Source organism: Brevundimonas sp. FG8, from assembly GCF_057808845.1.
Map to the genome: position 1 here is coordinate 1 of NZ_JBMDIU010000003.1, position 54,267 is coordinate 54,267.

The window sequence follows — 54,267 nt, forward strand, 5'->3', positions numbered from 1 at the left end:
AGACCAAGCGCGCCGCGCCCGGATCGGACAGGTTCAGGGCGTCGCCCGGGGCGACCGCTTGCGGGCGGGCCGGGGTGGCCAGACCCAGTCGCAATGTGGCGGCCAGTTCCGCGGCCTCGTCCGCATCCCGCGCATGCCGTTCGGCCCAGGCGCAGGCGGCCTCGATGATGGGGTCTTCACCGTCCAGCGGCAGGCTTTCGGACGCGGCCCAGTCCAGCCAGGCCTCGACCCGTGCGTCCGACCAGGTCTCCGGCGCCGGCGCCTCGATCAGGCGGCCGCCCTGCTCGATCTCGCGAACGGATCGGCGAACGGCGGCGGCGAGCGTGGCGAAGCGGGGCAGGGGACGCATGGAGTTTCTGGACGGTCTCGAGGAGGTCTCTGGGCGGCTTTCGCCGACGTTAACGACGGAAACCCGCGATCTGCAATAAATCTGGCATGTGGAGGCATGGTTACCCCCAAGATGTTGAGTTTGCGGCCGACCGCGTTGCGCTGGACGTAGGCCTTCGCGGTTTCTATGATCGCGCCGCTGTCGTCTGGCTGTTCCGGTCGACACCAGACGAGTGGAATTCCCGACGTGCTAGGCAGAATCTTCGGTTGGACCAGCGGCGCCACCATCGGCACCTTCTTCACCATCGCCAAGCGTGGCGAAAAGGTCGGGACCGATGAGTTCGGCAACACCTATTACCAGTCGCGCGACACCGTCAGCTACGACGGCCGCAAGCGGCGCTGGGTGATCTACAACGGCTATGCCGACGCCTCGAAGGTGCCGCCGGACTGGCACGGCTGGCTGCACTACACCTACGACGAAGCGCCCAGCGAACATCCGCTGCCGCGCCGCGTGTGGGAAAAGGATCACCTGCCGAACCTGACCGGCACCCCGATGGCCTGGCGTCCGCAAGGCTCGCTGACCGCTGAAGGCAAACGTCCCGCCGCCACCGGCGACTACGAGGCCTGGCGGCCGGAATGAAACATCGGGGGCTCATTCTCGCGGGGCTGTCGTCCGCGGCGATTCTCGCCGGCGGCGCCGTCGTGGCGTCCGCGCTGAACGACATCCCGCAGGATGCCCGTCCGATCCAGGACACCACGGCGGATCTCAACCGCCAGCAGACCCCGCCCGCCGAACCGGCTCCCGAAGCCGCGCCCGCGCCCAGCGTTCCGGTCGCCATCACCCCGCCCGCGCCCACGACCGTGACGCCTGAAGTCCCGGACGAGGAAGAGGCCGCCGAGGAAGAGGCCGCCGTCGAAACCGCCGAGGTTCAGGCCGAGCCACCGGCCACGCCGGGCCGTCGCCAGCGCCGTCGCATCGCCATCGTCGAGGCCGTCGACAAAATCACGACCGAACGCATGCGTTTCGAGATCGAGGTGGGCGGGCGCCCCGTGCGCTTCCAGCGCTCCCTGATCTTCACCGCCCGCGCCTGCGAGGTTTCGGCCTCGGACGAGCAGGTCGAGGATTCGATCGCCTATCTGGAAGTCAGCATCCAGCCGCGCGGCACGACCCAGCCCGCGCCTCCCCGTCAGATTTTCCGGGGCTGGATGTTCGCCTCGTCGCCGGCCGTCAGCGGCCTGCAACACCCGATCTACGACGCCTGGATCGTCGGCTGCAAGGCGTAGTAGATCGCCTCCGCGCCGGTCATCGGTTCGAACAGCGATCGCGTATTGGGCCTGACCGGCAGCGCCGCTTTCAGACGTTTCAGATAGGCGGCCTGCGGCGTCTCCAGCGCGCCGAACTGGCTCAGATGCTCGGTCAGGAACTGGGCGTCCAGCAACCGCCAGCCGCCGCGCTTCAGCCGCGCCACCAGATGCACCAGAGCGATCTTTGACGCGTCGCGCTCACGCGTGAACATGCTCTCGCCGAAAAAGGCGCCGCCCAGCGTCACGCCGTACAGGCCGCCGACCAGCCGCTCGTCCCGCCAGCACTCGATGGAATGGGCGTTCCCGCGCGCCTGAAGCTCCAGATACAGGCTCCGGATCGGGGCGTTGATCCAGGTGTCCTCGCGCCCCGGCATGGCGGCGGCGCAGGCGTCCAGCACCGCCTCGAACGCCGTGCTGACGCGCACCTCGAACGGTTCGCCCCGCACGGTCTTTCGCAAACGTGTGGGGATGTGAAAGCCGTCCAGCGGGATCACGCCGCGCTGGTCCGGCTCGACCAGAAACACGCGCGGATCATCACGCGCCTCTCCCATGGGAAAGACGCCCGTCGCATAGCAGTTCAGCAATTCATCCGGCCCGAAAAGGCCGGAGGAGGCGCTGGCGCTGAAGCCCGGCTCCTCCACCGCGATCCTACGCTTCGCCCTTCTGGCGCTTCTGCCAGTTCTCCAGCCAGTGGATGTCGTAATCGCCGGACAGGATGTCCGGCTCGGCCAGCAGCTTCTGGAACAGCGGGATCGTCGTATCGACGCCGCCGACAACCATTTCGCCCAGCGAACGCTTCAGGCGCGCGATGCATTCCTCGCGGTCGCGGCCATGGACAATCAGCTTGCCGATCAGGCTGTCGTAGTAGGGCGGGATCGAATAGCCGGCGTAGATGGCGCTATCCAGACGCACGCCCAGACCGCCCGGCGCGTGGAAGTCCGTGACCGTGCCCGGCGACGGGGTGAAGGTCTCGGAGTTTTCCGCATTGATGCGGCACTCGATGGCGTGGCCCTCGAAGGTCACGTCCGCCTGGGTGAAGGACAGCGGCAAACCGGCGGCGATGCGCACCTGTTCGCGAACCAGATCGACGCCCGTGATCATTTCGGTGACCGGGTGTTCGACCTGCAGGCGGGTGTTCATCTCGATGAAGAAGAACTCGCCGTCCTCCCACAGGAACTCGATGGTGCCGACGCCCAGATAGCCGATGGCGGCGATGGCCTTGTTGACCGTCTCACCGATCTTCTTGCGGCCCTCGGCCGACAGGGCCGGCGACGGCGCTTCTTCCAGAACCTTCTGGTGGCGGCGTTGCAGCGAGCAGTCGCGTTCGCCCAGGTGCACGACGTTGCCGTGGCTGTCGGCGATCACCTGGATCTCGATGTGGCGCGGCTTCTGGAGGTAGCGCTCCATGTAGACCGCGCCGTTGCCGAAGGCGGCCTTGGCCTCGGTCTGGGCGGTCTGGACGGCCTCGACCAGATCGTCAGCGGTCAGGGCGACCTTCATGCCGCGCCCGCCACCGCCGGCGGCGGCCTTGACGATCAGCGGGAAGCCGATGGTCCTGGACGCCTCGATGGCGTCCTCGATGGTCTCGACCTCGCCGTCCGAACCCGGAACGCAGGGGATGCCCGCGGCCAGAACGGTCTGCTTGGCGCTGATCTTGTCGCCCATGACCCGGATGTGCTCCGGCTTGGGGCCGATGAAGGTCATGCCGTGGGCTTCGACGATCTCGGCGAAGCGCGCGTTTTCCGACAGGAAGCCATAGCCCGGGTGGATCGCCTGGGCGCCGGTGATCTCGGCGGCCGCGATGATCGACGGGATGTTCAGGTACGACTTGGCGGCCGGGGCAGGCCCGATGCAGACGCTCTCGTCGGCCAGACGCACCCACATGGCGCCCCGGTCGGCTTCCGAGTGCACGGCGACGGTGGAGATGCCCATCTCCTTGCACGCCCGGTGAATACGCAGGGCGATTTCGCCGCGGTTCGCGATCAGGACCTTGCTGAACATGGCTTACGCCTCGAGCAGGACGAGCGGTTCGCCGAACTCGACCGGCTGGGCGTCGCCGACGAGGACTTCAGCCACGACGCCGTCACGCGGGGCCTGGATCGGGTTCATCGTCTTCATGGCTTCGACGATCAGCAGGGTCTGGCCCTTCTTCACCTTGTCGCCCGGCTGGACGAATTTCGGCGCTTCCGGCGAGGCCTGCAGATAGGCGGTGCCGACCATCGGCGACTTCACCTCTTCGCCCGAGCGGGCGACGATGGTGGCCGGGTCCGAGGCCATGGCGACCGGAGCGGCGGCGGCGGCCGGCGCGGCGGCGACCGGGGCCGGAGCGGCGGCATAGGTCACCGGGGCGGCGGCCACCGTAACTTCACGGGCGACGCGGATGCGCAGGTCGTCCTTCTCGACCTCGATCTCGGTCAGATCGGTGTCGTTCAGGATGTCGGCGAGCTGGCGCACCAGGGTCGCGTCGATTTCGGCTTCGTTCTTCTTCGGGTCGGCCATGGGAGCCTCTTGCTGTCCTTTAATGCGAACGATCCTCGGACAGGCTGCGTTCCTGCACCAGTCCAAGGGCGGCCTTGACGGCCAGTTCGTAACTCATCGGGCCGAAGCCCGAAACCACGCCGGCGGCGATCGCCGACACATAGGTGCGATGCCGGAAACGCTCGCGCGCCGCCGGATTCGACAAATGGCATTCGACGATCGGAACCGTCAGGGTCTTCAGGGCGTCCAGCAGGGCCACGGACGTATGTCCGTACCCCGCGGGATTAATCACAAGCGCGTCAGCCTTCTCGCGGGCCTCCTGGACCCAGTCGATCAGTTCGCCCTCGTGATTGGTCTGGCGGAACACCACGGTCGCCCCCGCGGCGGTGCGTTCGCACAGCGCCTGAACGTCCGCCAGGGTCTCGCGTCCGTAGATTTCAGGCTCGCGCACCCCAAGCAGGTTGAGGTTCGGGCCATTCAGGACGTAGAGGACGGGGCTGTCGGGCATTCGCTCGCAGAGGTGACGTTCCGATGGAATCGGATCGGGCCTTTTAGCTGAGGCGTGGCGACAGGCAAGCGCGCGCCGCAAGAAGATTGACGCAAGGGCATGCAGATTCAGGTCAACGGCGAACTTCGCGAGGTCCACGCGACCACCATCCTGACCCTCGTGGAGGAGCTGGGACTGGACGTACGCAAGGTCGCCGTGGAGCGGAATCTCGAGATCGTCCCCAGGTCCCAACACGCGGTCACCCCCGTCGCCGAGGGCGACCGCATCGAGGTCGTCCAGTTCGTCGGCGGCGGCTGATCCCGCCTATTTCGGCCCGCAGGCGCCCCGGTCGTAGGGGCCGACGGTGCGGATCACTTCGTTGACCGTCGGCTCGATCCGGCGGCCCGAGATCTGGCCGTCCAGCACCCGGCGCAGCAGGCTGTCGAGGCGGCTGACGACGTAGCATTTCACCTCGGGCGTGGCGTGCGCATTGCCCACGCCGCTGTCGTCGGTGAGGAACAGATAGCGGCTCTGGGTCGCGGCGGCGGCGGCGCGCATCACGAACTCGGCCCGATGGCCCACGCCGCTGGCGGCGACGGGGGTGATCTGGATGCGGCGATCCCGCGCCGCCTGCACCTGTTCCCAGGTTGCGGCGATCCGGTTGTCATGCGGCGGGGCGTCGGCGACCAGCACGATCGAGCGCACCGCGTTCTCGCGCCAGGGATAGTCCATCGCCCGCGTCAGGGCCTGATCCATCGCCTCGGGATAGTCGCCGCCGCCGTCCGCCCGCTGGGCCTCCAGCTGCCGGACCAGTTCACTTACATCGGCGGTGAAGGGGAAGTCGCGCACCACATACTGGTCGCCGTTGTCCCGATAGACGATCAGGCCGATCCGCGTGTTCACCCCGGGATGGCGCTCTGCCAGCGAGTCCATGATCGAGGCCAGCTCGCGCTTCAGATACTCCATCTCGTCGCCCATGCTGCCCGTGGCGTCGATGACCAGCAGCAGGTCGAAGGCCCGGACCTCGGCGGCGCGGCGGGCGGTGCGAATCTCCATCCCGCTGTCCGGTCCGACCGTCAGGCGGCGGGTGTTCCCCTCCACGGTGATGTCCGCCGTGCGGCCCAGCCGGTCCAGTTGCGGGAACAGCACGACCGTCCCGTCGGCCAGCGTGCGCAGGCGCAGCGGCGGGCTTTCGGGCCGTGAGACCGACACCTCCACGAACGGTGCGGGACGCCCCTCGGCGTCGCGCACCGAGACCGTGATGGCCTGCCGCGTATCGACCCACGGCAGGCTCTGGTCGCCCGCCCCCTGACCTTGGCCCTGCAGGTAGCGGCCCACATAGTCGGCGTACCAGCTGGGGTTCAGCAGGTCGTCATAGTCGCCCGCCGTCAGCAGACCGGCCTGCGGGACCCGCGCGGCGGCCGGCGGCGTGCTGCGTGGCGGCAGGGTGGCCACGGGCGTCGCGGCGGCGATGCGGGCGTCGGGCGCGGCGGCCTCGGCGAGACCCTCGCCGGCGTCGTCGCGACGCACGCGGCTGCCGGTCACCACCACGTCGCCGACCTCCGTCGGGGCCTCGCCGGACGCCACGGGCGCGGGCGCGGGAGGCCGAGGGGGCGGCGGAGGAGGGGGAGGCGGCGGGGGAGGGGCCGGCGCCGTGGCGACCGTCGGCGCCGTCGCGGTCGAACAGCTGATCGTCGTGATCGCCATCGAAGCCAGCAGCAAGGCGACGGCGCTCCTGACGACAATGGACCGGATCTGCATGGCGGGACTCCTTGAGCGACGACTCGGAAGCCTAGTGGCTCACGATCGCTCCCGCTCGAAAACTGACGAAAGGCGCCGGCTTCCGTTCGCGTGCAACGGAATCTGATGGTCGATCAGCAACCGGGTCTGTTTTGGTCCGGAACCGGACCTCCAACGGGGTGTTGCGCAGACAAACCCAAAACCACGCTGGAGACGTCATGTCCGTCGAGCGCAAAGCCGGAGGCCTCGCGGGAGGTCTCATCATCGCATTGGGGGTCATTCTGGCCCTGATCGGCCTGACCCTGACCGTCGGCGGCGGCTGGCTGATCGGTCTCGGCGGGTCCTGGTACTATCTGCTGGCGGGCCTGGGCCTGCTGGCCAGCGGCGTGCTGCTGATCCGGCGCAGCCTGCTCGGAGCCCTCATCTACATAGGCGTCTTCGTCCTGACGGCGCTCTGGGCGCTGTGGGAGGTCGGGATCGACGGCTGGGGGCTGGTGCCCCGGGTCATCGCGCCTGCCGTTCTGCTGGTCTTCGTCCTCGCCGCCCTGCCGGTGCTGAAACCCGGCCGGGGCAAGGTCTGGGCCGCGGGCGGCGCGGTCGGTCTTCTGGCCCTGTTCCTGATCGGCGGCATCGCCTCGGCCAACGCCGCCAGGGTCCATATCAGCGAGGATATGCCGGCGGCGCGGCAGATCGCGTCCAGCGATCCTGACGCCCTGCCGGTCGGCGCCGACTGGCCCGCCTACGGCGGCACCTACCACGCCCAGCGCTATTCACCCCTGACCCAGATCACGCCCGAGAACGTCGGCCGACTGGAGCGGGTCTGGAGCCTGCACACCGGCGACCTGCCGGGCGACCGTCCCGGCGCGCAGAATAAATATGCGTCCGAGAACACCCCGCTGAAGATCGGGAACACCCTCTACATCTGCACCGGCAAGAACATGGTTCTGGCAGTGGACGCCGCGACCGGTCAGAACCTGTGGAAGCACGATCCGCAGGTCAGCGATGACTCGATCCCCTATACGGCCGCCTGTCGGGGTGTCAGCTACTATGTCGTCCCCAACGCCGTCGCGACCGATCCCTGCGCGACCCGGATCATCTGGGGCACGCTGGACGCCCGTCTGATCGCCGTGGACGCCCGCACCGGCCGGCGCTGCTCCGGCTTCGGCCAGAATGGTCAGGTCGACACCTCGGCCGACATGGGCCGCCTTATCCCGGGCATGGTCTCGATCACCTCGGCCCCGACCATCGTGCGCGGCGTGGTGGTCATCGGCCACCAGATCCTCGACGGCCAGTACCGCCACGCGCCGTCGGGCGTCATCAAGGGCTTTGACGCCGTCACCGGCCGGCTGCGCTGGGCCTGGGACATGAACCGGCCGGACATCAACACGACCCCGCCGGAAGGCCAGATCTATACACTGGGCACGCCCAACATGTGGACCACGGCCTCGGGCGACGAGCGTCTGGGTCTGGTCTATCTGCCGCTCGGTTCGACCGCCGCCGACTACGTCAGCGCCGACCGTCGGGGCCCGCAGCTGGACTATGCGACCTCGCTGGTGGCGCTGGACGTCACCACGGGCAAGCCACGCTGGCATTTCCAGACCGTCCGTCACGACGTCTGGGACTATGACCTCGGCTCACAGGCCACGCTGGTGGACTTTCCCACGGCCGGCGGCCCGGTTCCCGCGGTCGTGCTGCCGTCCAAACAGGGCGACATCTACGTCCTGAATCGCGCCACCGGCCAGCCGCTGACCCCGGTCAATGAAATCCCGGTTCCGCGCGGCGGTGTCGAGCCGCAGATGCGCACCCCGACCCAGCCGACCAGCGGCTATCACACCCTGCGCCGCGAAAAGGACCTGTCCGAGAAGCAGATGTGGGGCATGTCGCCGATCGACCAGATGATCTGCCGCATCCAGTTCCGCAGCGCCTCATACGAGGGCTTCTACACCCCGCCGACCGCGGATCGCCGCTATATCCAGTATCCCGGCTACAACGGCGGTTCGGACTGGGGCGGCATCGCCGTCGATCCGGCGCGGGGCGTGATCGTCGCCAACTACAACGACATGCCGAACTACAACCGTCTGGTTCCCCGCGCTGAAGCCGACCGCAAGGGCTGGGTCCCGCGCGGCGAGCCGAACGCCCGCAAGGGCGGCGCCGAAGGGGCAGGGGACCCGCAGGCGGGCGCCCCCTATGCGATCAGCGTCAACGCCGGCTGGCGGATGCCCTTCACCGGCCTGCTGTGCAAGCAGCCTCCCTATGGCGGCATCCGCGCCATCGACCTGCGCTCGGGCCGGACCATCTGGGACCGTCCGCTGGGGCAGGCCCTGAAGAACGGACCGTTCGGCATCCCGTCCATGCTGCCCGTCGAGATCGGCACGCCGAACAACGGCGGGGCGGTCGTGACGGCGGGCGGGGTGGTCTTCATCGCCGCGGCCACCGACGATCTGATCCGCGCCATCGACCTGAAGACCGGCAAGACGCTGTGGACCGATCACCTGCCGGGCGGCGGCCAGGCCACGCCGATGGTCTATGAGGTCGGCGGTCGCCAGTTCCTGGTCATCGCACCGGGCGGCCACCACTTCATGGAGACCCCCGTGTCAGACGAAGTGATCGCCTACGCGCTGCCGCAAGGCGCCTGAGGGTTCAAACCGGGCCGTTGAAGGCGTAGGAGCGGGGGCATGAACGCACATGCCCCCGTTTCCGTCTCCGCGAACGACAGTTGGACCGTCGCCGGCCGCACCTTCAACAGCCGCCTGATCGTCGGCACCGGCAAATACGCGACCTATCAGCAGAACGCCGACGCCGCCGAGGCCGCGGGGGCCGAGATCGTCACCGTGGCCGTCCGCCGGGTGAACCTGACCGACCCGAACCAGCCCCTGCTGGTCGACTATGTGAAGCCCGACCGCTTCACCTTCCTGCCCAACACGGCGGGCTGTTTCACCGGCGAGGACGCCGTGCGCACCCTGCGTCTGGCGCGCGAGGCTGGCGGCTGGGATCTGGTCAAGCTGGAGGTGCTGTCGGACACCGTCCACCTGTACCCGGACATGGTCGAGACCCTGCGGGCGCTGGATCTGCTGATCAAGGACGGCTTCCAGGTCATGGTCTACTGCACCGACGACGTGGTCATGGCCAAGCGGCTGGAGGACGCGGGCGCCGCGGCCATCATGCCCGCCGCCGCCCCCATCGGCTCGGGTCTGGGCATCCAGAACAAGGTCAACGTCCGCCTGATCATCGAGCAGGCCAGGGTGCCGGTTCTGGTCGACGCGGGCGTCGGCACCCCCTCGGACGCCACGCTTGCCATGGAGCTGGGCTGCGACGCCGTCCTGATGAACACCGCCATCGCGGGCGCCACGGACCCGATCCTGATGGCCAGCGCCATGAAGCACGCCGTCATCGCCGGCCGTCAGGGCTATCTGGCCGGCCGCATGCCCCGCCGCATGTACGCCAGCGCCAGCTCGCCGCTGTCGGGGCTGATCTGACGGGTAAGCCACAGGCGGGTGGGGCGGAGCCCGACGGTGATTGGTGATTGGTGATTGGTCACTGGATGCGTCTCCGTCAGGGGCTCGCCTTGGAACAGACTGTTCAGCCGCTGACCACCAATCACCAACCACCAATCACCTTCCCAGTTGCCATCTGAGCCATTTAGCCGCTAACGCCTGCGGCGGCGCTAACTCCATACGTCCAATACTGACGCATCGGCATGTCATCCTGTCCGGATGACCTGCGATCTCGCCCTCGATGACACGCCGCTTCCGGACATGGAGGAGGTCTATCGCCTCGCTGCCGCCCGCGTGACCGACGCCGTCCAGCGGGGAAAGGTCGAGCTCGCCCTGCGCTGGGGGCGCATCCTCAACCTCGCCCTGCGCGACCGCCAGATGCGCGCGCGGCTGCCGGTCACCGCCGATGAAGTCAACCAACGCCTTGATCCGGCGCCGGAAACCCCGGCCGGGCGGGCGTCCTCGCCGTCACACCAATTACACTCTTCACACCCGGTTTTCGACGCGCCCCCGCCGGAGCCCGTGCCCGGCCCCAACCCGCCCCGTCCGCGCCTCCGCAAGCGCAGGCGACGACGATGAATCGGGCTTCTGAACCCGAAAATCCCGCTTCTCCTCCCCGTTGGCGTCGCCAAGGGGAGGCGGCGCGCCGCGAAGTCGCGGCGTGACGGAGGGGTTCTGTCCGCGCGCTCGGTGGAAGCCCCTCCGTCTCCTCGCACGGCTCGGAGCCGCCTCCCCATCGCTACCGCGACGGAGAGGAAACGCCCGCTTCGCACCGCCAGCCTTGGCGGAATCCCCCACGCCCGCTAGAGCATCGCTTCCCATCCAAGAGTTAGAGCCATGCACGACATCCGCGCCATCCGTGACAATCCCGCCGCCTTCGTCAGCGGCTGGTCGTCGCGCGGGGTCGAGGAGGCTGACGGGCTGGTCGCCGACCTGCTGCGCCTCGACGGCGAGCTGCGCGCGGCCCAGACCACGGCGCAGGAGGGCCTGACCAAACGCAACGCCGCCTCCAAGTTGATCGGCGCCGCCATGGCCAAGAAGGACATGGCCGAGGCCGACCGCCTCAAGGCCGAGGTCGAGGCCCTCAAGGCCGACATCGCCGCCGCCGAACAGGTCGAGGCCAGCGTCGGCAAGGAGCTGCGTGACCTGCTGGCGGGCCTCAAGAACCTCGCCGCCGACGACGTGCCTGACGGCGAGGACGAGGCGGGCAACGTCGAGGTCAGCCGCTGGGGGACGCCGCGCGAAACCGGCCCGGCCAAGGATCATGCCGATCTGGGTGAGGCCCTCGGCCTGCTCGACTTCGAGGCCGCCGCGAAAATGAGCGGCTCCCGCTTCGCCGTCATCAAGGGCCAGTTGGCCCGCCTCGAACGCGCCGTCGGCCAGTTCATGCTCGACTTCCAGACGGACAAGCACGGCTATCTGGAGGTGAACCCGCCGTATCTGGTTCGCGACGAGGCCATGTTCGGGACGGGGCAGCTTCCGAAATTTGAAGACGATCTGTTTTTCGCGAACAGCTTCTTGAACGCCGCAAGTTTCCGCCACTCGTGGGCTGCTTCCGCCCCCATTGGGTTTGTCGCGGATGATGCTCGAGATTGGTCGCTCGACATCAAAGACGACAAAATCGTCAATGCGAAGCTGAAGGAACAGAGCGCGAGCCAAGTTCGAGCGATCGGAAATCGTCACTTCCTCATCCCCACCGCCGAAGTCTCCCTGACGAACCTCGTCCGCGAGCAGATCCTGCCCGAGAGCGAGCTGGCCGAGCCCATCCGCATGACCGCCCTGACCCCCTGCTTCCGGGCCGAGGCCGGGTCGGCGGGTCGCGACACCCGCGGCCTGATCCGTCAGCATCAGTTCACCAAGGTCGAGCTGGTCTCCATCACCCGGCCGGAGGACTCCGACGCCGAGCACGAGCGGATGGTCGGCTGCGCCGAGGCCATCCTGCAGGCGCTGGAACTGCCGTACCGCAAGATGCTGCTGTGCAAGGGCGACATGGGCTTCTCGGCCCGCAAGACCTACGACCTCGAGGTCTGGCTGCCGTCGCAGGGCATGTATCGCGAGATCAGCTCCTGCTCGAACTGCGGCGACTTCCAGGCCCGCCGTATGGACGCCCGCTTCAAGCGCGACGGCGAGAAGAAGACCGAGTTCGTCCACACCCTGAACGGCTCGGGCCTCGCGGTCGGCCGCACCCTGGTCGCCATCATGGAGAACTACCAGCAGGAGGACGGCTCCATCCGCGTGCCGGACGTTCTGGTCCCCTACATGGGCGGCCTGACCTCGGTCGGCGGCTGATTGCCGTAAGGCCGGGAGCCCTTCACGGCGTCAGCGGTTGCAGGAGAGACGGAGCCGCGCGTCATCAGGATGTCGCGGTCTCCGCTCCACAGTGACGTCTCCGACCCGGAGACCAGCCCAAGGATCAGCATGATGCGCCCGACCTTCCGCCTCGCCCCCGTCGCCCTCGCCCTGTCGGCGGTCGTCACCGTCGGCGCCTGCGCCACGACGCCGGGCAATGTCGCCGCCGCGCCCGCGTGGTTCGACGCCTCGGCGGACCAGTTCGAGGGCTGGGCCCTGATCCGCAACGGCGAGATCCACCTGTACGGCGAGCAGCGCGATCTGGACCGGGGCATTCCGAACGACTGCGTCAGCGCCGCCCTGCCGCGCAACCTCCAGCGCGCCTCCGGCGACCTGAACGGCATGAAGATCCGCCTGCACGGCCGCACCCTCGCCTGGGCCGACCGCAGCGGCGCCCAGACCCACGACTGGCAGGGCTCCACCCTCGTCAACGACTGCCGCCGCGACGTGGTGATCCTCGCCGACCGGGTCGAAGCGCTGCGCTAGGTTCACGGTGGGGCGCGGCGCCCCATTTTTCAGATGCGCCGGGTCGGCCTTGGCGTTAGGTCAGGTCGATCATGAGAATCCTGCTGACCAACGACGACGGCATCGAGGCCGAGGGCCTGGAATGTCTGGAGCGGATCGCCCGCACCCTTTCCGACGACATCTGGGTCTGCGCGCCCGCTGTCGAGCAGTCCGGGAAGGGGCGGGGGATCACCCTGACCGAGCCTTTGCGGGTCAACCGGCTGGGGCCCCAGCGCTTCGCCGTCACCGGCACCCCGACCGACTGCGTCGTGCTGGCGGTCAATGACCTGATGCCCGGGAAGCCCGATCTGGTGCTGTCCGGCGTCAATCGCGGGCACAATGTCGGGGAGGACTGCTCCTACTCCGGCACCGTCGCCGGCGCCCTGCAGGGCATGGCCTTCGGCATCCGCTCCATCGCCCTGTCCCAGAGCCTCGAGCGCTTCCACGACGAGGTCACCGCCCACTGGGAGACCGCCGGGGCCTTCGCGCCCGGCATCATCACCCGCCTGCTGGAGCAGAAGTGGGCGCCCGGCGTGGTCATGAACCTCAACTTCCCCAATCGCCCGCCGGAGGCCGTCACCCAGGTCGAGGTCACCCGCCAGGGCTTCCGCGACATCGGAGAGATGCATGCCGTGCGCCGCACCGACCTGCGTGGCCGCGACTACTACTGGATGAGCTTCCGGGGCGAGAAGCAGGAGCATCCCGAGGGCACCGACCTGCGCGCCATGGACGAGGGCCGTATCTCGGTCTCGCCCCTGCACATCGACCTGACCCACATGACCAGCGTCAACGACCTGAAGAAGGTCCTTGGCGGCGTCCCGCCCAAGGCGGTGGCGGCCGAATGAGGATCGCGCTCGCCCTGACGGTCACGGCCGGGCTGCTGGGCGGCTGCACGACCACGGCCGCATGGCCGGACCGGCCGGAGGTCGACTTCGGCTGTGAGGGGCCGGGGTTCTGCTCGGTTCGGGGAACCCTGAGACGCCCCATGCCGGACGCGCCGGCCCGGGGCGTGCTGGAGCTCGACGACGGGCGCTGCCTGTTCGTCGATCTTCCGCGCAAGGTCAGGGAGAGGGGAGACCGCTGGTGGGACCGGCGGGTGTCTGTTCGCGGCCCGGCGGTGCTCGCGGCAGGATACGGTCCCGTGCCGAACGAGCGCTGCGCCGGGACACTGCTGCTCTATGCCGAACGCCTCTCGTTGAAGGGCGACCGATGAAGCTGAACGACGACCGCGCCGGACGTCTGATCCTCGGGCTTCGCCAGCAGGGGGTCACGGACCCGCGCGTGCTGACGGCCATGGAGTCGATCGACCGCGCCGTCTTCGTGCACGAGAAGTTCCTCGATCAGGCGTGGGAGGATCAGGCCCTGCCGATCGACTGCGCCCAGACGATCAGCCAGCCCTATATCGTCGGCCTGATGACCCAGGCGCTGGACGTTCAGCAGCGCCATCGGGTGCTCGAGATCGGCACCGGCAGCGGCTATCAGGCCGCCGTGCTCAGCCGACTGGCCCGCTACGTCTACTCCATCGAACGCTACCGCAGCCTGCTGACCGAGGCCGAGAACCGGCTGCGGGTGCTGGACATCGACAATGTGATCACCCGCCACGGCGACGGCGGGCTCGGCTGGCCGGAGCAGGCGCCGTTCGATCGCATCATGGTCACCGCCGCCGCGCCCGGAGAGCCGACCGAGCTTCTGAAGCAGCTGAAGCCCGGCGGCGTGCTGGTCTGTCCGGTGGGACGCAGCTCGGTCCAGATGCTGCATCGCTATACGGGCCAGCCGGACGGATCCTTCCGCCGCGAGAGCCTGACCGAGGTGCGTTTTGTCCCGCTGGTTGAGGGGACGGCGCGCGAAGGTTAGACCTGTCGCAAGCTTTGATTAACCTTCCCGCCCAACTTTGGCGCGGTTTTCCGGGTCAGGTCGGCCCGGTTGTCGGGCGCTTTTGCGGAGCGGGTGAATGAATCGAACGGGCGTGACGCGCATCGTGATGGTCGCGGGGGTGATGAGCCTTCTGGCGGCCTGTTCCAGCTATCCGAGTGAGCCGCGCTATTCGATCCACGCCGACCGGCCCGCCGGACCGCCCTCCACGACGCCGCCGCCCGGTCCCGTCTATCCGACCCGCCCCATGCCGACCGGCCCCGCGCCGACCGGAGACGGCGTCCGCGGCGCAACCGATCCGGCCCGCGAGGTTCCGCCGCCCCGGGGCGCGCCCGTCGAACGCATCGAGGGCGGAGAACTGGGGGCGCCGGTTTCCAATGCTCCGCGTCCCTACGATGCACCGACCCGTCCCTACACCGAAGTGCCGAACGCGCCCTATGCGCCGGCCGCGCCTCCGGCCGGCCAGCCGGCCGCCGGGCCCTCGTCCGAAGGCTTCACCACCCCGCCGCCGCCCGCGCGTGGCGGAACGGCGGGCGTCTCCGTCGCCGGCGCGTCCTATGAAATCCAGCCGGGCGACACCATTTCCGGCGTCGGTCGTCGCTTCCAGACCCCGGTTCAGGTTCTGATCGACCTCAACAACCTCGGTCCTCGCGCCGCGATCAGCCCGGGTCAGCGGATCGTCCTGCCCGCGAACGCGGTGGACATCGGCGGCGATCCCTATGCGACCGGGCCGTCGCCGATGGGCGTGACCGTGCCGGAGGAGGGCGTTCCGCCTCCGCCCCCGCCGCCGCCCGCATCGACCCTGCCGCCGCCCCCGCGTCAGCCCGCCGCCTCGGCCCCGCCTGTCGCCGCACCGCCCGCGACGGGCGCCGTGGCGCTGGACTGGCCGGTGCGGGGCGACATCCTGCGCCGCTTCGGCCCCGTCGGAATGGGCGAGCGCAACAACGGCGTGAACATCGGCGCCCCCGCCGGCGCCGTGGTCTCGGCCGCCGCCGCCGGTCGCGTCGGCTATGTCGGCGATGATCTGGCGGGGCAGGGACTGACGGTCCTGATCGTCCACCGCGACGGCTGGCGCACGGTCTATGGTCATCTCGGTTCGGCCACGGTGCGCGACGGCGACACCGTGACGGCGGGTCAGCAGGTCGGAACCGTCGGAACAACCGCCGGCGACGGACGCCCCTCGATTCATTTCGAGACCTGGCGCATGCGCGGCGACGAGCCGACGGCGCTTGACCCGCTGACCGTGTTGCCGCGATAGCGCAACCCGAAGGCCGTGCTTTCGCGCCGCGTTGCAAAGTGTAACGACGCGCCCTAGGTTCCGCGCCTCATTTTCAGGGGCGGCGCCGAGGGCGCGCCCGGCGTTGTTTCGGAGATCTAAAGTGCAGGAATTGCTGGCTGGCCCGGGGTCGATGTTCATCTTCCTGGTGCCGATGATCGCGCTCTTCTACTTCCTCATCCTGCGCCCGCAGCAGCAGCAGGTGAAGAAGCACAAGGCGATGATCGAGTCGGTCAAGCGTGGTGAGACCGTCGTGCTGTCGAACGGCATGATCGGCAAGATCACCCGCGTCGAGACCGACGAAGCCATGGTCGAGATCGCCCAGGGCGTGAACGTCCGCGTGATCAAGACGATGATCGCCGACGTGCGGAACCGCACCGACGTCGCCGCCGCCAACGACGCCAAGGCCTGATTGGTCTCCTGAAAGGTTCGGGGCAGCCCGCATGATTCACCTGTCGCGCTGGAAGGTCATCCTTCTCGCCCTGTCCGTCCTTTTCGGTATCGTCTTCACGGTCCCGAACTTCCTGACCCAGGCCCAGCGCGACGCGCTGCCGGGCTGGGTGCCGAAAAGCACCCTGAACCTGGGCCTCGACCTTCAGGGCGGGTCCTACCTGCTGCTGGAAGTCGACGTTCCGGCCATGCGCGCCGCGCGCCTGAACAACCTGGCGGAAGACGCCCGCACGGTTCTGGGCGAGGCCAACGTCAGCGTCAGCACGATCAACCGTCAGTCGGACGGCGTGATCATCACCCTGTCGAACCCGGCGCAGATGGAACTGGCCCAACAGGCCATGGGCGCCCTGATCTCCGGCAACGCCCGGGGCGTGGCCGACCGGGTTGTCCAGCGTCAGGGCAACGACCGCATTCGCTACGCCTTCAGCGAAGCGACCATGAACGCCATGGCCTCTGACGCCGTGACGCAGTCCATCGAGATCGTGCGCCGCCGTCTGGACAGCGACGGCACCAAGGAAATCTCGATCACCCGTCAGGGCGCGAACCGCATCGTCGTTCAGGCTCCGGGTCAGAGCGATCCCGCCGCCCTGAAGCGACTGATCGGCCAGACCGCCCAGCTGACCTTCCAGATGGAAGACTATCAGAACGCGGCCCGCGCCCTTCAAAGCGGCATCATTCCCCCGGATTCCGAAGTCCTGATGGACGAGACCGGCCAGCCCTATCTGCTGAAGCGCCGCGTCGTCGTTTCGGGCGAGAACCTGACCAAGGCCTCGGTGGGGCAGGGTGAGAACAACCAGATCGCCATCGACTTCCGCTTCGATGGTCAGGGCGCGCGCCGCTTCGGCGAGGCGACCTCCGCCAACATCGGCCGCCGCTTCGCCATCGTGCTGGACGGCAAGATCATCTCGATCCCGACCATCAACAGCGCCATCAGCGGCGGCACCGGCCAGATCACCGGCAACTACACCATCCAGTCGGCCAGTGAGTTCGTGAACCTGCTGAACGGAGGCGCCCTGCCGGCCCCGCTGAACGTCGAGGAAAGCCGGACCGTGTCGGCCGAACTGGGCGAGGACGCGGTCGCCGCCGGCGCTCTGTCGACCGCCATCGGCTTCCTGATCATCGTCGTCTTCATGCTCCTGGCCTACGGCCTGCTGTTCGGCGGCATTTCGGTCATCGGCCTGGTGCTGAACGGCCTGATGATCGTGGCCTGTATGAGCCTTGTCGGCGCGGCCCTGACCCTGCCGGGCATCGCGGGTCTGATCCTGACGTTCGCGGTGGCGGTGGACGCCAACGTGCTGATTTACGAACGGATGCGCGACGAGGCCCGTGCCGGCCGGAGCGTCATCGCCTCGATGGACGCCGGCTTCTCCAAGGCCATGGCGACCATTATCGACGCCAACGTCACCACCCTGGTCGCCGCGGCGATCATGTTCTTCGCCGGCGCGGGCCCCGTTCGCGGCTTCGCCTGGACGCTGGGCATCGGGGTGTTCACCTCGGTGATCTCGTCCGTGCTGGTGGCGCAGGTGCTGCTGGCGTTCTGGCTGAAAACGGCCAAACCCAAAAAACTGCCGATCGCGGAGTGATGGCGATGCGTGGATGGCCCCTCATCAAACTGCTGCCGCAGAAGACCAATTTCCGCTTCGTTCGCTATGCGAAGCCGGCGGCCTTCATCTCGGTGATCCTTTGCGTCGCGGCGCTTGTCTCCTGCTTCATGCCCGGTCTCAACATGGGCATCGACTTCCGTGGCGGCGCCTCGCTGGAGGTGGCCAAACCGGCCGGGCAGGTGATCAATCTCGAGGACGTGCGCGGCGCTGTCAGCCGCCTCGACCTCGGGGATGTCGGTGTGCAGGGCATCGCCCGGCGTGACACCAACATCGACGACGGCTCGACCGCCATCGTCCGCTTCCAGATTCCGGAAGGCCGTGATCAGACCGCCGTCGTGACCGACGTCGAAACCGCCATCAGCCAGGCCACCGGCCAGGTCACCTATTCCGGCGTGAACGTCGTCGGGTCCAAGGTCTCGGGCGAACTGTTCATGTCCGGACTGATCGCCCTCGGTTCCGCCATCGGCCTGATGTTCCTGTACATCTGGTTCCGGTTCGAGCCCCAGTTCGGGTTCGGCGCCGTGGCCGGTCTGGTGCACGACGTGATCCTGACCTTCGGTCTGATCGTCGTGTTCCGCCTCGAATTCAGCCTGACCATGGTGGCCGCCATCCTGACCGTCATCGGCTATTCTATGAACGACACTGTCGTCGTGTTCGACCGCCTCCGGGAAAATCTGCGCAAGTACAAGGCCATGCCACTGCGCGACGTGATCGACCTGTCGCTGAACGAAACCCTGTCGCGGACGATCATCACCGGCGTCACCGCCGTCATGGTGCTGGCCGCCCTGGCCGTCTTCGGCGGCGAGGCCCTGTTCGGCTTCTCCATCGCCCTGATGTTCGGCATCATCATCGGCACCTATTCGTCGATCTACGTCGGCGCGCCGATCATCCTGCTGTGGGGTGTGAAGCGCGGCGGTCCGTCCGACGACGCCAAGCCGATCAAGCTGGGCATGGCCTCGCGGCCCTGATCCGGCCCGGGAAGGTATATTGATCTGACGGGGCGGGTCTGACGATCCGCCCCGTTTTGTTTGCGAAGGACGCATGACCGATCTCGACGCACAGGTCCGGGAGGCCGATATCGACCGCTGGCTGTCCAGCCGGTTCGTCACCGACCCGCGCGCCCGGGCGGATCTGATCACCCTGTACGCCTTCGAGGCGGAACTGATGGCCATTCCGTCGCGCGTGACCCAGCCCCTTCTGGCTGAAATGCGCTTCACCTGGTGGGCCGAGCAGATGGACGGCGTGTTCAGCGGCGTCGCCCGCAAGGGCCATCCTGTTCTGGAGGCGCTGACTGGTCTGGTCGAGCGACACGGCCTGCCCCGTGCGCCCTTCGACGCCCTGATCGAGGCCCACATCGGTCGGGTGCATGGCGATCCGCATGACCTGGACGCCTTCTATGTCGGGCCGATGCAGATCGCGGCTCAGGTGCTGGCCGGTGAAGGTCATGAGGCCGCCGTCGTCGACGCCGGGCGCGTGCGCGGTCTGGGCCAGACCGGTCGTGGGGACGAGGCGAAGGCCCTGCGTCGTCAGGCCAACAGCGCCCTGAAAGCTCTTCCGGTCGCCGCTTTTCCGGCGGTCGCTCCGGCGGCGTTGGTCCGAACGGATGCGCCGGAGTTCCTGAAACGCCTGACGCTCGTGGCCGCGACCGTGCGCGGCCGGATCTGATCTGGAGGACCGTCCTATGGCCGCATTCGCCGACATCATCCTGCTGCTGGGTCAGGTCTTCGGCCTGGCCGCCGCGCCGGCCGCCATCACCGGGTTTTTCATGCGGGCCGGGGGCACGCCGCCGCGCGGCTTCGCCCGGGCCTTCAAACTGGCCTATGCGCCGTGGCTGCTGACCATGGCGATGTTCGCCGGCTTCCAGTGGTACTGGTCCTCCATCCTCGGCTACCCCATCGGCGAGGTCCCGATCGTCGTCACCTTCGCCATGCTGGGTCTGGGCGGCTACGGCGCGGTCTACTTCGTCCGTCTGGCCGACAGGAGGGTCTGAGCCGAACCCGGCGGTCAGTAGCGCGTCACTTCCGGCGGGTGAACACGGGTGTTCGGCGAGCCCCGAAAGGCCCAGCGGATGAAGCGCGCGGTCGACAGGGCGGCGCCCCGGGTCAGCGCGCGCGGCGGGCCAAGCGGACGCTCGTGCATCGCCTGCGCCCAGTCCGGCAGGAGATCCAGACCGGCCTGCATGATAACGCCCGCGGCCGCATCCACCGAAGGCGCCCCCACTCGCTGCCGCATCACCATCCGGGCCACCTCGCGCGTGCGCTCATCAGCCTTCAGTTGCGGGCGATAGCTCTGGATCAGGGCCTCGGCCGCCGCCCGGGTCCGGGGCAGGGGATCGGCGTGCAGGGCCGCGCCGATCCGGGCCATCTCGTCGAAATAGGCGTCCTGATCCGCCATCGACATGTCCGGCTCGCCATACCGGATCCACGCCTCAAGGAAGCTGATCGTCTCTGTCACATGCACCCAGGCCAGCAGGGCCGGGTCTGACACCCGATAGGGCGTGCCGTCCGGCAGGACGCCCGCCAGCTTCGCATGGATGCGGTTGACCTTGTCGATCATCGCCCATCCGTTTTCGGCATGATCATAGGTCGTGGTGGCGATGAATTTGGCCGTTCGGCGCAGGCGACCGTGCATGTCGGCGCGGAAGTCGGAGTGATCCCAGACGCCCGCCAGAACCGCCGGATGTAGCATCTGCAACAGCAGTCCGGACACGCCGCCGATCATCATGGTGACGACATCGCCATTGACCCGCGCCGCTACCCCATCAGCCGGGAACAGGGCGTCGGCCCGGCGCAGCACCGGCCGCTCGCCCTTGTCGGCGTCGTTGAAGACGTCCGTGATCTTCTGGCGAATGGCGCGACGGGCGAAGTCGAAAGGACGCCATGACCTCATCCGAAGTCCTCCGCCTCAAGCCTGACCGGCGGGCGGTTGAAGGCTGAGAATCTTGCGGTCCAGTCGGGCCACCTCATCCTCCAGCCGCGCCTTCTCGGAGGCCATATCGATCGGAGAACCGTCGTCATAGGTGATCCGGGCACCCTTCGCGATCAGATCGAGGCGATAGATCAGGGTCGTGCGACGGTCGATCAACCGCGCCAGTTCGGTCTGTTCTGTCATCCGTTCGCGTCCCGCCAGGCCTTCAGGGCCTCGAGGCCGCGAAGGCTCATCAGCCGCTTCTTGGCGCGCCCCCGCTCCTTGGGATGGATGCGCTTTCCGTCGGCGTCGACCTTGGGCGCCTCCAGCGGCGGCAGCAGGCCGTAGTTGATATTCATCGGCTGGAACTTCGAGCCCTCCAGATGTCCGCCGGTGATGTGTTCGACCAGCGCGCCCATGGCCGTTTCGGGCGGCGGAGCGGACACATCCTTGCCCAGCGCTTGCGCGGCGGCGAGGCGACCGGTCAGCAGCCCCATGGCGGCGCTCTCGACGTAGCCCTCGACACCCGTGACCTGACCGGCGAAACGCAGACGCGGGATGGCCTTCAGACGCAGTTGCTTGTCCAGCAATTGCGGACTGTTCAGGTAGGTGTTGCGATGCAGGCCGCCCAGACGCGCGAACTGCGCGTTCTGCAGCCCCGGGATCATGCGGAAGGTCTCGGCCTGCGCCCCGTGCTTCAGCTTCGTCTGGAAGCCGACCAGATTGTAGAGGGTGCCCAGCGCATTGTCCTGACGCAGTTGGACGATGGCGTGCGCCTTGACCGTCGGATTGCGCGGATTGGTCAGGCCGACCGGCTTCATCGGCCCGTGGCGCAGGGTCTCTCGTCCCCGCTCGGCCATGACCTCGATGGGCAGGCAGCCGTCGAAGTACGGCACATTCTCCCAGTCCTTGAACTCTGCCTTGGGTCCGTTCAGCAGGGCGTCGATGAAGGCCTCATACTGTTCCTTGTCCATCGGACAGTTGACGTAGGCGGCGGCGTCTCCGCCCGGACCTTCCTTGTCATAGCGCGACTGACGCCAGGCGATATCGAAGTCGATACTGTCGGCATGAACGATGGGGGCGATGGCGTCGAAGAAGGACAGGCTCTCTTCACCCGTCGCCTTCAGCACGGCCTCGGCCAAGGCGGGCGAGGTCAGGGGACCGGTGGCGACGATGACATTGTCCCACTCTTCCGGCGGCAGACCCGCGATCTCTTCCCGCACGATGGTGATCAGCGGATGGGCTTCCAGCTTCGCCGTCACAGCCTGCGAGAAGCCGTCACGGTCCACGGCCAGGGCGCCGCCCGCCGGAACCTGATGAGCGTCGCCGCAAGCCATGATGATCGAGTTCAGCGCCCGCATCTCGGCGTGCAACAGGCCGACGGCGTTGTACTCCCAGTCGTCCGACCGGAAGGAGTTGGAACAGACCAGTTCGGCCAGACCGTCCGTCTGGTGCGCATCGGTCTTCACGCCCGGAACCCCGCGCATTTCGTGCAGGATGACGGGAACCCCGGCGTTGGCGATCTGCCAGGCGGCTTCTGAACCGGCAAGGCCGCCGCCGATGACGTGGACGGGAGAGGGAGAGGTGGTCGTGCTCATGGGCGGGGTTCTAACGGCCTGACCGGGGGACGCCAGTGTCTTAATCGCGGCAGTGGCGGATGCTGGCCTTACAGCTACGGTGCACCTAGGGTGCCGGACGGGTTTGAGGGCTGGAGGGGCCGATGACATTTTCAATCACCAAGGCCGCCTTCGAAGGCTTCCGGATCATGCGTCGCGCGCCGGTGGCGGTCGTCATGTGGGGCGTCACCTATTTTGTCTGCATCGGCCTGATCCTGCTGGCCGCGAGCGGCGCGGTCTTTTCCATGGTCACCGCCATCGGCGACGCCGAACCCACGGCGGCGCAGTCCTTCCGGATCGGCAGCAGCGTGATCCTCGCCTATCTGATCGCGATACCTCTCAGCCTGGTGGCGGCCTCCATCGTGATGGCGGCGACCTGCCGCGCGGTTCTGACCCCGAAGAAGCCCGGCTTCTTCTTCATGCGACTGGGCGGCGCCGAGTTCCGCCTGATGGGCGCCTATATGCTGATCGCGCTGGGCTTCGTCGCCGCCATGCTGCTGATCTTAGGAATCATCGGCGGGATTATGGGCGGAACCGCCGCCATGAACGGTGCAGGCGCGATGCCGCCGTGGGTGGTGGCCCTGATCTATCCGGCCTATTTCGGCTTCATCTTCTTCTACGTCTGGATTTCGGTGCGGCTGTCGCTTCTGGGGCCGATCACCGTGGCGGAAGGCCGGTTCGCGCTCGGCCGGGCGTGGGCGGCCAGCCGCGGCCGCTTCTGGGTTCTGCTGGATCTGGGCGCCGCCACCGTCTTGCGCTGGTTCGTGCTCTATGCGGTCGCCGTGACGGCGTTCAGCACCCTCGCGCTGATCGCCTTCGGTGTCGTGCCGGATATCGCCGACATGGACCCCTCAAGAGTGACCAGCACCGTCCTGCCGCTGATGCTTGTCGGCGCTGTCCTGTTCGCGGGCTTCGCGGCGCTGCAGTTGACCGTTCTGAGCACACCTTTCGCGGTCTTCTATCGCGACGTCGTCGCCCCCACGATCCTTCCGGAAGAGGAACCCGGCGCGATCGACCCCCGGTTCTGAGGGCTGTCGCGACGCGTGGCCGCGTCGGGGTCGATTTCCACTGACACCCGGTGGGGCGGTCTCTAGAACGGGCGGCGAGTCACGGAGAACATGATGAAGATCGCCGCCACAGAAGCCGTTTTCGAAGGCTTCCGCCTGACCCGGCGACGCCCGGGCGCCGTCGCGCTCTGGGGCGCCGTCTGGCTGGTCGGCCTGTTCCTGATCGTGCTGGCGGCCCTGCCGATCATCGCGCCCTATCTCGATGAGCTTGCGGCGGCGCAGGGTGATGCGAGCAAGCTCTCCGCGGCGGCGACGGCGGGGATGGAGCGGGCCTCCCTCATGGCCTTCCCGGTCGTGTTTCTGATCCAGGCGCTGCTGGCGACGGCTGTCTATCGCGCCGTCCTGCGCCCTGAACAGAGCTCATTCGGCTCGCTTCGGTTCGGGCGCGATGAAGGCCGGATGCTGGTGATCACCGTGCTGGTCGGCGGCGTCAGCCTGGCCCTGAACCTCGGCGGTGAATACCTGGTTCGCCTGGCGTCGGGCGCCAACATGATCGTCGGCGCCTTGGTTTGGCTGGTCGTCACGGCGCTGGTGGTCTGGCTCTCGGTGCGTCTGAGCCTGATCGCGCCGCTCAGTTTTCATCGGGAACGTCTGGCGTTCGCCGAGGGCTGGACGCTGTCGAAACCGCTATTCTGGCCGCTGCTCGGCCTGATGATCGTCACCTTCGCCCTGGCGGTCGTGGTGGCCCTGCTGCTGATCCTGATCGGCTGGCCGTTGCAGGTGGCCATGTCCGGCGGCGGAGCGGGTTCGCCCGGGGCGGCTCTGGGCGCCCTCCTGATCCTCATCCTGATCCCGCTGGGCATGGCGATGGTGTCGACCATCATCTGGGCGCCCTTCGCGGCAATCTGCCGGGATCTTCCGGACGCCTGATCCCGGCTTGAGCGCGGACCGTCAGGCCCGCGCCTTTGCCCTGGCCTTCACCGGCTTGGCGGGCGCATCCGCCGACAGGGAAGCGACGCGCGCCTTTCGCCGGGCTTCGTGCCGGTCCAGCACCTCCTTGAGGTATTTGCCGGTCCAGCTCTTCGCATTGGCCGCGACCTCTTCCGGGGTGCCGACCGCTACGATCTCGCCGCCGCCGTCGCCACCCTCGGGACCGAAGTCCAGCAGGTAATCGGCGACCTTGATGACATCCAGATTGTGCTCGATCACGACGATGGTGTTGCCGCTCTCGACCAGCTCCTGAAGCACCTCCAGCAGCTTGCGGGTGTCCTCGAAATGCAGGCCTGTGGTCGGCTCGTCGAGGATGTAGAGCGTCTTGCCGGTGGCCCGCTTCGACAGCTCCTTGGACAGCTTGACCCTCTGGGCCTCGCCGCCTGACAGCGTCGTGGCCGACTGGCCGACCTTGACGTAACCCAGGCCGACCCGTTCCAGCGTCTGCATCTTGTCGCGGATCGACGGCACGGCGGTGAAGAAGCGCGCGGCTTCTTCCACCGTCATATCAAGGACGTCCGAGATGGACTTGCCTTTGAACACGATCTCCAGCGTTTCGCGATTGTACCGTTTGCCGTGGCAAACATCACAGATGACGTAGACGTCCGGCAGGAAGTGCATCTCGATCTTGATCAGGCCGTCGCCCTGACACGCCTCGCAGCGTCCGCCCTTCACATTGAAGGAGAACCGGCCGGGACCGTATCCACGCGCCTTGGATTCCGGGAGCCCGGCGTACCAGTCGCGGATCGGACCGAAGGCGCCGGTATAGGTGGCCGGGTTCGAGCGCGGCGTGCGGCCGATGGGCGACTGGTCGATGTCGATGACCTTGTCGAAATGCTCCAGCCCCTCGATGCGGTCGAACGGGGCAGGGGCGTCGGACGCGTTGTTCAGACGCCGCGCGGCCGCCTTGTACAGGGTCTCGATGGTGAAGGTCGACTTGCCCCCGCCCGACACCCCGGTGACGCAGGTGAACAGGCCGACCGGAATCTCGCCCGTGACGTTCTTCAGGTTGTTGCCGGTCGCGCCCGAGACCTTGAGCATCCGCTTGCGATTGATCGGACGGCGGCCTTCCGGCGGCAGCTCGATCTCGCGCTCGCCCGTCAGATACTTGCCCGTCAGCGAGTTGGGATTGGCCATGACCTCGGCGGGCGTGCCCTGGGCGCAGACCTGCCCACCATGGACGCCGGCGGCCGGCCCCATGTCGATGACGTAGTCGGCGGTCAGGATGGCTTCCTCGTCATGCTCGACCACAAGGACCGAGTTGCCGAGGTCGCGCAGCCCCATCAGGCTTTCCAGCAGGCGCGTGTTGTCGCGCTGGTGCAGGCCGATCGATGGCTCATCCAGCACATAGAGCACGCCGGTCAGGCCCGAACCGATCTGGCTGGCCAGACGGATCCGCTGGCTCTCGCCGCCGGACAGGGTGCCCGAACTGCGGGACAGGTTCAGGTAGTCCAGGCCGACGTTGTTCAGGAAGCGCAGCCGGTCGGTTATCTCCTTCAGAATCCGCCGGGCGATCTCCATCTGCTTGTCGGTCAGCTTGCCGTTGAGGCTCTGGAACCACTCGTGGGCGTGCTTGATCGACAGCCATGACACCTCGGCGATGTCCTCGCCGGCGATCTTCACCGCCAGCGCCTCAGGCTTCAGACGCTTGCCGCCACAGGCTTCGCAGGGCGTCTCGGACTGGAACCGGCCCAACTCCTCGCGCACCCAGGCCGAGTCCGTCTCGCGCCAGCGGCGCTCAAGGTTCGGCAACACGCCCTCGAAGGCCTTCAGCGTCTCGTACTTCCGGGCATTGTCGTCATAGACGAACTTGATCTTCTCTCCGCCCGAGCCGTGCAGAATGACGGTCTGGGCCTTGCCCGGCAGTTCCCGCCACGGCTTGTCCATCGAGAAGCCGTAATGGGTCGACAGCGACTGCAAGGTCTGGGTGTAGAGCGGGGAGGGCCCGCGCGACCACGGCGCCACCGCGCCCGCATGCAGGGTCTTGTCGCGATCCGGCACCACCAGATCCGCATCGAACGCCAGCTTCACGCCCAGACCGTCGCACACCGGGCAGGCGCCGAACGGGTTGTTGAACGAGAACAGCCGCGGCTCGATCTCGCTGATGGTGAAGCCCGAAACAGGGCAGGCGAATTTCTCGGAGAAGGTGATCCGGCGTGGGCCGGTCTCGCCTTCCATGGTGTTGGCCCATTCGGCCACGGCGATGCCGTCCGCCAGACCCAGAGCGGTCTGCAGGCTGTCGGCGTAACGGCCCTCCAGCCCCTGTTTGGTGACGATCCGGTCCACGACGATGTCGATGTCGTGCTTGAACTTCTTGTCCAGCGCCGGGGCGTCCTCGATAGCGTAGAACTCGCCGTCGATCTTCACGCGCTGGAAGCCCGCGCGCTGCCACTCGGCCATCTCCTTCTTGTACTCCCCCTTGCGACCGCGCACGACCGGGGCCAGCAGCAGGAGGCGCTCGCCGTCGGCCAGCGCCGTCAGCTTGTCGACCATCATCGAGATGGTCTGGCTCTCGATCGGAAGCCCCGTCGCGGGCGAATAGGGCACACCCACGCGCGCCCACAGCAGACGCATGTAGTCGTGGATTTCCGTGACGGTGCCGACGGTCGAGCGCGGGTTCTTGGAGGTGGTCTTCTGTTCGATCGAGATCGCCGGGGACAGGCCCTCGATCAGGTCCACATCCGGCTTGCCCATCAACTCCAGGAACTGGCGGGCATAGGCGCTCAGGCTCTCGACATAACGGCGCTGGCCCTCGGCGTAGATGGTGTCGAACGCGAGCGAGGATTTGCCCGAGCCCGACAGGCCCGTCATCACCACCAGCTTCTCGCGAGGAATGTCGAGATCGACACCCTTGAGATTGTGCTCGCGGGCGCCGCGGACGCGGATGAAGTTGTGCTTTTCGGTCATGGATTCCGGGAACGCGGGGAGGGCCGGGTAGGGTCCGGCGCGACAGCGCTATATGGGGGATGGTTTGGGGAAATCAGCAAGAACATTATAGGAACCGACAACCGCTTTCGCCAGACTGCTGACAGCAGATGGCAGCAGCCCTTCGGTTGCGCCCCCCGGGACCGCCTGACAGTGTGCCCCTTCGGAAGTGGGGAGAGTTCGAATGTTCAGAGCGGTTCCGGTCATCGCGGCGGTGATGATGTCGGCGGGCGTCGCGGCGTGTGGCCTGCCTGCCGCCACCGCCAGCCCCGAACGGGAAGCGGATGCACGGGCCCTGATGGAGGACCTGATCGCGGACCGTGACGATGTGCTGGTCGGCAAGATGTCGATGCAGGTGAATCCGGCTGACGTCCGCGCCCAACTGCCCTTCATGAAGACCCTGGTTCCCGAAGGCCCGCTGCCTGCCGGGACCGTCGCAGGCTGGCGCGCCAATGCCGGCGCCACCGGTTCGACCTATGAGGTCGCCCAGACCTATCAGTATCCCGACCGCACCCTGACTGTCAGCACTGTGTTCCGGAAAGAGGGGGCGGTCTGGAAAGTGCTCGGTTTCCATATCACCCCCACCATGATGGCCGAGCCGCCGGTCCAGGTCGTCCAACCCGCCCCTGAAGCCGGAATGGCCAAGGGCGCGCAATAGGGCTCAGCCCTGCGGCGTCCAGCGCCGCCGGTAGCGCTCGCCTGGTCCAAGAAGGACGTTGTTGGCGTTGGCCACGCCCAGTTCCAGGCTTTCGGCGATGCGTCGGGCGCGCGTCATGAAGTGGGCGGCGGCCGTCGGCGGGCAGACCTCTCGGGTCGTTTCCTCGAAGAGGGCCAACCAACGGTCGAAATGGCCGGCGTCGATGGGCAGAGGCAGATGCTTCGGCGTCGGCCGCCCTTCATAGACGCCGGTGGACAAGGCGACGGATGACCAGAACAGCTTCATCTGCGCCAGATGCGATCCCCAGTCCTCGACCCGCTCCGCGAAGATCGGGCCGATCAGGGCGTCATCACGGACCCGCGCGTAGAAAGTCTCGACCAGCCGGTCGATCATGGCTTCATCAATACCCGTCGCAGCCCGGATACGATCCGTCGCCGCCTGACGACGCGCGGCGAAGGCTTCAGCGGTGTCGGCATGGGTCATGGGGATGATCTAGGCTTCACCGGCCGATGGAACCAGAGCCCGCGGCGCCGCGTCAGTCCGATGCGATCAGGAAGTCACCGGCATTGAACGTCAGCAGGCAACGCGCATCACCGCCCGCCGCGTCCACGGTGCAGTAATCCACCCCGATCAGATCGCGCTGCACCTTGGCGGTCGAACGGTAGCGCCGCCCCTCATGCTCGAACCCCGTATCCATCCGCTCGCTGTGGGGCCCGAGGGCCTGCCAGAAGGCCGCGGCGATAGGACCGTCGCACGTGAACAGCAGCAGTTCATCGCCGCCGTCGATCACCTGCCGGTAGCTGTTCCGTTCGGCGGCCTGCCGGATGCAGTCGGCATAGAGCCGGGCGTGCGGGCCGGTCGCCTGGGTCTCCAGCGGCGCATGGTTCGGCGGAGGCGGCGGCGCCTCCGGGCCATGAACGCAGGCCGCCGTGGCGAACAGGCCCGCGACAGCGGCGAACCGGATCAGATGACGCATGGACAGTCCTCCCGCGCCCAGCCTTTCACGGCCTCGTCAGAGACGCCAGATGGGAAAGGGCTTGCGTCCGGAACGATCCGCACCCATCCTTTCCCTATCGAGTGAGTTCACTGGAGGCCCGACGATCATGATCAGCACGCTGGAAATCGGTTTCGCCCTTTCCGCTGTCCTGCTGACCGTGCTCGCCTATGCCCTCACTCCCAAGCCGAAACCCGTCCGCATCCGCACTCGTGACGCTCGATCGCGTCGCGGCCCGCACGCCTGACGGTCACACCCTCTTCTCTGATCTGAGCCTCGCTTTAGGGCGGGAACGTGTTGGACTTGTCGGCCGTAACGGCTCCGGCAAGACCACCTTGCTGCGCCTGATCGCCGGTCTGGCCGAGCCCGCCGAGGGCGCGATCAGCCGGGCGGGAAGTGTCGCCTGGCTGGCGCAGCGGGCCGAACCGGCGCCCGGGGAGGCCCTGGCCGACACCCTCGGTGTCGCCGGGCCCTTGTCGATCATCGCGCGCGTGCTGGCGGGTGAGGGGACTGCCGAAGACCTCGACGCCGCAGACTGGACTCTGGAGGAGCGGATCGCGAATGCACTGTCCGAAGTCGGGCTCGACTCGCCGGACCTGTCCCGCCCCACGTCGTCGCTCAGCGGCGGAGAGCAGATCCGACTGAGAATGGCCGTCCTGCTGCTTGATCGGCCGGACCTGCTGCTGCTCGACGAGCCGACCAATCATATGGACAGGGAAGGACGCGAACGGATCGCCGACCTGCTGACCCGCTGGCCGGGCGGTGTCGTGGTCGTCAGCCATGACCGCTCCCTGCTGCGGCGGATGGACAGGATTGTCGAACTGTCCGGCCTCGGCGTGACGACCTATGGCTGCGGTTACGATCTCTACGCCGAACGAAAGGCCGCGGAGCGGGCGAGCGCCGAGCGCGATCTGGACCTCGCCGAAAGCGAGGTCGGGCGTGTCGCGCGAGAAAGTCGGAAGGCCATCGAGAAGAAGGCCCGGCGTGATCGCGCCGGGCGGGCCTTCGCAATGAAAAAGTCCGAACCGGCCATCCTGCTGGGCGCCATGGCCGAGCGCGCCGAGAACTCCGCCGCCCGCGAAAACCGTCTGGCCGCGCGCAGGGCAGAAGCGGCCGAGGCCGATCTGGCTGCCGCGCGGGACAGGATCGAACGTATCCGGACGCTCGACATTCCCATGCCGCCGACAGGTCTTTCCGCAGGCCGGACCGGACTGGTGCTGGATGAGGCAGGCTGGTCGACCTCTGATGGACGACAGATCGTCGGCCCCGTCTCGCTAAGGGTGACAGGCCCGGAACGGATCGCGATCACGGGGCCGAACGGGGCCGGCAAATCGACTCTGCTGAAGCTCATGGCCGGAGCGCTGACGCCTTCAACCGGCCGGATCGAGCGTCCCATGCAGGCGGCGCTGCTGGATCAGGAGGCCGCCTTGTTGAATCCGGATGAGACGCTGGTCGAGGCCTACCGTCGCCTGAATCCGGAAGCCACGCCCAACGACGCCCACGCGGCGCTGGCGCGCTTCCTGTTCCGCAATGTCGCCGCGCAAAAGTCGGTCTCGGCCCTGTCCGGCGGCGAAAGGCTGCGGGCGGCGCTGGCCTGCGTCACAGGCGGCGCGCGACCGGCGCAGCTGTTGATCCTTGATGAGCCGACGAACCATCTGGACCTCGACGCCGTCGCGGCGGTCGAGGCGGCCTTACGCGGCTATGACGGCGCGCTGATTGTCGTCAGCCACGATCCGGACTTCCTCGATGCGATCGGGATCGACCGGACGCTGGCGCTTTAGCCCCAGCCGAGCACCTCACCCTTGCGGCGCGAGGAGACCGGCGCGGCGACGACGGGGGTCTCGGTCGGGCGTCCGAACAGCCAGCCCTGACCGTAATCGACGCCGAGCGACTTCATGATCTCGGCCTGCGCCTCGGTCTCGATCATCTCGGCGACAGTCTGGATTTTCAGTTCCCGGCACAGTTCCAGGATGTTGGCGGCGAGCGTGCCGACCTTCGGATCTTCCTCGATCTCCCGGGCGAAGACCCCGTCCATCTTAAGCAGATCGACCGACAGTTTTCGCAAATAGCTCAGTGACGCCGCCCCGACTCCATAGTCATCCAGGCAGACCTTGATGTCGGCCTCGCGCAGGGCTTGCACCCGGCGGTTGGCGCCGTCCAGATCGGCGACCGCGGCCGTTTCGGTGATCTCGACCATCAGGCGCTTCCGGACTTCCGGACTGCTCGCCGTCATCCGCAACAGACCCTCGACGTAGCGGTCGTCGGCCAACGACACCCCGGAAACATTGACCGCCGCCTTCACCAGACCGAAGCCGGGCTTGCGCAACTGGGACACCGCCTTCTCGGCGACCGCGAGATCAAAGTCCTCGATCAGCCCGAGCTCTTCAGCCATCGCGATGGGCCCCGTCGGCGCCTGCTGTCCTCCGCCGAAGCGCGACAGGGCCTCGAAATGGTGCACCAGCCGGGTGTCCAGTGACACGATCGGCTGCCAGACCAGCGTGAAATCCCGGGCGCGCACGATGCCGCGGAACCGATCCGCGTTCTCGACTGTGCGACGCAGGCGCTCGCCGAACCGGTCACCGGCCGTCACGCCGTCCTTGAGGTACTCGCTCAGCGCCAGCCGCAGCGTGCGGACGGCGACGGCGGCTTCCACGGCCCCGATATTCGCGCGACTGGCCTGAGCCGAAATATCCAGACCTTCCGCCGCGCAGAGGGCGCGTATCTCCACTGTCAGATCGGCCACATCCGAGCCGCTTCGCATCAGTGCGAAACGATCCGGGGCCAGTTTGGCCGCGCTGGCTCCATCGACCGAGGCGGACTGCAGACAGGCTTCGATCCGCTGGCTGGCGTTGCGATGAGCCTCGTCATCGAGCTCGCCCAACCCCGGAACCTCGACGAAGTCCACCGACACGCCCGGCGGGTTCGGGATGCTCCCGGAGGTCAGCAAGGCGCTAAGTCGCTTCAGAAGCCCCCGGGCGTCCAGCAAAGGCTCCGTCAACGGCGCGATCGCCTGATAGGCCGCGCCCTGCCAGGCCATGGCGCACGAGACGGCCGGCGCAAGGTCCGGCAGCAGGAAGGCGCGCAAAACCGCCCTGCGGGCCCGTCCGTCGCCGGTCAGCACCTCGACTTCGACCGGACCGGAGCGAACACCCGGCGACAGGGCGCGCACCGCCGTGGTCACCCTTTTGCGCGAGGCGTCTCCCATGAAGGTTTCAAGAGCCCGGCTGGTCCACGCCGCGCCGGGGTCGACACCGGGCGCCGGGCCCGCGCCGATGGCGAAGGTCACCGTCTCCCCGTCCAGCTCGAGAAGCACATCGGAAGCCGCGAAAGCCATGCCGAGGAGGCGGGATTTGATGCTCATGCCTCAGGCGTACAACGACTTGCGTTAAAAACGCCTTTGCGGCGACCGTCGAAATTACGCCGTTCGGTTCAGGGCCACCGCGCGCGCGTCCCCGGCGTTGGCCCGGCCCGAAGCGCCATAGGCGGAGGGCGATCCGCGCTGACCGGCCACCTCGGCGGCGATGGTCTGGACCAGCCCTTCGGAAATGACCCGGGCGGCCTCAACGGCCGCGGCGTGACGCGCCAGCACGGCCTCGAACACCTGTGTCGCCTTGAGCAGCGCGGCGCGATAGGCCGCCGGGGCCGGTGCGATCACCTTGGGGTTGGCCCGCAGCTGGACCGACTCGCGGCGATAGGCGTTCGCCAGTTCCTGGGTCGCGGCGACCGTCGCGGCGGCGTCCTGAGGACGGCGGGCTTCGAAGGCCTTCGACTCCTCGATCAGGCAGGCGGTCAGGCGCTCGGTCAGATCGGTCATCTGCTTGACGCGCGCGGTGGCATTATGAACGGCGGGGTCGGTCATGCTTGTCCCTGTTCCTGCATCTTGATCATCTGGGCCATGACCTGATCGGCCAGACCGATCCCGCCGGCCTTCACGGTCTGCTTGGCCATGGCGTCGATCATGAAGCTGCGCCATTGACCTTCAGCCTCGCCGCCGCCGAATATCCCGTCCGTCTTCAGCCCCTCGAACATCGGCTTGAGCATCTGCGACAGGAAGGAGGCCTCGAACTGTTCGGCGGTCTCGCGCATGCGGGCGGCGTCGCGGCTGCGCTGCACATCAACCCCGGTCGCGGGCAGGCCGTTGGAGAAGGGGGAGGTGATGGTCATGTCGATCATGGTCACATCACCTCGATGTCGGCTTGCAGGGCGCCCGCGGCCTTGATGGCCTGCAGGATGCTGATCATGTCGCGCGGGCTGACGCCCAGGGCGTTCAGGCCGTTGACCAGGCTGGACAGGGAGCTTCCGCCGCCCAGCATCCGCATCTGCACGCCGCGTTCTTCCTCAACCGTGACATCGGACTGAGGCACCACGACCGTCTGACCGCCGCGGCTGAAGGGCTCGGGCTGGCTGACCATCGGGCTCTCCTGGACCGAGACGGTCAGGTTGCCTTGGGCGATGGCGACGGTGGAGACCCGCACGGCCTCGCCCATGACCACAACGCCGTTGACCTCGTCGATAATGACCTTGGCCGGAGCATCCACTTCGACGGACAGGTTCTCGACCCGGCTGATGAAGCCCGCCATACCCAGACCCGCCGGAGCGCGCAGGGCCACGACCGTGCCATTCTCTGCCAGGGCGCTGTTCGGATAGGACTGGTTGATCACCGCCGCCATTCGCTGGGCCGTGGTGAAGTCCGGATTGCGCAGCGTCAGCCGCACCTCATTCATATTGGCCAGCTCGAAGCCGGTCTCACGCTCGACCGTCGCGCCCGAGGCGATTCTGCCCGCCGTCGGCACGCCGCGCGTGATCGATGAGCCCGAGGCGCCTGAAGCCGAAACCGAGCCGGTCTGCACCGAGCCTTGCGCCACCGCATACACCTGACCGTCGGCGCCTTGCAGGCCGGTCACGATCAGCGACCCGCCCAGCAGGCTCTTGGCGTCGCACATGGACGAGACGCTGACGTCGATTCGCGCGCCCGGTGTAGCGAAGGCGGGGAGCTCCGCGGTGACCATCACCGCCGCCATGTTCTTGGTGTTGGCCGTCGAACCGCGGATATTGTTGCCGAGGCGCTCGCTCATGCCTTCCAGCGACTGCCGGGTGAAGGGGCAGTTGCGCAGCGAGTCACCCGTCCCGGCCAGACCCACGACCAGACCGTATCCGACCAGCTGGTTGGAGCGCACGCCTTCGACGGCGGCGATGTCCTTGATCCGCGACTGGGCCATCGCCGGAACGGCGAATCCGGCCAGTGCGGCGGCGGTCAGGAGGGAGGCCAGCAATTTCTGCATCGGTCATGTGTCCGGTGAACAGTCGATGCGCCTCGTGTTGCTAACTTTGTGCCAAACAGAAATCTTAACAAAAACAACAAGCGCCTTGCCCCGACGGGCCGCAGCGAGGGTAAATTCTGCCGGGCCGTTAACCAAACAGTGACCAGCGCCCGCGATGTTGACTCATGTCCCGGAGTCGCACCGCATGAAGGTCACCGGCCCTACCGGCCCCACGGCGTCCCAGAGCTCCCGCCCTTCGAAGGCGGCGAGCGGTTTCTCGGTGCCGGGCGCGGCCTCCGCAGCCCCCGCCGGCGCCGCCGCTGCGGCGAGCTCCGTCTCGGGCGTCGCCGGCATGAACGCCCTCATGGCGCTTCAGGGCGTTGAGGACGCCACCGAGCGCCGCCGTCGCGCCATGCGTCGGGGCAGCGGTCTTCTGGATCGTCTGGACGAGTTGAAACTGGCCCTTCTCGCCGGAGAAGCGGGGGAGGGGGCGCTGGAGCGTTTGACCCGCACCTTGCAGGAAGAACGGCCCGACGACGCCGATCCGGGGCTCAAGGCAGTGCTCGATCAGATTGATCTTCGCGCCGCGGTTGAGCTGGCAAAGGCCGATATGACTCGAAATCCGGCCTCAAGCGGCGAAATCTTCCCCTAAATCTCGCGACGCACGCGCCGGGTGATGAAGAAATGTCACGGTTGCGGCGGCGGATTAATCTTTCTCGCTCACGCTCGCGAGAGGCGTGTTGCCGCGACTCCCGCGCATCCGTATACGCAGCGGTGCGCCACAGGGGGGCGTTGTTTAGAGCGTGAGTGCGATGAACGCATTGGCGTCTGTTATCGACACGGCCGCGTACCGGCCGTCCGACGACGAGCCGTTCATGAATGAGCGGCAGCTGGCCTATTTCAAGGCCAAACTCATGGACTGGAAGGATGACATCCTTCGCGAGTCCAAGGGCACCGTCAGCAATCTGAAGGCCGAGACCGAGAACCATCCGGACATCGTCGACCGGGCGTCTTCGGAGTCCGACCGGGCCTTGGAGCTCCGGACCCGGGACCGTCAGCGCAAGCTGATCTCCAAGATCGACGACGCCCTGCGTCGGATCGAGGACGGTTCCTACGGCTATTGCGAGGAGACCGGCGAGCCGATCAGCCTCGGCCGGTTGGAAGCCCGCCCGACAGCGACCCTGTCGGTGGAAGCCCAGGAACGCCACGAGCGCCGCGAACGCGTCCACCGCGACGACTGACGGTTCAGGCGGTCCGAACCGCCTGAATATCCTTGCGCGCCTTGACTTCGCCGGGTTGCAGCGCGACCTACGCGCCTCGCATCCCGAGGTTTCTCTTCCCATGACCGTCAAGGTTCGTTTCGCCCCGTCGCCGACGGGTAAGCTGCACGTCGGCAACGTCCGCACCGCCCTGGTGAACTGGCTTTTCGCCAAGGGGCAGGGCGGGCAGTTCGTGCTACGGATCGACGACACCGACCTGGCCCGCTCGACGCCCGAGTTCGAGCAGGGGATCGAGGATGACCTGACCTGGCTGGGTTTGGTCTGGGACGAGCGTCACAACCAGTCCAAACGCTTTGACCGCTATGAGGACGCCGCCGCGCGCCTGAAGGCTTCGGGCCGCCTGTACGCCTGCTACGAAACCTCCGAAGAGCTGGACCGCCGCCGCAAGGTGCAACTGTCGCGCGGCCTGCCGCCCATCTACGACCGCGCCGCGCTGGACCTGACCGACGCCGAGAAAGCCGCTTATGAGGCCGAGGGCCGTCGTCCGCACTGGCGCTTCAAGCTGGAAGGCAAGCGCGTCGCCTGGGAAGATCTGGCCCGCGGCCACGCCGAGGTGGACACCGCTTCCATGTCGGACCCGGTGCTGATCCGCGAGGACGGCCTGTTCCTCTACACCCTGCCGTCGGTCGTCGACGACATCGACATGGCCATCACCCACATCATCCGGGGCGAGGACCACGTCACCAACACCGGCGCCCAGATCGAGATCTTCGAGGCGCTGGGCGCCACGGTTCCGGGTTTCGCCCATATGCCGCTGCTGGTCGGCGCGGACGGCGCGGCCCTGTCCAAGCGTCTGGGCTCCCTGTCGATCAGCGACATGCGCGAGCAGGGCTACGAGCCCATCGCCATCACCAGCCACCTGGGCAAGATCGGCACCTCGGACGCGCTGGAGATCGGCGCCTCCGTGCAGGCGCTGGGCGACAGCTTCGCCTTCTCCAAGATGGGCCGTTCGCCCGCGCGCTATGACACCGCCGATCTGGACCGTCTCAACGCCCAGGCCCTGCACGCCATGGACTATGCGACGGCCCAGCCGCGCCTGGCCGCGCTGGACGCCGATCTGGGCGAAGCCTTCTGGAACGTTGTCCGTCCGAACCTGCAGAAGTTCGCCGACGTCATCGGTCTGGCCGCCATCGTGCGCGGCCCGGTCACCCCCGTGATCGAGGACGCCGCCTTCGCCGCCGCCGCGCTGGAGGTCCTGCCGGAGACGGTGGACGAGACCCTGTGGCCGACGTGGACCAACGCTGTGAAGGAAAAGACAGGCGCCAAGGGCAAGGGGCTGTTCATGCCGCTGCGCCTGATCCTCACCGGCCAGCCCCACGGCCCCGACATGGCCGCCATCGCCCCGATGATCGGCCGCGAGCGCATCGTGCAGCGCCTGAGGGGCGAGACGGCCTGAGCCGACGTCTCGACAACGCACAGCAAAAAGGCCGCCCCTCGCAGGGCGGCCTTTTCATTTTCAGCGATACGTCGCCGATCAGGCGGCGTTGCAGGCCGTCAGTTCTTCGGCGGTCAGCGGCGTGCCCTTGTAGGTGAAGGCCGAGACGTTGCCGAAGCGGGCCACGACGCGGCGGCAGGCGCGGGTTGCGGTCTGGCTGTTGCCGCCCGTGGCGGTGCACGACGCACCGTCGCAGCGCCAGGTGGCGCCGTCGATGATGGTGCGGCCGGCGGGCGCCTTGGAGGCGTCGGTCAGGGTGGCGCTGGTGCCGGCGGATTGAGCGAAGGCGGGAGCGGCGACCAGCAGGGCCGCGGCGACGAGGAAGGCGCGCATTATTGGAGATCTCCGATGAGGTCGGGCGCGCTGGCGCACCCACCATCTCAGTGTGCGTTGTTATTCAAAACTGTCAAGAGCGCGTAGCCAAACGAAACGCGGTCAGCGCGATCTGATCAACGATCACTTACCGCAGATCATGTTGCAAGTGAGGCATATCGTCCGCGCCCTGCATCAGGGCGATCGCCTCCTCGACGGTATTCACGACACTGTAGGCGTCGCGGAAAGACTCCGGCGTCATCTGCTGCGCGATGCCGGTCTCAATCGCAGCCAGAAGCGTGTCCCAGAAGCCGTTGATATTGAGGAAGATGACCGGCTTGTGGTGAAGGTCGAGCCGCTTCCACGACAAAACCTCGATCACTTCTTCCAGCGTGCCCACGCCGCCCGGCGCGACGACGAAGGCGTCAGACTGGTCGTACATGATGGTCTTGCGCTCGTGCATCGAGGTCACAACCAGGGTCTCCACCTCGTCGAACAGACGCTCGCGGCTGCGCAGGAAGCCCGGCATGACGCCCAGAACCCGTCCGCCAGCCTCGTGCGCGGCCCGGGCCGAGGCGCCCATCAGGCCCACGCCGCCGCCGCCATAGACCAGCCGCCAGCCGGCCCCCGCCGTCTGCGCGCCGAATTCCTGGGCGGCGATGGTGTAGGCCGGATCGGACCGGTCGGAGGAGCCGCAGAACAGGCAGACGGACTTGCCGTCGAACGGCTGGATGGAGATGCTCATGAAGCCTCGAACGTGAAACGGAAGACAGCGGCGGCCCCGCCGCGCTATCGGGGGGCGTATTCCTAGCGGCGGGAGAGACAGGATGAAACGGGCCATCTGCGCAGTCGTCGCCGTGACGGCCCTGGGCCTGTCCGCCTGCATGCCTGAAGCGGAGCGTCCGGCCCGTGATGTGGCGGGGAATACGACCGGCTGGACCCAGCCGCCGCAGATTCTGTCGGTGCGTCTGGCCGAAGCCAGCCTGATCTTCTCCGGACGGGCGGAACCGGGTGCGCGGGTGGTTCTGCGCAGCGAGCAGGGCGCCGCCTATGCCGCCGCCGCGGATCCCGAAGGCCGATTCGAGATTCGGATGGTCAAACCGCGCGGCTCCCTGCTGCTGCGCCCTGAGACCCAGGTCGGACAGGATGCGGCCCCTTCACCAGACCGGCTGCTGATCATAGACGGGGGGCGCGGCCCGATCGCCATCCTGCGATCCGGCGGGCCGACCCGCCGTCTGGACGCCGCCCCGTCGCTCGGCGCCGTCGACAGCGACGCCCAGTCCCTTCTGGCGTCAGGCCGCACCGCCGCCCCCGGCGCGCGCGTCGAGGTCTCCGCCGACGATGAGGCGCTGCAGGTGATTTCCGGCGAATCCGGCGTCTGGAGCGTCCTGCTGGGGCCGGTCGAGCCCGGCGCCGGCGTGGCCGTCGGAGGCCGCGCCTTCATCTGGCCGGGCGCGGGCGTGGACACAGCGCCCCTGCAGGTCGAACGGGCCGGGCAGGGCTGGCGCGTCGGCTGGAGCGGGCCTGGCGGCGCCCGCCAGTGGACGTGGATGCCGGACGGCGCGCCTCCGGCTTCTTAATCCCCGGTTAACCAATTCAGCCGCACGGATGCCTTGTCTTCTCTTCTTCGAGGACACCCACCATCACCGAACTTTTTCAGCCCGGCGCTCGCGTCGGGCTTTTTTCTGCGCGAAATCCGGACGCACGAAAGCGGCCCCGAAGGGCGACGTCTTGTTCTGTCGAGTAACTTGCCGAGGCCCGAAAAGGGCGATGGCTCCGCAGGTAGGATTCGAACCTACGACCAGCCGATTAACAGTCGGCTGCTCTACCACTGAGCTACTGCGGAACAGGTTTCGCTCGGGAAGGCGGGCGCTATAGCAACGGGAATCGAATGTACGCAACAGGAAATGTCGGACTTTGAAAAACTTCCGCGTCGAAACACCCGACGATCCCCGCATCGCGGGCTTCCGCGACATACGCGAAAAAGACCTCACCGGGCGTCAGGGCCTGTTCGTGGCCGAAGGGGAGGTGGTTCTGCGCGTCCTGACCTCCGCGCACGCCCTGTGCCGCCCCCGCGCTGTCCTGTTGGCCGAGAACAGGTTCGACGGACTGGCCGACGCGCTGGAGGGCCTGCCCCATGGTGTGCCGGTCTATCTTGCCGGGCAGGGTGTGCTGGACGCCATCGCGGGCTTCCCCCTGCACAGGGGCATACTGGCCCTGGGCGAAAAGCCGACGCCAAGGCCGCTGGAGACCCTGGTCGGCGGCTTCAGCGATCAGGCTCTGGTCGTTCTGGCTTGCGGGATCGGCAATCACGACAATATGGGCGGCATCTTCCGTAACGCGGCGGCCTTCGGAGCGGACGCGGTGCTGCTGGATGCGCACTGCTGTGATCCCTTCTACCGCAAGGCCATCCGCGTCTCTGTGGGCGCGGTGCTCCGCACGCCGATGAGCACGGGACTGGACGCATCACAGACGGTCGAGACCCTGAAGGCGGCGGGCTTCCGAGTACTGGCGATGACGCCCTCTGCGACAGGGACCCTGGATCAGGCGCAGGTCGGAGGACGCACGGCGATCGTGCTCGGAGCGGAAGGCCCGGGCCTGGATCAGGGAATCATCGACCGATGCGAACCGGTGGGGATTCGCATGTCTGGAGGCTTCGATTCCCTGAATGTCGCCGTCGCGGGCGCCTTGGCCCTGCATCATTTCGCGCGCCGGGCGTAAAGCGATCACCAAATCGCGATTAACGCTTTGTACACCTTGATGGAGCGCTGGACCTGTGTCGCTGTAGCCATGTCCGGGGAAGGGGCGTTGCTATGTTTGGCGGTATTCTCGTTTTCGTAAGTCGCAACGCGCGCGTCGGCATCGCCGTCGCCGTGGTCGCCGCAGCTGTCGGCGCGGCCGGAGCCATCGGCTGGATCACCGCCCCGGTCGCCTGAAGGGCAGAAAATCTTCGAGGAACGCGCGACGAAAGTCGGCGCGCGAATCTGTGCGCGTCATGCAGATCGATCTGAAGGGGAAATTCTCGCGATGGAGGCCTGAGCCGGAATCGAACCGGCGTACACGGATTTGCAGTCCGCTGCGTAACCACTCCGCCATCAGGCCAGAGAGCCCTGGAAGAACCAGGCCGTCCATCGCGAGGCGGGTTCGCTATCAGATCGGATTGTCCGCTGCAACGCACAGACCTATAAGCGCGCCAGATTTCAGCAGGATTCTTCCAAAATGGATTTCGCCGCCGCACGCAAGGCCATGGTCGACAGCCAGGTTCGGGTCAACGATGTCACGGATCGCGCCCTGCAGGCCGCCCTGCTGGCCGTGTCGCGCGAAGCATTCGTTCCCGCTGACCGCGCCTTCTCCGCCTATGCCGAGGTCGAGGTCGAGATCGCCGGTGATCGTCGCCTGATGCTGGCCCGTGACGTGTCCAAGCTGCTGATGTCCCTGCATGCCCGCGAAGGCGAGCGCGCCCTGGCCGTCGCCGCCCCCTATGCCGCCGCCGTGCTGGCGCGGATGGGCCTGAATGTCACCGCCCAGGAATCGGACCCCGCCGTGTTCGACGTCGCCGGCGCGGCCCTGGCGACCGACGGCGTCGCCACCGTCGTCGCGCCGCTGACCGCCGCCTCGGGCGAGGGCTACGATATCATCGTTTCGGAAGCCGCCGTCCCGGGCCGCCCTGAGGCCTGGTTGAAGGCCCTGTCCGTCGGCGGTCGTCTGGCCGTCGTCGAGCGCACCGGCCCCGCCGGCAAGGCCGTCCTCTATGTGCGTGGCGAACAGGGCATATCGCGCAAGGAATTGTTCGACGCCGCCCCGCCGCTGCTTGCGGAACTGGCGCCGGAGCCCACCTTCGCCCTCTAGTTGGCGTCTCCGACGGAGACCGCGGCTGGACGCGTGAAAAAAACTTAACTGGCGCGGGCATAATCCGTCCCGCATCAGGCTGTACGTTATGAGGGCGCACTCCCAGCGCCAGGCAGGAACCATCATGCTGAAACGCTCGCGCGCACTTACTTCGGTCGCCGTCATCGCCGTGATCGCCGGTATCGGCGCCCCGGCCTGGGCGGACACCCTGCAGGAAGCCATCGCGCTGGCCTACCGCACCAACCCCTCGCTGCTGGCCCAACGCGCCAACCAGCGCGCGCTGGACGAAAGCATCGTTCAGGCCCGCGCCGGCCTGCGGCCCACGCTCGATGTGACCCTGAGCGGCTCCTACACCCGCACGGATTCGCCGGTGACCGGCACGCCGCCGTTCACCTCGGGCGGCGTCGACGACAGCGACAGCGCCTCGGCCAGCATCGGTCTGGGCCAGAACATCTGGACCGGCGGCCGCGTCGCCCACGCCATCACCGCCGCCGAGGCCGACATTCTGGCCGGACGCGAGAACCTGCGTGACATCGAGCAAAGCGTTCTGGCTCTGGTGATCCAGTCCTACGCCGACGTCATCCGCGACACCGAAATCCTGCGCATCCGCGAAGCCAACCTGACGGTCCTGCGTCGTCAGCTGGACGAATCGACCGCCCGTTTCGAAGTCGGCGAGATCACCCGCACCGACGTCGCCCAGTCCGAAGCCCGTCTGGCCCAGTCGGAAGCCGATCTGGCCAACGCCCGCGCGCAGCTGTCCGTCTCGCGCGCCGCCTACGCCGCCGTCGTCGGCCAGACGCCGGGCGATCTGGCCCCGATGCCGGTCCTGCCGGGCGTGCCGTCCGACTTCGACGCCGCGCTGGAGGTCGCTCTGGTCGACAACCCCGGCGTTCGCGCCGCGACCTATACGCTGCAGGCGGCTGAAGCCAATGTCGCCGCCGCCAAGGCCGAGTTCCTGCCGTCGCTGCGCGCCACCGCCAGCTACGGCGGCTCCAACGCGGACTTCGACCGCATCGGCGACATCGGCGACAACACCCGTCTGACCGCCGGCGCGACCCTGTCGGTGCCGCTGTTCACCGGCGGCCTGAACTCGTCGCGCGTCGCCCAGGCCCTGGAACGCTCGAACGCCGCCCAGATCAGCGTCGAGGGCGAGCGCCGCAACACCTTGCAGGCCGTCAGCTCGGCCTACGCCCAGTCGATCTCGGCCCGCGCCACCCTGCAGGCCGGTCAGGAAGCGGTTCGCGCCGCCACCGTCGCCGCCGAAGGCGTGCGTCAGGAGGCCCAGGTCGGTCTGCGCACCACTCTGGACGTGCTGAACCAGGAACTGGAACTGCGGAACGCCGAGGTCACCCTGGCCAGCGCCCAGCGCAACGAATACGTCGCCCAGGCCAATCTGCTGGCCGCCATGGGCAGGCTGGAAGGTCCGGACCTCGATCCGACCCTGACCGCCTATGACCCTGCCGCCAACTACCAGCGCGTCCGCAACCGGGGCGCCCTGCCGTGGGACGGCGTTGTCGAAACCCTCGACCGTGTCGCCGCACCGCGCATCACGCCGGCCGCCGACGCCGAGGACGCTCCGGTGGACGCCCAGCTGAAGTCCGAGATCGTGCGGACCGCGCCACGCGACTGAAGCCTCCTGCGCGACTCTCGCGGCGGGGGAAAAACGCCCGTTGATTCCGGCGGGCTGAGATGCGACGACAATCGTGCGGGGCGGGGAACCGCTTCGCACGCCAGTTTTTCGATCAGATCGCCCGCCTGAGTGGGCGTCCGGGATACAGCCATGACCGACCAGACCGCCCAGGAACCGACGATGGAGGAAATCCTGGCGTCCATCCGCCGGATCATCTCCGAGGACGACGCGCCGGCCGAAACCGCCGCCGCGCCCGCGCCTGCGCCGGAACCCGCGCCGGCCCCGGCTTCCGAACCCGCCCCGGCGCCTGAACCCGTCATCGCCGCCGCGCCGGCCCCGGCGCCCGAGCCCGAGCCGGTCGAGGAAGACGTTCTCGAACTGACCGACACCTACGAAGCCCCGGCCACTGACAGCATCGGCGACCTGGACCTGTCTCCGGTCGCTGAGCCGGAGCCGTTCCCGGCCGAGCCGGTCAGCGAATCGGTCTTCGCCCCGCCGCCGGAAATCCACACGCCGGAGCATCCTTCGGTCCCGACACCCCATTACGACTCGCTCGTCGGCGAAAGCGCCGCCGCCAGCGCCGCCTCGGCCTTCGCCGGTCTGGCGGCCAGCTTCCAGAAGCCGGCCGCCGCGCCCGCGTCGTCGTCGACTGACCTGACCTTCGCCAGCGGCTCGACCGTCGAGGCCATGGTCGCCGAAATGCTGCGCCCGATGCTCAAGGATTGGCTCGACGCCAACCTGCCGGGCATTGTCGAGGCTGAGGTACGCAAGGAAGTAGAACGTATCGCCCGCTCGGCCGGCTAAGCCTTCACCTGCACACCGATCTTCACTAGATCACCACAGGGCGGCTCCGGCGGGGCCGCCCTTTCTCTTTTCAGATTGCCCGCCCTCAAGCAGCGAGGCCCCGAAGGGTCGAGCGTTAGGGCAAAAGAAGAAGACCATGCTCGACAAGACTTTCGATCCGAAATCCGCTGAACCCCGGCTGTACGCGATGTGGGAGGACAGCGGCCTGTTCGCGCCCCGCGCCGCCGTGGCCACGGACGGAGCCGCCGACGCCTATTCGATCGTCATCCCGCCGCCGAACGTGACCGGCTCGCTGCACATCGGCCACGCGCTGAACAACACGCTTCAGGACATTCTGGCCCGCTATCACCGGATGAAGGGCAAGGCCGTTCTCTGGCTGCCGGGCACCGACCACGCGGGCATCGCCACCCAGATGGTGGTCGAGCGCCAGATGGCCGCCGCCGGCAATGTCGGGCGGCGCGAAATGGGCCGCGACGCCTTCGTCGACAAGGTCTGGGAGTGGAAGGCCGAATCCGGCGGGACCATCGTCCGCCAGCTGCGCCGTCTGGGCTCGTCCTGCGACTGGTCGCGCGAGCGCTTCACCCTCGACGAGGGTCTGAACGCCGCTGTCCGCAAGGTCTTCGTCCAGTTGCACAAGGAGGGCCTGATCTATCGCGACAAGCGGCTGGTGAACTGGGACCCGCATTTCCAGACGGCGATCAGCGACCTGGAGGTCGAACAGCGCGAGGTCGAGGGCCACTACTGGCATTTTGCCTATCCGCTGGCGGACGGCGTGACTTACGAACACCCGATCGCCTTCGACGAGGCGGGCGAGCCGACCAAATGGGAAACCCGCGACTTCATCGTCGTGGCCACGACGAGGCCGGAGACGATGCTGGGCGACACCGGCGTGGCGGTGCATCCGGACGACGCGCGCTATGCTTCCATCGTTGGCAATGAAGTGATCCTGCCGATCACGGGCCGCCGCATACCCATCGTCGCCGATGAGTATGCCGACCCGACAAAAGGCTCTGGCGCGGTGAAGATCACCCCGGCCCACGACTTCAACGATTTCCAGGTCGGCAAGCGGGCGGGACTACGCTCCATCAACATCTTGAACCAATACGCTCAAATCCTGAGTGCAGCGGACGTCACCTATAAGGAAATCCCCGGGACCGACGCGTTAGACTACGGCCCGGAACTGTGGCTCATCGAGAATGAGATTCCTCGTGATCTGCAGGGCCTTGACCGCTTCGCCGCGCGCAAGGCCATCATCGCCCGCGCCGAGGCGGAAGGCTGGCTGCGCGAGATCGAGAAAACCAAACACGTTGTTCCGCACGGCGACCGGTCCGGCGTGGTCATCGAGCCGTGGCTGACGGACCAGTGGTACGTCGACGCCCACACCCTGGCCCAGCCCGCGATCAAGGCGGTGGAGACGGGTGCGACGGTGTTCGAGCCGAAGTCTTATGAGAAGATCTATTTCGAGTGGCTGCGCAACATCGAACCGTGGTGCGTGTCGCGCCAGCTGTGGTGGGGGCACCGGATCCCGGCCTGGTACGGGCCGAATGGTGAGATCTATGTCGCCGAGACGGAAGAGGACGCCCGCGAACAGGCGATGTCGGACTATGATTCCGAGGTCATGCTGACGCAGGACGAGGACGTTCTGGATACCTGGTTCAGCTCGGCCCTGTGGCCGTTCTCGACCATGGGCTGGCCCGAGAAGACCGAGGATCTGGAGCGGTTTTATCCGACCAGCGACCTGGTCACGGCGGCGGACATCATCTTCTTCTGGGTGGCCCGGATGATGATGATGGGTCTGCACTTCATGGACGGAGAGGTGCCGTTCAGGCGGGTCATCATCAACGGCCTGGTCCGCGACGAGAAGGGCCAGAAGATGAGCAAGTCGAAGGGGAACGTCATCGACCCCCTCGGCATCATCGACGAGCTGGGCGCCGATCCGCTGCGCTTCACCATGGCCATCCTGTCGGGCACACGCGACATTAAACTGTCGAAGCAACGTATTGAAGGTTATCGCAACTTCGGCACCAAGCTGTGGAATGCGGCCCGCTTCAGCCAGATGAACGAGGCGAAGCGCGTCGAGGGCTTCGATCCCGCGACCGTCCAGCAGTCGATCAACCGCTGGATTCGCGGCGAGCTGACCAAGGCCGAACGTCAGGTGTCGGACGCCATCGAAGGCGGTCGTTTCGACGACGCCGCCTCGGCCCTGTACCGCTTCGTCTGGAACGTCTTCTGCGACTGGTATCTGGAACTGGCCAAGCCGGTCTTCCAGGGCTCGGACGAGGCCGCAAAGGCCGAGACCCGCGCCATGACCGCCTGGACGCTCGACCAGACCCTGAAGCTGATGCACCCGGTCATGCCCTTCATCACCGAAGAGCTGTGGGACAAGCTGGCGGAAGAGGGCGCGCCCCGCACCGAGGCGACCCTGATTGGCGCCGCCTGGCCGGTGCTGCCGGACAGCTTCATCGACGTCGCCGCCGACGCCGAGATCGGCTGGCTGGTCGATCTGGTCACCGAGGTGCGCCAACTGCGCGCTGAGATGAATGTCCCGCCGTCGGCCAAGCCGCCGCTGACCTTCGTCGCCCCGTCGGCGGAGAACGCCCGTCTGGTCGAACTGCACCGCCCCCTGATCCTGACCCTGGCCCGCGTGTCCGAAGTGACGCTCGCCGACGCTCTTCCGACCGGCGCCGTCTCGCTGGTCATCAACGGCGACACGGCGGCCCTGTCACTGGCCGAAATCATCGACCTGACCGCCGAGAAGGCTCGTCTGGTCAAGGAAATCGCCGCCTTCGACAGCGACATCGGCCACGTGAACAAGAAGCTGGGCAACCCCAACTTCGTCTCACGCGCCGCGCCGGAAGTCGTCGACGAACAGCGCGAGAAGCTGGCCGAGGCCGAAGCCGGCAAGGCCCGCCTCGAGGCCGCGCTAAAGCGTCTGGAAGCGCTGTGACGATCACGTTCCTCCCCCATCGGGGGAGGGGGACCGCGAAGCGGTGGAGGGGCGCCGGCTCCGGGCTCGCTTCAACACCCCTCCACCATCCTTCGGATGGTCCCCCTTCCCGGGGCGGGGAGGAACTATGACCCGCATCGACCAACTTCTGGTCTCGCGAGGACTGTTCGACAGTCGTTCGCGGGCCCAGGCAGCCATCGAAGCGGGTCTGGTCAAGGCGGACGGCCGGGTCGTTTCGAAGCCGTCGGAGAAGGTCGCCGATGACGCGGTTCTGGAAGCCGAGGAGGCCCACCGCTTCGTCGGCCGCGCCGCCCTGAAGCTGGATCACGCCCTGACCCTTTGGCCGATCGCGGTCGAGGGCCGGACCGTGCTGGACGTCGGCGCGTCGACCGGCGGCTTCACCGAGGTCTGTCTGGAACGCGGCGCCGCCCATGTCTGGTCGGTCGATGTGGGGCAGGGGCAGTTGCACCGCCGGATCGCCGCCGATCCGCGCGTGACCAATCTGGAGAAGACAGACGCCCGCGACCTGACGCCGGACCTGATCCCGGACGCCCCCGACCTGATCGTCTGCGACGCCAGCTTCATCGGCCTGTCCAAGGTCCTGCCGGTCGCCCTCGCGCTCGCGGCGCCCGACGCCGATCTGGTCACGCTGGTGAAGCCGCAATTCGAGATGGAGACCCGCGCCGATGTGGGGCGGGGCGGGGTCGTGAAGGACGATGAGGCCCGTCAGGCCGCGCTCGCCCACGTCGCCGACTGGATCACATCACGCGGCTGGACTGTCCGGGCGACCGCCAAAAGCCCCATCACCGGCGGCGACGGCAACATCGAATATCTTCTTTGGGCGAAGCGCAGCTAACGCTGCGCTTTCTCTGTTGGGCCGCGGTCGTCGGCTCTTCGGGACCTCCCGACCCCACCCGACGCGGCCTCGCGCTTCGCGCATGCCATTGCGCCGCAGAGCCGGCGTTCGACAACGCGCTGAAGCAGTGAGCGACCGCGTCGCGAGCGTTAGCGCCCTCCAGAAATGAAAAGCCCCCGGTGGATTTCTCCACCGGGGGCCTCCGTCACATCGCCGATCGACAGGGGGGCTGAAAATAACCGGCGACGCGATCCCGTCAGTAGCCGTTGCAGACTTCCTCGTAGCGGGCCACCAGACGGCCGCTCCAGTCGCGGGTCCGGGTCTCGACCGTGCGGCAACCGTAGCGGTCGCTGCGATAGTCCGACCGGTCGCCGTAACCGTAGCGGTCGTCATAGCGATAGCGGTCGTCGTAACGGTCCCGGGCGTAGCGATCATCGTAACGGCTGTCGTAGCCCTGATAGCTGTAGCCGCGGTCGTCATAACGTCCGCAGTCACGGGCCGAGTCGTTGCCGATGGCGCCGCCGACGACCGCGCCCAGAACGCCGCCGAGGATGCTGCCTTCGGTGCGGCGACCGCGCGCCGCCGCCTGCGAGCCCGCCACCGCGCCGATCCCGGCGCCGATGGTGGCGCCCGCCGCGCGCCTCTGGTTCTGGTCGCTGCGGCAATAGTCGTAGCTGCTGTAACGGTCGTCGTACCGGTCGCCGCTGTAATAGCGATCACCGTAGCTTTGGCCGTAGTAGTTCGAACCGCCGTAGCGGTCGCCCTGATAGGTGTAGGCCTGCGCCGAGGCGCTGGCGGGGACCAGCAGCAGACCGGCGGCCGCGACGGCGGCGGCGCCACAGGCGACCTTGCTGGAGAGAGAGACGGACATGGACGTCATCCTTGAACGGTTCAGACGACGACCGAACGATCCGGCCCCGCATCTGTTGCATCCCTTATGACGGCGCCAAGCTGAACGGCCTTTGATCGCGCCGTTCATCTTCGTTCATGTTTCGCTCGGCGCGGATTTGCCTCTAGAAGCGCCGGATGACGGAAACGCTGACCATTTCGCGTGTGGGCGGGCAGGGCGACGGTATCGCCGAAACGCCCCAAGGCCCCGTGTTCGCCCCCCTGACCCTGCCGGGCGAAACCGTGCGCGGGGTTGTGCGCGACGGGCGGCTGGAGGAGGTCGAGGTCGTCACCCCCAGCGCCGACCGGATCGCGCCGGTCTCGCCCCAGTACGGCGACTGCGGCGGCTGCTCGCTGCAGCACTGGGCGGCCGGGCCCTATCTGGACTGGAAGCGCGAACAGGTCCGCCTGGCCTTGGCTCGCGAAAAGATCGACATCGAGATCGAGCCGACCGTGCCTGTGCCCGCCGGGTCGCGCCGCCGCTTGGCCCTCCACGCCCGTCGCGGTCCGGACGGCGGCGCTGTTCTGGGCTTCAAGGCGCGCAAGAGCTGGCGTCTGGTCGAGGTGAACAGCTGCCCCGTCGCCGATCCGCGACTGGTCGCGGCGCTGCCCGCGCTGGCCAGGGTGGCCACGCCGTTTCTGGAACACCCCAAGTCGGCCCCGACCCTGCACGTCACCCTGACGCTGGACGGGCTGGACGTGGATGTCACCGGGGTCGAGCGCCGCTCGGGCGGAGGCCTGTCCCGCGACGCGCAGATGAAGGCCATCAAGGCCTCGGCCGCCGCCGATCTGGCCCGCCTCAGTCTGGCGGGTGAAACCCTCGTCATGGCGCGCCAGCCGCATGTGGAGTTTGGCCCGGCCACGGTGCCGATTCCCGCGGGCGGCTTCCTGCAGGCCGCGCCGCCGGCCGAACAGGCCATGGTCGACCGCGCCGTCGCGGCGGTGAAGGGGGCGAAGAAGATCGCCGACCTTTTCTGCGGCGCGGGCACCTTCACCTTCCCGCTGGCCACCGTCGCGCCCGTGATCGCCGCCGACGGCTCCGCACCCGGCATCGCGGCGCTGAAGGCCGGCTTCAGAACGGCGAAGAAGATCAAGACCATCGACGCGCAGGCCCGCGACCTGTTCCGCCGACCGATGGCCCCGTACGACCTGCGCGGCTGCGACGCCATTGTGCTGGACCCGCCCCGCGCGGGGGCGCTGGAACAGACCCAGCAGATCGCCCAGACCAAGGCCACGACCGTGGTCTACGTCTCATGTAATCCGGTGACCTTCGCCCGCGACGCCCGCGTGCTGCTGGACGCCGGCTTCCGGCTGGAGAGCGTCACCCCGGTGGACCAGTTCCTCTGGTCGGCCCACGTCGAACTGGTCAGCGTCTTCCGGCGCTAACTTCCCAACGCCGCCGTAAGACGCGCCACGAAGTCCGGCTGACGGCCGACATCGCTGTGACCGGCGGCCGGGAAGACGATCCGTTCGACCGTATTGCCCTGCGCCTCAAGAGCCCGGGCCAGGTCACGGCTGAGGGCCGGGGGCAGGGTGTCGTCCTTGCCGGCCTCCAGAACCACCACCTTGCCCGGATAGCCGTTCAGGGCGGTCGGGATGTCGACGGCCTCCAGCGCGGGGGCGAGCGTCACGCGCACGAAGGGCCGCATCAGGCCGACCTGCTGGTTCACGGTCGCCCGCGCGCCCGGCGTGGTGGTCTCCAGCACCAGCACATCGGCGCGGGTGCGCGCCGCCATCTCGGAGCAGACGATGCCACCCAGCGAGTGGCCCCAGACGATCAGCCGGCGCCCCTCGGCATCCGCCTGCCGCCGGGCCTCATCGGCCACCACCTCGCCGACGGCGCGGAAATTGGCGAAGCTGTCCGGACCGGCGGTGCCGCCATAGCCCGGATAGTCGAACATCAGGGCGTCGCCAAACGGCGCCAGAATCTCGGCGCGCGACCCGCCCGCCGCCTCACGCCGGAACATGTTGCCGCCGCAGAACAGGATCAGGGGCCGCGTCGTCTCGGATGACCGCACGCGCGTCGCCCCGATCGGGCCTTGCGCATAGCCCAGGACAACAGTTTCGGACCCCTCCGGCGGCGGATTTGAGGGCAGCGTGATGTTCTCCTGCGTCAGCCGCGCATCCGGCCAGAAGAAAGCCCGCTCCGGCACATCGACCTTCATGCAGGCGGTCAGGGCCATAGGCAGGATCACGGCCGCCGCCAGTCCCGCCGCACGCGTCTTCCGCAGGATCATCGGTCGCCTCACTGACATCAACCTTGGCAGTTCGCATCCGGAACTCACCCTTGTCCAGAGCCAGGTCAGGCCGCGTCGAACAGATCCATCTGTTTGCGCGCCGAGGCCGGCACCCTGAATTTCGTCTCGTCCAGCAGATGGCGCGGGGCATCCAGCCCGTACCGCTTCACCGCCGCCCTGAACCGGGTCCCGATCAGCTCCGCCACCGGCCCCGTGCCCTTCATCCGATGCGACCAGTCGGCGTCATAATCCTTGCCGCCCCGCGTCTGGCGAACCAGCGACATCACCCGCGCCGCCCGGTCGGGGCGAGCGTCCGCCAGCCACTCGCGAAACAGGTCCTTGATCTCCAGCGGCAGACGCAGGGTCACATACATGGCTGTCGTCGCCCCGGCCTTCGCCGCCGCCTCCAGAATGGCCTCCAACTCATGATCGTTCAGCCCGGGGATGACCGGCGCGAAGCCCACTCCGACCGGCACGCCCGCATCCGCCAGCCGGGAAATGGCCTCCAGCCGCTTCGCCGGCGTCGAAGCGCGCGGCTCCATCGCCCGCGCCAGCTTGCGGTCCAGCGTCGTGATCGAGACGAAGGCCGAGGCCAGCCCGTCTCGTGCCATCGGTCCCAGAATGTCCACGTCGCGCGCGATCAGCACCGACTTGGTGATGATGCTGAACGGGTGATTGAACCGTTGCAGCACCTCCAGAATCGACCGGGTCGACTTCAGCTCGCGCTCAACCGGCTGATAGGGGTCGGTATTGCCGCCTATGTGGATGCGCTTGCAGACGTATCGCGGCTTGCAGAGTTCCTGCTCCAGCAGACCTGCTGCCCCCGGCTTGAAGAAGAGCCGGCTCTCGAAATCCAGGCCCGGGGATAGGCCCATCCAGGCATGGGACGGACGGGCGTAACAGTAGATACAGCCATGTTCGCAACCTTTGTACGGGTTGATGGAACGGTCGAAACCGATGTCCGGACTGGTGTTCCTCGCGATGATCGTCCGGGCCGCCTCAGGCGTCAGGGTGGTGCGCAACGGCGCCGCCTCGGCATCCTGATCGGTCCAGCCGTCATCGAAGGCCTCGACCGTTTCGGGCTCAAAGCGTCCGGTCGCATTCGACCTCGCACCCCGTCCTTTCGCCGTCTCGACCATAGGAGAACGATACGCACAAACGAGAACAAAGCAAGAACTTATTGACACTTGCCGTACGGTCTCCCGGCAGGCAGTTAGAGGCAGGGGGATCAGACAAATGTTTCGCAATATGCTGCTGGCTGTCGCGGCGACTGGAATGGCGGCGACGCCCGTCCGGGCGATGCAGACGCCTCCGCTTCGTCCGGCTCTGGTCGAGAGGCTGGCGATGACCTGCACCGCCCAGGGCGCTCTTGGGCGTGAGTTCGGCGCGGTCTGGACCGGCCCGAGCCAACTGGGTCTGGACCCTGAAGAGGTCGCTCACAACCGGATTGAGATCACCCGCACCGCGCGGACGCAGCAGATCTATGATCTGTCGGCCTCCATCTCCTACGAGCGGCTACCGGGAACTACGTTGGAGGATCGCTACGCCGCTGCTGACGCGCTCTACGCCGCGCTGGAGACAGAGATCGTCGAGGGGGGCCGGTATGGGAACCGCCGGGAAGGCCAGTACGGCGGCTGGACCTGGGACGTGCCCGGTTCGGACGTCACGCTGTCCCTGACCCACAACAGCCGGGTGGCGGTCACCCTGACCTGCAACGACCGCAGTCTTGAGGTCCAGCACGTCAATGAGACGTTGGGGAACGGTCGGGTCACGCGCCCGCTCAAGCCCGTGCTCGAACTGCCGCCTAGCGTGGACCGCTCCGCCTGCAGTGATCCCGAACAGGCCAGGGTCGTGACGACGGCCTTTTCGACGGTCGGCATGCAGGCGCTGGATCACGGCAATGCGGCGTCCCGCTATTCAGAACACATGGCTGATTGGTGGGGCCAGCAACTTATTGACGGCGGGGTCTGGACAGAGGCCACCCGCGACGCCTTTGCCCTGCGCGCCGCCCGCGATCCCGTCGTCACGCGTGAACTGGGCCAGCAGATGCCGCGCCTGCGACAGATGCTCGACGCCATAATGACCTATGCGGAAGCGGATGAGGCCGGAGACACCGCCGCAGCCTGCGCCGCCGCGATCCGGGGTCTGGACACGATCAGGGAGATCACCGCCTCCAATGAGGTGCAGTGGACGCGGATGCTGGAACGCTACCGCGCCGAGGCCGCGCGGCTGAACTTCACGCTTGAGGATTGACCGGCGTGGGCCTCTTGCCCGACGGGCCGCCGCGCCTTAGGACCGGCGCAGAACCTATGCGGATGTGGCGGAACTGGTAGACGCACTGGATTTAGGTTCCAGCGCCGCGAGGCGTGGAGGTTCGAGTCCTCTCATCCGCACCACCCCCTTTACTTTCGTCGCCTGATCGAAGCGCAAAGGAAAAGGCCCGGGATCGCTCCCGGGCCTTCCTGTTATCCTTGATCCGTGGATCAGGTCGTCGCCGGCGGCGGCGGGATGTCGCTGTCCTGCTCGTGGACCTCGACGTGACCGCGGCCCAGGTGGCTCTTGCGGATGCCGTAGGCGAAGTAGATCACCAGACCGATCGCGCCCCAGATCGGCAGCACCATCTTGGCGTCGTGCGGCAGGTTCCAGAACAGGAACGCACAGCCCGCGGCCGAGAGCGGCGCGATGACGTAAACCAGCGGCATCCTGAACGGGCGGGCGCGGTTCGGATCGGTCCGACGCAGGATGATCACGGCGATCGACACCATGAAGAAGGCGAACAGCGTGCCCGAGTTCGAGATGTCGGCCAGTTGACCGACGGGGAACAGGGCGGCGCCGATGGCCACGGCCAGACCGGTGAAAATGGTCACGACGTAGGGCGTCTTGAAGCGCTTGTGCATCTTGGTCAGGCCTTCCGGCAGCAGACCGTCGCGCGCCATCACGAAGAAGATGCGGGTCTGGCCATAGATCATCATCAGGATGACCGACGGCAGGGCCAGCATGGCGGCGACGCCCAGGGCGTTACCGACCTGCTCATGACCGATCACGCGCAGGACGTGAGCCAGGGCCTCGTTCGAGCAGACCAGACGCTCGCTGTTTTCGGCCAGGGCGCAGGCCGCGACGAAGGCGGGCGAACCGGGCTGGACGGCTTCACCGGCCGCGCCGAGAACCGGCTGGGCGCCGATGGCGCCGGCCGCGCCCAGTGCGACGAGCAGGTAGAAGACCGTACAGAAGGCCAGCGATCCGATCAGGCCGATCGGCACGTTCTTCTGCGGATTCTTGGTTTCCTCGGCGGCGGTCGAGACCGCGTCGAAGCCGACATAGGCGAAGAAGATGGAGGCGGCGGCGCCGACGATGCCCATCCCCGAATAGGCCCCGAATGCGCCATTGGGCGCGAAGGGCGACAGGTTTCCGGTCTTGATGACCGGCAGGGTCAGGACGATGAAGACCGTAAGGGCAGCGACCTTGATGAGCACCAGAATGGCGTTCACGCGAGCCGATTCCGTGGTGCCGAGCACCAGCAGGCCGGTCACGGCCAGGGCCACGATGATCGCCGGAACGTTGACGATCCCCGCCGAGAAGTCCGGCGTCGGGATGAAGCCGTTCATGGTCCAGGTCGGACCGGCGGCAAGCAAGTCAGGGAAGTCGAAATGTAATCCCTGCTCGATCAGCCCCAGCACGTATCCCGACCAGCCGACCGAGACGGCCGAGGCGGCCACGGCGTATTCGAGGATCAGCGCCCAGCCGACGCACCAGGCCAGCAGTTCGCCCATCACCGCGTAGGTGTA

The 54,267-nt window shown here is 67.5% G+C and carries 56 protein-coding genes, 3 tRNA genes and 1 pseudogene (1 of these 60 only partly in view); 36 read left to right on the top strand and 24 right to left on the bottom strand.

What is annotated here, in order from left to right; genetic code table 11:
* A pseudogene (locus tag ACODRV_RS06250) lies at positions 1-349 on the bottom strand (TSCPD domain-containing protein); the annotation flags it as partial.
* A 225-nt stretch (positions 350-574) separates the two neighbouring features.
* Here ACODRV_RS06250 and ACODRV_RS06255 point away from each other — a divergent pair.
* Both ACODRV_RS06255 and ACODRV_RS06260 read left to right on the top strand, forming a co-directional pair.
* On the top strand, positions 575-967 hold the full coding sequence (locus ACODRV_RS06255) for an NADH:ubiquinone oxidoreductase subunit NDUFA12 (RefSeq protein WP_141626711.1): 393 nt from the start codon (positions 575-577) through the stop codon (positions 965-967).
* Positions 964-1,611, top strand: coding sequence for a DUF2155 domain-containing protein (locus tag ACODRV_RS06260; RefSeq protein WP_488907760.1), 648 nt, complete (start codon positions 964-966; stop codon positions 1,609-1,611). The genes ACODRV_RS06255 and ACODRV_RS06260 overlap by 4 nt, the downstream gene beginning before the upstream one ends.
* Here the strand turns inward: ACODRV_RS06260 and aat are convergent.
* From aat to ACODRV_RS06280, 4 genes are read right to left on the bottom strand one after another with little or no spacing between them, the layout of a single operon-like run.
* Entirely contained in the window at positions 1,578-2,273 is a 696-nt protein-coding gene (gene aat, locus ACODRV_RS06265; protein ID WP_141626709.1) for a leucyl/phenylalanyl-tRNA--protein transferase, read from the bottom strand. The two genes, ACODRV_RS06260 and aat, sit on opposite strands and share 34 nt — an antisense overlap.
* Before the next feature lie 7 nt (positions 2,274-2,280).
* Complete coding sequence (gene accC, locus ACODRV_RS06270) at positions 2,281-3,633, bottom strand: acetyl-CoA carboxylase biotin carboxylase subunit (protein ID WP_141626708.1); 1,353 nt, start codon at positions 3,631-3,633, stop codon at positions 2,281-2,283.
* Between the two features lie 3 nt (positions 3,634-3,636).
* Positions 3,637-4,131, bottom strand: a complete 495-nt coding sequence (accB, locus tag ACODRV_RS06275) for an acetyl-CoA carboxylase biotin carboxyl carrier protein (RefSeq protein WP_488907761.1) — start codon at positions 4,129-4,131, stop codon at positions 3,637-3,639.
* A 19-nt stretch (positions 4,132-4,150) separates the two neighbouring features.
* Entirely contained in the window at positions 4,151-4,618 is a 468-nt protein-coding gene (locus tag ACODRV_RS06280) for a type II 3-dehydroquinate dehydratase (protein ID WP_488907762.1), read from the bottom strand.
* A 99-nt stretch (positions 4,619-4,717) separates the two neighbouring features.
* Here ACODRV_RS06280 and thiS point away from each other — a divergent pair, with 99 nt between their 5' ends.
* Positions 4,718-4,915, top strand: coding sequence for a sulfur carrier protein ThiS (thiS, locus tag ACODRV_RS06285; RefSeq protein ID WP_141626705.1), 198 nt, complete (start codon positions 4,718-4,720; stop codon positions 4,913-4,915).
* Positions 4,916-4,921: 6 nt separating this feature from the next.
* Here the strand turns inward: thiS and ACODRV_RS06290 are convergent, their stop codons facing one another.
* Positions 4,922-6,358, bottom strand: a complete 1,437-nt coding sequence (locus ACODRV_RS06290; RefSeq protein WP_488907763.1) for a vWA domain-containing protein — start codon at positions 6,356-6,358, stop codon at positions 4,922-4,924.
* A 197-nt stretch (positions 6,359-6,555) separates the two neighbouring features.
* Here ACODRV_RS06290 and ACODRV_RS06295 point away from each other — a divergent pair, with 197 nt between their 5' ends.
* The 14 genes from ACODRV_RS06295 to ACODRV_RS06360 all read left to right on the top strand — a co-directional run bounded on the left by ACODRV_RS06295 (position 6,556) and on the right by ACODRV_RS06360 (position 19,876).
* Positions 6,556-8,973 (top strand): membrane-bound PQQ-dependent dehydrogenase, glucose/quinate/shikimate family, encoded by a 2,418-nt coding sequence (locus tag ACODRV_RS06295; RefSeq protein ID WP_488907764.1) that lies wholly within the window; start codon positions 6,556-6,558, stop codon positions 8,971-8,973.
* A gap of 39 nt (positions 8,974-9,012) precedes the next feature.
* On the top strand, positions 9,013-9,813 hold the full coding sequence (locus ACODRV_RS06300; protein WP_488907765.1) for a thiazole synthase: 801 nt from the start codon (positions 9,013-9,015) through the stop codon (positions 9,811-9,813).
* 237 nt (positions 9,814-10,050) lie between these two features.
* Positions 10,051-10,410: a hypothetical protein gene (locus ACODRV_RS06305; RefSeq protein ID WP_488907766.1), complete on the top strand. Its 360-nt coding sequence runs from the start codon at positions 10,051-10,053 to the stop codon at positions 10,408-10,410.
* A 258-nt stretch (positions 10,411-10,668) separates the two neighbouring features.
* Entirely contained in the window at positions 10,669-12,120 is a 1,452-nt protein-coding gene (gene serS, locus ACODRV_RS06310; RefSeq protein ID WP_488907767.1) for a serine--tRNA ligase, read from the top strand.
* A gap of 132 nt (positions 12,121-12,252) precedes the next feature.
* Complete coding sequence (locus ACODRV_RS06315) at positions 12,253-12,666, top strand: hypothetical protein (protein ID WP_488907768.1); 414 nt, start codon at positions 12,253-12,255, stop codon at positions 12,664-12,666.
* A 71-nt stretch (positions 12,667-12,737) separates the two neighbouring features.
* Positions 12,738-13,529, top strand: coding sequence for a 5'/3'-nucleotidase SurE (gene surE, locus ACODRV_RS06320; RefSeq protein ID WP_488907769.1), 792 nt, complete (start codon positions 12,738-12,740; stop codon positions 13,527-13,529).
* A complete protein-coding gene (locus tag ACODRV_RS06325; protein ID WP_488907770.1) occupies positions 13,526-13,897 on the top strand; it encodes a hypothetical protein in 372 nt (123 codons plus the stop codon). The genes surE and ACODRV_RS06325 overlap by 4 nt, the downstream gene beginning before the upstream one ends.
* Positions 13,894-14,538, top strand: a complete 645-nt coding sequence (locus ACODRV_RS06330) for a protein-L-isoaspartate(D-aspartate) O-methyltransferase (protein WP_141626696.1) — start codon at positions 13,894-13,896, stop codon at positions 14,536-14,538. The genes ACODRV_RS06325 and ACODRV_RS06330 overlap by 4 nt, the downstream gene beginning before the upstream one ends.
* A 97-nt stretch (positions 14,539-14,635) precedes the next feature.
* Entirely contained in the window at positions 14,636-15,814 is a 1,179-nt protein-coding gene (locus ACODRV_RS06335) for a M23 family metallopeptidase (RefSeq protein ID WP_141626695.1), read from the top strand.
* Between the two features lie 151 nt (positions 15,815-15,965).
* Positions 15,966-16,244: a preprotein translocase subunit YajC gene (gene yajC / locus ACODRV_RS06340; RefSeq protein WP_141626694.1), complete on the top strand. Its 279-nt coding sequence runs from the start codon at positions 15,966-15,968 to the stop codon at positions 16,242-16,244.
* 31 nt (positions 16,245-16,275) lie between these two features.
* Positions 16,276-17,865, top strand: coding sequence for a protein translocase subunit SecD (gene secD / locus ACODRV_RS06345; RefSeq protein ID WP_488907771.1), 1,590 nt, complete (start codon positions 16,276-16,278; stop codon positions 17,863-17,865).
* Positions 17,865-18,854 (top strand): protein translocase subunit SecF, encoded by a 990-nt coding sequence (secF, locus tag ACODRV_RS06350; RefSeq protein WP_141626692.1) that lies wholly within the window; start codon positions 17,865-17,867, stop codon positions 18,852-18,854. The genes secD and secF overlap by 1 nt, the downstream gene beginning before the upstream one ends.
* A 73-nt stretch (positions 18,855-18,927) precedes the next feature.
* The gene (locus tag ACODRV_RS06355) at positions 18,928-19,551 is read left to right on the top strand and encodes a squalene/phytoene synthase family protein (RefSeq protein ID WP_488907772.1); all 624 of its coding nucleotides are present in this window, start codon (positions 18,928-18,930) and stop codon (positions 19,549-19,551) included.
* A gap of 16 nt (positions 19,552-19,567) precedes the next feature.
* Positions 19,568-19,876: a hypothetical protein gene (locus ACODRV_RS06360; protein WP_488907773.1), complete on the top strand. Its 309-nt coding sequence runs from the start codon at positions 19,568-19,570 to the stop codon at positions 19,874-19,876.
* Between the two features lie 14 nt (positions 19,877-19,890).
* Here ACODRV_RS06360 and ACODRV_RS06365 read toward each other — a convergent pair whose 3' ends face one another.
* Genes ACODRV_RS06365 through trmFO form a run of 3 tightly spaced genes read right to left on the bottom strand, consistent with a single transcriptional unit; the run spans position 19,891 to position 22,391 of the window.
* Positions 19,891-20,775, bottom strand: a complete 885-nt coding sequence (locus ACODRV_RS06365) for an oxygenase MpaB family protein (RefSeq protein WP_488907774.1) — start codon at positions 20,773-20,775, stop codon at positions 19,891-19,893.
* A gap of 15 nt (positions 20,776-20,790) precedes the next feature.
* Positions 20,791-20,997 carry a hypothetical protein gene (locus ACODRV_RS06370; protein WP_141626688.1) on the bottom strand — a complete coding sequence of 69 codons (207 nt, stop codon included), beginning with the start codon at positions 20,995-20,997 and terminating at the stop codon, positions 20,791-20,793.
* Positions 20,994-22,391, bottom strand: coding sequence for a methylenetetrahydrofolate--tRNA-(uracil(54)-C(5))-methyltransferase (FADH(2)-oxidizing) TrmFO (trmFO, locus tag ACODRV_RS06375; RefSeq protein ID WP_488907775.1), 1,398 nt, complete (start codon positions 22,389-22,391; stop codon positions 20,994-20,996). The genes ACODRV_RS06370 and trmFO overlap by 4 nt, the downstream gene beginning before the upstream one ends.
* 122 nt (positions 22,392-22,513) lie before the next feature.
* Between trmFO and ACODRV_RS06380 the strand changes: the two genes are divergently transcribed.
* Positions 22,514-23,437: a hypothetical protein gene (locus ACODRV_RS06380; RefSeq protein ID WP_488907776.1), complete on the top strand. Its 924-nt coding sequence runs from the start codon at positions 22,514-22,516 to the stop codon at positions 23,435-23,437.
* A 93-nt stretch (positions 23,438-23,530) separates the two neighbouring features.
* Positions 23,531-24,346 (top strand): hypothetical protein, encoded by an 816-nt coding sequence (locus tag ACODRV_RS06385; protein WP_488907777.1) that lies wholly within the window; start codon positions 23,531-23,533, stop codon positions 24,344-24,346.
* Positions 24,347-24,367: 21 nt separating this feature from the next.
* Here ACODRV_RS06385 and uvrA read toward each other — a convergent pair whose 3' ends face one another.
* The gene (gene uvrA / locus ACODRV_RS06390; protein WP_488907778.1) at positions 24,368-27,313 is read right to left on the bottom strand and encodes an excinuclease ABC subunit UvrA; all 2,946 of its coding nucleotides are present in this window, start codon (positions 27,311-27,313) and stop codon (positions 24,368-24,370) included.
* 202 nt (positions 27,314-27,515) lie between these two features.
* On the opposite strand from uvrA, the gene ACODRV_RS06395 reads away from it, so the two are divergent.
* Positions 27,516-27,989 (top strand): hypothetical protein, encoded by a 474-nt coding sequence (locus ACODRV_RS06395; RefSeq protein WP_141626683.1) that lies wholly within the window; start codon positions 27,516-27,518, stop codon positions 27,987-27,989.
* Between the two features lie 3 nt (positions 27,990-27,992).
* Here ACODRV_RS06395 and ACODRV_RS06400 read toward each other — a convergent pair whose 3' ends face one another.
* Positions 27,993-28,472 carry a group III truncated hemoglobin gene (locus ACODRV_RS06400; RefSeq protein ID WP_141626682.1) on the bottom strand — a complete coding sequence of 160 codons (480 nt, stop codon included), beginning with the start codon at positions 28,470-28,472 and terminating at the stop codon, positions 27,993-27,995.
* Between the two features lie 52 nt (positions 28,473-28,524).
* Positions 28,525-28,965 (bottom strand): hypothetical protein, encoded by a 441-nt coding sequence (locus ACODRV_RS06405; protein WP_141626681.1) that lies wholly within the window; start codon positions 28,963-28,965, stop codon positions 28,525-28,527.
* Between the two features lie 127 nt (positions 28,966-29,092).
* Between ACODRV_RS06405 and ACODRV_RS06410 the strand changes: the two genes are divergently transcribed.
* Both ACODRV_RS06410 and ACODRV_RS06415 read left to right on the top strand, forming a co-directional pair.
* Positions 29,093-29,230: a hypothetical protein gene (locus tag ACODRV_RS06410; RefSeq protein WP_240811593.1), complete on the top strand. Its 138-nt coding sequence runs from the start codon at positions 29,093-29,095 to the stop codon at positions 29,228-29,230.
* Positions 29,196-30,764 carry an ABC-F family ATP-binding cassette domain-containing protein gene (locus ACODRV_RS06415; protein WP_488907779.1) on the top strand — a complete coding sequence of 523 codons (1,569 nt, stop codon included), beginning with the start codon at positions 29,196-29,198 and terminating at the stop codon, positions 30,762-30,764. The genes ACODRV_RS06410 and ACODRV_RS06415 overlap by 35 nt, the downstream gene beginning before the upstream one ends.
* Here the strand turns inward: ACODRV_RS06415 and ACODRV_RS06420 are convergent.
* From ACODRV_RS06420 to ACODRV_RS06435, 4 genes are read right to left on the bottom strand one after another with little or no spacing between them, the layout of a single operon-like run.
* Positions 30,761-32,344 (bottom strand): EAL domain-containing protein, encoded by a 1,584-nt coding sequence (locus tag ACODRV_RS06420; protein WP_488907780.1) that lies wholly within the window; start codon positions 32,342-32,344, stop codon positions 30,761-30,763. The genes ACODRV_RS06415 and ACODRV_RS06420 overlap by 4 nt on opposite strands.
* Positions 32,345-32,398: 54 nt before the next feature.
* A complete protein-coding gene (locus tag ACODRV_RS06425; RefSeq protein WP_141626678.1) occupies positions 32,399-32,842 on the bottom strand; it encodes a flagellar basal-body protein FlbY in 444 nt (147 codons plus the stop codon).
* Positions 32,839-33,156, bottom strand: coding sequence for a rod-binding protein (locus ACODRV_RS06430; RefSeq protein ID WP_488907781.1), 318 nt, complete (start codon positions 33,154-33,156; stop codon positions 32,839-32,841). The genes ACODRV_RS06425 and ACODRV_RS06430 overlap by 4 nt, the downstream gene beginning before the upstream one ends.
* A gap of 2 nt (positions 33,157-33,158) precedes the next feature.
* Positions 33,159-34,265, bottom strand: a complete 1,107-nt coding sequence (locus ACODRV_RS06435) for a flagellar basal body P-ring protein FlgI (protein WP_488907782.1) — start codon at positions 34,263-34,265, stop codon at positions 33,159-33,161.
* A 184-nt stretch (positions 34,266-34,449) separates the two neighbouring features.
* On the opposite strand from ACODRV_RS06435, the gene ACODRV_RS06440 reads away from it, so the two are divergent.
* From ACODRV_RS06440 to gltX, 3 genes are all read left to right on the top strand, one after another.
* The gene (locus ACODRV_RS06440; protein ID WP_141626675.1) at positions 34,450-34,896 is read left to right on the top strand and encodes a flagellar assembly protein FliX; all 447 of its coding nucleotides are present in this window, start codon (positions 34,450-34,452) and stop codon (positions 34,894-34,896) included.
* Positions 34,897-35,056: 160 nt separating this feature from the next.
* Positions 35,057-35,485: an RNA polymerase-binding protein DksA gene (dksA, locus tag ACODRV_RS06445; protein ID WP_141626674.1), complete on the top strand. Its 429-nt coding sequence runs from the start codon at positions 35,057-35,059 to the stop codon at positions 35,483-35,485.
* A gap of 100 nt (positions 35,486-35,585) precedes the next feature.
* Positions 35,586-36,920, top strand: a complete 1,335-nt coding sequence (gltX, locus tag ACODRV_RS06450; protein ID WP_488907783.1) for a glutamate--tRNA ligase — start codon at positions 35,586-35,588, stop codon at positions 36,918-36,920.
* Between the two features lie 78 nt (positions 36,921-36,998).
* Here the strand turns inward: gltX and ACODRV_RS06455 are convergent, their stop codons facing one another.
* Both ACODRV_RS06455 and ACODRV_RS06460 read right to left on the bottom strand, forming a co-directional pair.
* Entirely contained in the window at positions 36,999-37,292 is a 294-nt protein-coding gene (locus ACODRV_RS06455) for a DUF8200 family protein (RefSeq protein ID WP_141626671.1), read from the bottom strand.
* Positions 37,293-37,419: 127 nt separating this feature from the next.
* The gene (locus tag ACODRV_RS06460) at positions 37,420-38,016 is read right to left on the bottom strand and encodes an LOG family protein (RefSeq protein WP_488907784.1); all 597 of its coding nucleotides are present in this window, start codon (positions 38,014-38,016) and stop codon (positions 37,420-37,422) included.
* Positions 38,017-38,098: 82 nt separating this feature from the next.
* Here ACODRV_RS06460 and ACODRV_RS06465 point away from each other — a divergent pair, with 82 nt between their 5' ends.
* On the top strand, positions 38,099-38,851 hold the full coding sequence (locus ACODRV_RS06465; protein ID WP_488907785.1) for a hypothetical protein: 753 nt from the start codon (positions 38,099-38,101) through the stop codon (positions 38,849-38,851).
* A gap of 191 nt (positions 38,852-39,042) precedes the next feature.
* On the opposite strand, the gene ACODRV_RS06470 is transcribed toward ACODRV_RS06465, so the two are convergent.
* A tRNA-Asn gene (locus ACODRV_RS06470) sits at positions 39,043-39,117 on the bottom strand.
* Positions 39,118-39,188: 71 nt separating this feature from the next.
* Between ACODRV_RS06470 and ACODRV_RS06475 the strand changes: the two genes are divergently transcribed.
* Together ACODRV_RS06475 and ACODRV_RS06480 are read left to right on the top strand one after the other, a co-directional pair.
* On the top strand, positions 39,189-39,992 hold the full coding sequence (locus ACODRV_RS06475) for a TrmH family RNA methyltransferase (RefSeq protein ID WP_488907786.1): 804 nt from the start codon (positions 39,189-39,191) through the stop codon (positions 39,990-39,992).
* Positions 39,993-40,084: 92 nt separating this feature from the next.
* A complete protein-coding gene (locus ACODRV_RS06480) occupies positions 40,085-40,207 on the top strand; it encodes a hypothetical protein (protein ID WP_255431454.1) in 123 nt (40 codons plus the stop codon).
* Between the two features lie 92 nt (positions 40,208-40,299).
* On the opposite strand, the gene ACODRV_RS06485 is transcribed toward ACODRV_RS06480, so the two are convergent.
* Positions 40,300-40,373: transfer RNA gene (locus tag ACODRV_RS06485), tRNA-Cys, on the bottom strand.
* 117 nt (positions 40,374-40,490) lie between these two features.
* On the opposite strand from ACODRV_RS06485, the gene ACODRV_RS06490 reads away from it, so the two are divergent.
* From ACODRV_RS06490 to ACODRV_RS06510, 5 genes are all read left to right on the top strand, one after another.
* A complete protein-coding gene (locus ACODRV_RS06490) occupies positions 40,491-41,120 on the top strand; it encodes a protein-L-isoaspartate O-methyltransferase family protein (protein WP_141626667.1) in 630 nt (209 codons plus the stop codon).
* 124 nt (positions 41,121-41,244) lie between these two features.
* The gene (locus tag ACODRV_RS06495) at positions 41,245-42,750 is read left to right on the top strand and encodes a TolC family outer membrane protein (RefSeq protein WP_488907787.1); all 1,506 of its coding nucleotides are present in this window, start codon (positions 41,245-41,247) and stop codon (positions 42,748-42,750) included.
* A 150-nt stretch (positions 42,751-42,900) separates the two neighbouring features.
* Positions 42,901-43,554, top strand: coding sequence for a DUF2497 domain-containing protein (locus ACODRV_RS06500; RefSeq protein WP_488907788.1), 654 nt, complete (start codon positions 42,901-42,903; stop codon positions 43,552-43,554).
* Between the two features lie 136 nt (positions 43,555-43,690).
* Entirely contained in the window at positions 43,691-46,501 is a 2,811-nt protein-coding gene (locus ACODRV_RS06505) for a valine--tRNA ligase (RefSeq protein ID WP_488907789.1), read from the top strand.
* A gap of 127 nt (positions 46,502-46,628) precedes the next feature.
* On the top strand, positions 46,629-47,357 hold the full coding sequence (locus ACODRV_RS06510; RefSeq protein WP_141626663.1) for a TlyA family RNA methyltransferase: 729 nt from the start codon (positions 46,629-46,631) through the stop codon (positions 47,355-47,357).
* A 256-nt stretch (positions 47,358-47,613) separates the two neighbouring features.
* Here ACODRV_RS06510 and ACODRV_RS06515 read toward each other — a convergent pair whose 3' ends face one another.
* Complete coding sequence (locus ACODRV_RS06515) at positions 47,614-48,228, bottom strand: YMGG-like glycine zipper-containing protein (protein ID WP_488907790.1); 615 nt, start codon at positions 48,226-48,228, stop codon at positions 47,614-47,616.
* 155 nt (positions 48,229-48,383) lie between these two features.
* Between ACODRV_RS06515 and ACODRV_RS06520 the strand changes: the two genes are divergently transcribed.
* Positions 48,384-49,631 (top strand): class I SAM-dependent RNA methyltransferase, encoded by a 1,248-nt coding sequence (locus ACODRV_RS06520; protein WP_488907791.1) that lies wholly within the window; start codon positions 48,384-48,386, stop codon positions 49,629-49,631.
* Here the strand turns inward: ACODRV_RS06520 and ACODRV_RS06525 are convergent.
* Positions 49,628-50,482 (bottom strand): alpha/beta hydrolase family protein, encoded by an 855-nt coding sequence (locus ACODRV_RS06525; protein WP_488907792.1) that lies wholly within the window; start codon positions 50,480-50,482, stop codon positions 49,628-49,630. The two genes, ACODRV_RS06520 and ACODRV_RS06525, sit on opposite strands and share 4 nt — an antisense overlap.
* Before the next feature lie 65 nt (positions 50,483-50,547).
* Positions 50,548-51,621: a PA0069 family radical SAM protein gene (locus ACODRV_RS06530; protein WP_488907793.1), complete on the bottom strand. Its 1,074-nt coding sequence runs from the start codon at positions 51,619-51,621 to the stop codon at positions 50,548-50,550.
* Positions 51,622-51,718: 97 nt separating this feature from the next.
* On the opposite strand from ACODRV_RS06530, the gene ACODRV_RS06535 reads away from it, so the two are divergent.
* Together ACODRV_RS06535 and ACODRV_RS06540 are read left to right on the top strand one after the other, a co-directional pair.
* Complete coding sequence (locus ACODRV_RS06535; RefSeq protein WP_488907794.1) at positions 51,719-52,735, top strand: hypothetical protein; 1,017 nt, start codon at positions 51,719-51,721, stop codon at positions 52,733-52,735.
* Between the two features lie 58 nt (positions 52,736-52,793).
* Positions 52,794-52,878, top strand: a tRNA-Leu gene (locus ACODRV_RS06540).
* Between the two features lie 87 nt (positions 52,879-52,965).
* Here ACODRV_RS06540 and ACODRV_RS06545 read toward each other — a convergent pair.
* Positions 52,966-54,267, bottom strand: the 3' portion of a protein-coding gene (locus ACODRV_RS06545) for an amino acid permease (protein WP_141626658.1). 267 nt of this gene lie beyond the right edge of the window; only the last 1,302 of its 1,569 coding nucleotides appear in the window; its start codon lies beyond the right edge, outside the window; its stop codon occupies positions 52,966-52,968.

What these genes read in the sequence shown, in the direction of transcription:
- uvrA (WP_488907778.1), bottom strand. Translation starts at nt 27,313, where the DNA reads ATGACCGAAAAGCACAACTTCATCCGCGTCCGCGGCGCCCGCGAGCAC.
- ACODRV_RS06480 (WP_255431454.1), top strand. Translation starts at nt 40,085, where the DNA reads ATGTTTGGCGGTATTCTCGTTTTCGTAAGTCGCAACGCGCGCGTCGGC.
- ACODRV_RS06295 (WP_488907764.1), top strand. Translation starts at nt 6,556, where the DNA reads ATGTCCGTCGAGCGCAAAGCCGGAGGCCTCGCGGGAGGTCTCATCATC.
- ACODRV_RS06325 (WP_488907770.1), top strand. Translation starts at nt 13,526, where the DNA reads ATGAGGATCGCGCTCGCCCTGACGGTCACGGCCGGGCTGCTGGGCGGC.
- ACODRV_RS06305 (WP_488907766.1), top strand. Translation starts at nt 10,051, where the DNA reads ATGACCTGCGATCTCGCCCTCGATGACACGCCGCTTCCGGACATGGAG.
- ACODRV_RS06455 (WP_141626671.1), bottom strand. Translation starts at nt 37,292, where the DNA reads ATGCGCGCCTTCCTCGTCGCCGCGGCCCTGCTGGTCGCCGCTCCCGCC.
- secF (WP_141626692.1), top strand. Translation starts at nt 17,865, where the DNA reads ATGGCGATGCGTGGATGGCCCCTCATCAAACTGCTGCCGCAGAAGACC.
- ACODRV_RS06290 (WP_488907763.1), bottom strand. Translation starts at nt 6,358, where the DNA reads ATGCAGATCCGGTCCATTGTCGTCAGGAGCGCCGTCGCCTTGCTGCTG.
- ACODRV_RS06410 (WP_240811593.1), top strand. Translation starts at nt 29,093, where the DNA reads ATGATCAGCACGCTGGAAATCGGTTTCGCCCTTTCCGCTGTCCTGCTG.
- ACODRV_RS06330 (WP_141626696.1), top strand. Translation starts at nt 13,894, where the DNA reads ATGAAGCTGAACGACGACCGCGCCGGACGTCTGATCCTCGGGCTTCGC.
- ACODRV_RS06425 (WP_141626678.1), bottom strand. Translation starts at nt 32,842, where the DNA reads ATGACCGACCCCGCCGTTCATAATGCCACCGCGCGCGTCAAGCAGATG.
- dksA (WP_141626674.1), top strand. Translation starts at nt 35,057, where the DNA reads ATGAACGCATTGGCGTCTGTTATCGACACGGCCGCGTACCGGCCGTCC.
- serS (WP_488907767.1), top strand. Translation starts at nt 10,669, where the DNA reads ATGCACGACATCCGCGCCATCCGTGACAATCCCGCCGCCTTCGTCAGC.
- ACODRV_RS06300 (WP_488907765.1), top strand. Translation starts at nt 9,013, where the DNA reads ATGAACGCACATGCCCCCGTTTCCGTCTCCGCGAACGACAGTTGGACC.
- ACODRV_RS06495 (WP_488907787.1), top strand. Translation starts at nt 41,245, where the DNA reads ATGCTGAAACGCTCGCGCGCACTTACTTCGGTCGCCGTCATCGCCGTG.
- ACODRV_RS06535 (WP_488907794.1), top strand. Translation starts at nt 51,719, where the DNA reads ATGTTTCGCAATATGCTGCTGGCTGTCGCGGCGACTGGAATGGCGGCG.
- trmFO (WP_488907775.1), bottom strand. Translation starts at nt 22,391, where the DNA reads ATGAGCACGACCACCTCTCCCTCTCCCGTCCACGTCATCGGCGGCGGC.
- yajC (WP_141626694.1), top strand. Translation starts at nt 15,966, where the DNA reads ATGTTCATCTTCCTGGTGCCGATGATCGCGCTCTTCTACTTCCTCATC.
- accC (WP_141626708.1), bottom strand. Translation starts at nt 3,633, where the DNA reads ATGTTCAGCAAGGTCCTGATCGCGAACCGCGGCGAAATCGCCCTGCGT.
- ACODRV_RS06400 (WP_141626682.1), bottom strand. Translation starts at nt 28,472, where the DNA reads ATGACCCATGCCGACACCGCTGAAGCCTTCGCCGCGCGTCGTCAGGCG.
- accB (WP_488907761.1), bottom strand. Translation starts at nt 4,131, where the DNA reads ATGGCCGACCCGAAGAAGAACGAAGCCGAAATCGACGCGACCCTGGTG.
- ACODRV_RS06380 (WP_488907776.1), top strand. Translation starts at nt 22,514, where the DNA reads ATGACATTTTCAATCACCAAGGCCGCCTTCGAAGGCTTCCGGATCATG.
- ACODRV_RS06385 (WP_488907777.1), top strand. Translation starts at nt 23,531, where the DNA reads ATGAAGATCGCCGCCACAGAAGCCGTTTTCGAAGGCTTCCGCCTGACC.
- ACODRV_RS06460 (WP_488907784.1), bottom strand. Translation starts at nt 38,016, where the DNA reads ATGAGCATCTCCATCCAGCCGTTCGACGGCAAGTCCGTCTGCCTGTTC.
- ACODRV_RS06420 (WP_488907780.1), bottom strand. Translation starts at nt 32,344, where the DNA reads ATGAGCATCAAATCCCGCCTCCTCGGCATGGCTTTCGCGGCTTCCGAT.
- ACODRV_RS06365 (WP_488907774.1), bottom strand. Translation starts at nt 20,775, where the DNA reads ATGAGGTCATGGCGTCCTTTCGACTTCGCCCGTCGCGCCATTCGCCAG.
- ACODRV_RS06405 (WP_141626681.1), bottom strand. Translation starts at nt 28,965, where the DNA reads ATGCGTCATCTGATCCGGTTCGCCGCTGTCGCGGGCCTGTTCGCCACG.
- ACODRV_RS06500 (WP_488907788.1), top strand. Translation starts at nt 42,901, where the DNA reads ATGACCGACCAGACCGCCCAGGAACCGACGATGGAGGAAATCCTGGCG.
- ACODRV_RS06315 (WP_488907768.1), top strand. Translation starts at nt 12,253, where the DNA reads ATGCGCCCGACCTTCCGCCTCGCCCCCGTCGCCCTCGCCCTGTCGGCG.
- ACODRV_RS06260 (WP_488907760.1), top strand. Translation starts at nt 964, where the DNA reads ATGAAACATCGGGGGCTCATTCTCGCGGGGCTGTCGTCCGCGGCGATT.
- thiS (WP_141626705.1), top strand. Translation starts at nt 4,718, where the DNA reads ATGCAGATTCAGGTCAACGGCGAACTTCGCGAGGTCCACGCGACCACC.
- ACODRV_RS06280 (WP_488907762.1), bottom strand. Translation starts at nt 4,618, where the DNA reads ATGCCCGACAGCCCCGTCCTCTACGTCCTGAATGGCCCGAACCTCAAC.
- ACODRV_RS06430 (WP_488907781.1), bottom strand. Translation starts at nt 33,156, where the DNA reads ATGATCGACATGACCATCACCTCCCCCTTCTCCAACGGCCTGCCCGCG.
- ACODRV_RS06355 (WP_488907772.1), top strand. Translation starts at nt 18,928, where the DNA reads ATGACCGATCTCGACGCACAGGTCCGGGAGGCCGATATCGACCGCTGG.
- ACODRV_RS06360 (WP_488907773.1), top strand. Translation starts at nt 19,568, where the DNA reads ATGGCCGCATTCGCCGACATCATCCTGCTGCTGGGTCAGGTCTTCGGC.
- surE (WP_488907769.1), top strand. Translation starts at nt 12,738, where the DNA reads ATGAGAATCCTGCTGACCAACGACGACGGCATCGAGGCCGAGGGCCTG.
- ACODRV_RS06525 (WP_488907792.1), bottom strand. Translation starts at nt 50,482, where the DNA reads ATGATCCTGCGGAAGACGCGTGCGGCGGGACTGGCGGCGGCCGTGATC.
- gltX (WP_488907783.1), top strand. Translation starts at nt 35,586, where the DNA reads ATGACCGTCAAGGTTCGTTTCGCCCCGTCGCCGACGGGTAAGCTGCAC.
- secD (WP_488907771.1), top strand. Translation starts at nt 16,276, where the DNA reads ATGATTCACCTGTCGCGCTGGAAGGTCATCCTTCTCGCCCTGTCCGTC.
- ACODRV_RS06335 (WP_141626695.1), top strand. Translation starts at nt 14,636, where the DNA reads ATGAATCGAACGGGCGTGACGCGCATCGTGATGGTCGCGGGGGTGATG.
- ACODRV_RS06505 (WP_488907789.1), top strand. Translation starts at nt 43,691, where the DNA reads ATGCTCGACAAGACTTTCGATCCGAAATCCGCTGAACCCCGGCTGTAC.
- ACODRV_RS06440 (WP_141626675.1), top strand. Translation starts at nt 34,450, where the DNA reads ATGAAGGTCACCGGCCCTACCGGCCCCACGGCGTCCCAGAGCTCCCGC.
- ACODRV_RS06520 (WP_488907791.1), top strand. Translation starts at nt 48,384, where the DNA reads ATGACGGAAACGCTGACCATTTCGCGTGTGGGCGGGCAGGGCGACGGT.
- ACODRV_RS06510 (WP_141626663.1), top strand. Translation starts at nt 46,629, where the DNA reads ATGACCCGCATCGACCAACTTCTGGTCTCGCGAGGACTGTTCGACAGT.
- ACODRV_RS06490 (WP_141626667.1), top strand. Translation starts at nt 40,491, where the DNA reads ATGGATTTCGCCGCCGCACGCAAGGCCATGGTCGACAGCCAGGTTCGG.
- ACODRV_RS06515 (WP_488907790.1), bottom strand. Translation starts at nt 48,228, where the DNA reads ATGTCCGTCTCTCTCTCCAGCAAGGTCGCCTGTGGCGCCGCCGCCGTC.
- ACODRV_RS06465 (WP_488907785.1), top strand. Translation starts at nt 38,099, where the DNA reads ATGAAACGGGCCATCTGCGCAGTCGTCGCCGTGACGGCCCTGGGCCTG.
- ACODRV_RS06530 (WP_488907793.1), bottom strand. Translation starts at nt 51,621, where the DNA reads ATGGTCGAGACGGCGAAAGGACGGGGTGCGAGGTCGAATGCGACCGGA.
- ACODRV_RS06435 (WP_488907782.1), bottom strand. Translation starts at nt 34,265, where the DNA reads ATGCAGAAATTGCTGGCCTCCCTCCTGACCGCCGCCGCACTGGCCGGA.
- ACODRV_RS06370 (WP_141626688.1), bottom strand. Translation starts at nt 20,997, where the DNA reads ATGACAGAACAGACCGAACTGGCGCGGTTGATCGACCGTCGCACGACC.
- ACODRV_RS06395 (WP_141626683.1), top strand. Translation starts at nt 27,516, where the DNA reads ATGTTCAGAGCGGTTCCGGTCATCGCGGCGGTGATGATGTCGGCGGGC.